Source organism: Clostridium sp. NSJ-145, from assembly GCF_021044725.1.
Lineage (GTDB): Bacteria > Bacillota > Clostridia > Clostridiales > Clostridiaceae > Clostridium > Clostridium disporicum_B.
The window spans coordinates 1-57,671 of record NZ_JAJNOS010000016.1; the positions used below are offsets into that span (position 1 = coordinate 1).

Here is a 57,671-nt window from a genome sequence, read left to right on the forward strand (position 1 = left end):
TTATATTAGTCTTGTTCATTGTTCTTCTCTCCTTTTCTAAGGGGGTATTATTTAGTTTTGCAAACCTATTGTATTTCCTTAGGTTGAGAAGAGCAATGTTCATATAACTTAACAGATCGAATATCATTTAAGGGGGGTGAAAAATTATGACTGATTTTATTCTAATTATTTTACCATTGATATTAGTTAGTATTGCAATGATTTTATTAGTAAATAATCTTAAGAAGAAAAATGAAAAAAAGAAAGTTTCCAAAAATGAAACACACAATCAAAAGGAAGATAAATCAGAAGAAGATTATATGACTTTAGGAATGACATTAGGAATGTGTTTTGGTGTAACAATAGGCTCAATATTTACAAATACATTTGGACCAAATTCTATCACTTATGGAATATGTTTTGGCATGTTAGGTGGTATGGTTATAGGAATGACAATAAAGAAAAAGTAATGCTTAATTAAACATAGTAATGCACTGGCAAATTTAAATTATTGAGATTTAGAAATAAAGTGGATAAGTTATTTCTTCACTTTTATATGACCTATTATAACATCGGTTTAAAACAGAGCCTAAAAATAAAATACTAACTATAAACATACTATATTATAGTTAGTATTTTAACTTTTACACTTGATAATATTTACTAGAAAATGCTTTTAAATCCACTCTAAAAATATTGGAAATCTTTTTCTCCAAGAAGCTTCAGAGTGATTTGCCCCTTCATCAATAATAAGCTTCAAATCCTCGCTATCTTGTCCTAATTCCAAAAGTAAATTTGCTATATCTTTTGTATCTTCTACATAAATTCTATTAAAATCTTTATTTTCTTCATCTGAAGTTTCTTTAGTTCCTACATCTAGATAAACCTTAGTTCCTTTTTTAAAATTATCTTTTATGAATTCCATTAGTTTATCTTTTTTAAACCAAGCTGCTGTTGAAAATGCTCCAATAGCCGAAAATATTTCTTTATACTTATACCCTGCATATAAAGAGATAAATGCTCCCATTGATGATCCAGCAATAAATGTATTATTTCTATCTTTTAATGTTCTGTACCTTTTATCTATAAGTGGTTTTAATGTTTTAACTAAAAACTCTACGTACAAATCTCCCTCTCCACCAGCAACTTGTAAAGTTTTTGAATGGATAAATTCTGATAAATTGTCATTTACCCAAGGTGAATATTCATCAATTCTTCCTCCATCTAAATTACAGTCAACTCCTACAACTATAATTCCATCTCTACCCTGTTTCTCAATATTACTTACGGCATCTTGAATCCTCCATGCTTCACCAAATGATGCAGTTTCCTCATAAAATAGATTATGTCCATCTTGCATATAAAGTACAGCATATCTTTTATCTTCTCTTTCATCATAATCACCTGGTAAATATACTCTTACCATTCTATCTCTTCCTAATTGACCTATATGAATACTAAAGTTTTCAATTCTATACATCCTCAACACCTCTTTTAATTTATTAGTTACACCTCGAAGGTCCAGTTATTTTCCATAGACAATCATAATACTATCAGCTAAAAAACTTCCTATAAATACAGCTTATAACAATATGCCAAATATTACTATAATAATATTTATTCTAAAGTCACTTTATATATTAAAAATCACCTGTTAGATAAATTAATACAAATGAATTTAAATAATTCGCTATGTTTAAGAATAATGTTGAAAATAATGTGTTTAAAAAGGACCGATAAACTATTGGTCCTTATAGTTCGTTATTATTTAACATTGTTCATAGAATCTAATTGGTAAATTGAAATTTATCACTCTCTTTATTGATATGTTTTATTAATATTTTTAATTAACATTTTATATTGCAAGTCCCCTAATCCATATTGTGGGAAATTGCTAAATAGCTCATTAATAAGTTGCTTTTCAGATTTATTAATATGTTCAATTATATACCTATTAATTTCACTATCTTTATTCAAATAGTTTAAATATAATAATGTAGCTTGATATAATACTGGCATTAGCTTTTCATTTGGCATCTGTTTATTGCAGATTATACTTTTGTATCTTTGATAACTTCCATTTATATCAATTTCATAAGCATTAGGTAACATCTCATCACTACTTTCAATAGCCATACAGAATAGTACATCTCCATCAAAGTTACTTTGTTCTAAATAAGCAAGTATTGTCAGCATATTCATTTGACAGAACATATCATCACCAAACCATAATACTATTGTATCAAATTCATTTTTAAATAATGGTTCTAATGGATTTAATACTATATCTCTATATTGTTCTATTGTTCCATTAAGTGATTGTACTCTTTTTTCAATAAATGCTTGTGAAAATATTTCTTCATCAGCTTCGCCCCAACACATAGCTTCATTAAATGAAACATAAGTAAAGTTTTCATTACACCATTTCTTCTTCTTAAACTCGTCCATCATACAACCGCCATTTAAAATATGAAGAACATTGGATTCATACTTAGAATATATTTCCTCTTGAATAGTATTAATTATTTCATTTTTCATTACATCACCCTGATTATCACTTTCGTTATTATAAGTACTTTTAGAATTAAATTGTGAAACTGGTAATTTATTTTTTCTATATTCATATGGAGATATTCCATAACAACTTAAAAATGCACGTGAAAATGCTTCTTGAGATGAATAGCAATATTTATATGCAATATCAATAATTCTTAATTTTGTTAAGCATAAATCATCTGCGGCACATTGTAATCTTCTTTTTAAAATATATTTTTTTATTGATATTCCTATGTATTTACGAAAACTTGTTGAGCAATAAAATGGTGAATAATTAACTCTTGTAGCTATATCTGTTAATGAAATATCATTACTCAAATTATCCTCAATATAATCAATAATCTCTTCAATATTATTTTTTTGCATTGTATTCTCCTCCTTACAACTCAATTATATTTGGTCTAATGTTTGATTTTATGATATTTCTTGTGTTAATTTAAAAATTTAAATTCCGCTATGTTTAAGAATAATGTTGAAAATAAGATATTTAAAAAGGACCTATAATTTATTGGTCCTTTTAGTTCATTATTGTTTAATATTATTCACTAAATCTACTCTATAAATTGGAATTTTTATGTGCCTTATGGTATAAAATTATCCTTATCTACTACTTCATAAATATCTTTCCCCATTTTTGCTTCAAAATGTTCTTTCAACGCTAGATTGCTATCCCACTTTGCTTGTGGATATGAACCATATCTACACTTTACATCTCTCATTCGTTCTTCAATATCTAATACACCTTCAGCTCCAGCCAATGCATCACACAATTGAATAAGTCTATCATACTCGTCCATAGTAGATGATTTCAACGCCTCCTGAATCAATTTCAGCTCATCTTCCATTGTATCAAAATGTCCAATATATTCATCAGTTGTTAGATTATTGAATGAATGAGTAAGGCATATTTTAGCGACTTCATTGTATCCTAGAAACATCATATATGAATAACCATCTGATACATGACCCAAATGTCTTACACCAAACTTTCTACCTATATCGTGTAATAGTCCAAGTATATATGCTTTATTTGAATCTAAATCGTCACATTCAAGTGCTATCTTTTCTGCACAGTGTGCAACCACACGACTGTGGTTCCCCCAGGGACCTGGATTGCACCTTTCCGCTTCTCTCAAAAGTTCTATAGCTTCTTCTCTGCTCGGTAACATATATATCAACTCCTCTACATTCCTATTTTTTATACTACTCTATATATTTGAATTTATCTCTTACTTACTAGATTTCTTTAAATAAGAAATAACTTCTTTCAATGAATGTAATACAGCTTTTGTCATATCCAAATAATACTCATTTGGCACTTTCATATCAGGAATGCATATTACAGGAATACTTGCTGAATATGCTGATTGTATTCCCGCTTCACTATCTTCTAAAACTAAGCATTTTTCTGGCCTCTCTGAAAGTTTGTCACAAGCTTTTAGAAAAATATCTGGACTTGGTTTTCCTTTTTCAACTTCATCACCAAATACAAACTCATCAAAGTATTCAAGAATGTTGTGCTGTTTTAATATAGTTAATGCTCTATCCTTTGTACTTGAAGAAGCAATTGCAGTTTTGAAACCTTTATCTTTTAAATATGCTAATAATTCTTTTGCTCCAGTTTTTAGATTAACCCCTTGATTAAGAAACTTACTTTCAATTTTTAATACATTATTTAATCCTATCTCAATAGTCAATGGTAACCTATATGTATCTATTAAGTTTTTAACATTCTTTACTTCTGTTTTCCCACTAAAATTTTGAGCATATTCTTCAATAGAAAAATCATGCCCAAATTGATTCAATATTTCTTTATATATTTTATATGAGATTATCTCGCTATCAATTAATAAACCATCTAAATCAAATATCACTGCTTTTATCATCTAATTATCCCCTCAAAACTTCCTATTTATCTACATGTTATCAGATGTAGATATATTTCACAATATAATACAATTACGAATTACTTTCTTATTTAATTATACACAAATAACAGTAACCATTAAACATTATTTACCATTAAATATAGTTTGATGCTACAATGCTATGCTTACAACTACTTGTGCTTTTACTATGGCTAGTGGAAGTAAGGCTCCAAATATAATTCCAGAGTCTGCTTCATTTACAGCTAACATGAGGGTAATGGTACATCAACCACTACAAGAATCCCTTGAAATAATAAAAAATGCAGCTAAAAAATATGATATAGAAATGAAAGTATTATATTCTCATGATTGTTCTAAAGTTACAGATGTTAAAAGCGATGGATATAAATATATTTGCAATTGCATAACAAATACATTTGAAGATGTTAAACCTGTTCCGTTTATACTTTTAGCTGGAACTGATGCTAGACATTATAATGAAATATGTGATTGCGTAGTTAGGTTTGCACCATTAAGGTTAAATAAACAACAATTAAATAGTCCACATGGATTAGATGAAAATGTAAGTATAGATGCTCTGTATGGAGCAAGTCAATTCTATAGATATTTCATAGAAAATTATAAAGGAGTTAACATATAAATCAGTTTATATATAAAAAATGGAGTACACTTAAGTTCTCCATTTTTTTCATGTACATAATTTTAATATTGGCTATATTTAATTTAAATACAACCATATTATTTGAATGATTCCAAAATTTTAATTACAGTTAAAACCTGCTCCTTAGAAACTACTTCACTTTTCTTATTTTCTTTAATGCAGTTAATAAAATGTTTAAGTTCATTTAGGTACCACCCTGTTGGAGGTACATTTATTCCCGTTGGAACCTTAATTGCATCTTCAGTATCAAATACCTTTTTCTCTGCGCCAAATTTATATGCTGTTACTTTACTTCCATCATTTATAATCATTCCATTTTCAAAGTAAACTCTATATCTTGCAGTAAAAGGTATATCTGCATTAAACCATGCAGCTTCCCCTACTACATTTAAGTTATCATACTCATAGTTAATTCTATATTGCTCCTTATAATCTTTATCCCTTCCTCCACAACTTGTATATGATATATTTTTAGGTTTTCCAAAAATACTTATAATGACATCTAAATCATGGATATGAAGGTCAAATGGTATTAATCCACTTTTATCTTTGTCAAATAACCATCCACCTTGTGCCCATTTAGGACATGCAGATAATCTTTCAAAATATCCATCTAGTGCCTTTCCATACTCTCCGCTTTCTACAACATTTCTTAGGATTTCAACTTCTTTTGTAAATTGAAGTACTTGAGCAACAAATAATAATACGCCTTTCTCTTCTGCATAATCAAACATTTCTTTGGCATCATCATAGTTTAAGGCTATAGGCTTTTCTACTATTGTACTTTTTCTTTCTTCAATGCTTTGAATAACATGTTCTTTATGAAGAAATGTTGGAGTACAAATATCAATAACATCTATCTCTTCGTTTTCAACCATAGATTTGATGTCATTGTACATAGGTAATCCCCACTGCTCCGCACGACTTTTATCTTGAGAGCTTGTACCTACTATAGCTACTACCTTACAGTCTTCTATATATTTATAGTTACTATAATGAACTGTTCCCATTCCACCAGCACCTACAATTCCAACTTTTATCACAATTCTCACTCCCTTTTATTAAATTACAAACTGCTCCATATACCTCTTAGATATTTTAAGACTATCTAATATCTTTTCCTTACTACTTTCAAATGCTCTATCTTCTACTTCTATACAACTGAAGCTATCATATCCTACATCAGTAAGAGCTGATACAAATTTGCTCCAATTCACATCACCAAGACCTGGCAACTTTGGACTCATATAATCTAGAGGATATGCCATAATACCATAATCATTTAATTTATCTTGGTATACCTTTATATCCTTAAAGTGAACATGATAAATTCTATCTTTAAACTCATATATTGGTTTAATATAATCAATCATCTGCCATACAAAATGACTTGGATCATAGTTTAATCCAAAATTCTTACTTGGTATAATTTTAAATAACTCTCTCCAAATAGCTGGAGTTGTGGCTAAATTTTGCCCTCCTGGCCATTGATCAGCTCCAAATAACATAGGACAGTTTTCTATAGCCACTTTTACATTATTTTCTTCTGCTAACTTAATAATTGAAGGCCATACTTCTTTAAATAACTCTAAATTTTCCTCTACGGTCTTATTTTGATTACGCCCTACAAAAGTAGTAACTAATCCTACTCCTAACTTTGCTGATGCAATAATTACTTTTTTTAGGTGTTCAATATTAAATGTCCTTCTTACAATATCTCTGTCTAAAGTATTTGGATAAAAGGCTAACGATGATATTTCCACATTCTTCTTTCTGCAGTAATCTAAAATATATCTAACTTTCTCTTCTGATAAATCATCAACATCTATATGGCTAACACCTGCATATCTTCTTTCAGCTTTTCCTTGAGGCCAACAAGCTACTTCAACACATGTAAATCCTAGATCTGAAGCTGTGTCTATCATTTCTTCAAAAGAGTAATTATCTAAAATCGCACTTACAAATCCCATTTTCATTTTATTTTCCCTCCCCTTGATTTACTACAACACTCTTTCCTGTTTCAGATGATTTTATGCTTCCAAAAACAGCTCTCATAGCCGTTAAAGCTTCTTTACCTGAAATTTCTGGAGGATTATTTTTAACTAGACAATCTACGAATAAATCTATAACCCCTGATTTTGTTTGATTATCATTAGTTTGTATTTCATCAACTTTAAATAATATTTCTTCCCCATCTTTTAAAGCAACTTTTATTGAATATCGTGGATCATCGTAAATTTTCATAATCCCCTTTGTTCCATATAGTACAGTTGAATTATCTTCTGGTCCGTAATATGTCCAACTTGCCATCATTATTCCAACTGCTCCGCCACTCATTTTATATATACAAAACGCATTATCATCTACTGAAATCAAATTATTTTTGCTGTCCTTTTTATCTAAGGTCGTTACCTTTGCAGTTGTCTCTATTACCGTCTGCCCAGTTAAAAATTGAATTAAGTCTGTTTTATGAATACCTAAATCAGCCATAGCTCCCATTGCAGCTTTATTTTTATCAAAGAACCATACATCTTTTCCTGCATCAATACTCCATGTTTCTGGTCCTCCATGCCCAAAGGTAGTTCTAAATGTAACTATATCCCCTATTAACCCCTGATTAATTAATTCCTTTGCTTTTACATGTGCCTTTGCTAATCTTTGATTATGACCAATCATTAAGTATTTTCCACTTTCTTTTGAAGCTTCTACCATATTCTCACATTCTTCTAAAGTAGTAGCCATTGGTTTTTCGCAAAGAACATGTTTTCCAGCCTTTAAAGCTGCAGTTGTTATTTCTGCATGAACATGATTAGCTGTACAGACACTTACAGCCTCAATATCTTTATTTTCTAGAAGTTCCTCATAAGAGCCATATGCTGTTCCACCATAAATATCTGCTAGTTCCTTTGCTCTTTCTAAATTTATATCATAGAATCCTGCAATTTTTACATAAGGATTCTGTACATATTCAGGAATATGTCTTACTTGTGCAATTTTCCCACATCCAATTATACCTACATTAATCATAATATCTCTCCCTTTTATAAACTATTCAGCTTCCTTTTTTTGCAGTAAAACTGCACCAATTACTATAGCTCCTTTACAAGCTTCTCTTAAAAATGGTGGTACACCAATAAGGTTTAATAAGTTATTCATAACAGCAATTATAAGCATTCCAAATACAGTTCCTATAATAGAACCCCTTCCTCCTGACATACGTGTTCCACCAACTATTACAGCTGCTATTGCATCCATTTCATATCCACTACCTGCATTTGCATAGTCCATAGAACCTATCCTTGAAACTTGAATTATCGCAGAAATAGCTACTAATAATCCCATTAATGAATAAACCCATCTCTTTACTTTAGCTACATTAATACCAGATAACTTTGCAGTACGCTCATTAGAACCAATTGCAAAAACATGTCTTCCAAAAGTAGTTTTTTGAGAAATTATATACATTATTATAGCTATAACAATCCAATAGATAATTGGCATTAATAATTGACCACCTATCTTAAAGCTTGCTATTGATAAAAACTCTTGTGGTACTTTAGGTGTATAGCTTTGCATAAAGTGTTGCGTTACACTTCTACAGATTTTCATAATACCTAGTGTGGCAATAAAAGGTGGCAATTTACCTTTTGTAATTAGAAATCCTGTACCTTGTCCTAGTAATGTCCCAAAAATACAAGCAATTATTATTGCAATTATAAAAGCTGGTACTCCTGTAATACCTAATCCTAGTAAAACACCATTTGGCCCTACGTCTATTAACATCATAAGCATAGCCCCTACTGCTACAAGAGTAGATCCAACAGCTAAATCTATACCTCCAGAAATAATTACAAAAGTCATACCTAAGGCTATTATCCCTACCCCTGCATTATTTCTTAAAATATTTATCCAGTTTTGAGTCCAAGACGATAACCAATCTCCAAAGCTTGGATAATTAAAACCTAAAGCTAATGTCTGTAAAACTATCATTACTAATAATGCAATTCCAGTACTAAAGTAAGGATTACTTTTCCAAGTTTCTTTAAACCATTTAATATAATTTGTATTTTTATTTTTGACTTTTACCTCCATGTTACACCTCAACTTTCAATATTTGTAGTTACTTTATCTTCTAACTTTCCTCCTGTAGCTAATGTCATTATTGCACGCTCATTCATATCTCTTCCTTGTAATTCACCTTGTATATTTCCGTGATACATAACAAGTGTCCGATCACAAACTCTAATTATTTCAGATGCTTCACTTGATAAAACTACCACAGCAACTCCCTTATCTGCTAAAGCTAAAATAATATCGTAAATCTCTTCTTTAGCACCTACATCTACACCTTGAGTTGGGTTGTCCATAATCAAAACTTTAGGATTGTGATTTAACCATTTAGCTAAAACTACCTTCTGTTGATTTCCTCCTGATAAACTTGTAATAAGATCAGATACTTTCTCCATTTTAATTTTTAGATTATTTTTCTGTAGGTCAAATTCTTGTAATTTTGCTTTATAATTTATAAGTCCAAACTTAGAATCTCTGCCTAAAGTAACTAAAGAACCATTTTCTAATATACTTAAGTCTTTAATTATTCCATTTTCCTTTCTATTTCTAGGTACATATCCAATACCTAGCTTTAATGCTTGTTTTATGTTCCTCATTTTAATCAGGCTATTTTTGAAGTATATATTCCCTGTATAATTAGGTATGTCTCCAAAAATGGCTTGAAAAAGCTCACTTCTTCCATCTCCTAATAATCCTGTAACACCTAATATTTCCCCTGATTTTAAATTGAAAAATATGTCATTAAATATATTTTCATAAGATAAATTCTCTACTCTTAAAATTTCATCTTTAGATTGTTTATTTCTTTGCAGAGCTTCTGTTCTAACATCATGACCTACTAAGTGATGTGCTAATTCATTTATATTAGTATCTTTAACCAAACCCTCTTTAACTAAATTGCCATCTCTTAAAACTGCATATCTATCGCAAATCTCCATAACTTCTCTTAATTTATGAGATATAAAAATCATACTTACTCCATGTTCTTTTAGAGTATTCATCATTTTAAATACTCTTTCTATCTCTGTTTCTGTTAATGATGTTGTAGGCTCATCCATTATAATTATTGACGCTTTCATCATTAACGCCCTTGCAATTTCAACAATTTGTTTATATGAAGCATCTAACTCACTTACCATAGTTTTTGGATCAAGGTTCACGCCTATATTATCAAAAACTTTTTGAGTTTGTTCTATCATTTTAAGTCTATCTAATAATCCACTTTTCTTTTTTAATTCCCGACCTATAAACATATTTTCATAAATGGCAAGATCATTGATTAAATTTAATTCTTGATGTATAAAAGCTATTCCTTTATCTAAAGACTCTGATGGATTCTTAAATTTAACCTTCTCTTCATCAAGATATATTTCTCCTGAATCTGCCTTTAACACTCCTCCTAAAATATTCATTAATGTAGATTTTCCAGCACCATTTTCACCAAGCAACGCGTATACTTCACCTTTCCTTAAAGAGATAGAAACACCTTTTAATACTTGGTTTGCATCAAATGCTTTATATATATTTTTCATTTCTAACATCATAACATCACATACCTTCCTATAAGTTTAATGAAAGGACCATGAATAAATCATAGTCCCTACTTCATTTTTGCTATTATATTAGTATGGTGAATTTGAATCTAAGTAATCTTTACAATTATCTCTATCAACAATTGTTGTAGGAATTATTTTAACTTCTTCAACCTTTTCACCTTTTAATAATGATACTGCCATGTCTACAGCATCCTTAACCATTGCAGGACTATATAAAGCAGATTCTATCCAAATGTCAGTATTTTCTGGCATCATATTAAAGTACTCTTGGCATCCGCCTCCACCAGTAACTACTTTAATATCAGTACGTCCTGCTTCTTGGATTGCTTGTAATACCCCTATAGAAGTTTCATCGTCCATTGAATATACAGCATCTATTTTAGGGTTTTTAGTTAAAATATCAGCCATATCTTTTAATCCATCTTCTCTAGTAAATGCTGTAGCATATGTTATAAGATTCATGTCTGGAGCAATTTCTTTCATTTTATCAACAAATCCTTTTTCTCTTAATTGAGAAACTGAACCTGATGAAGGAACGTTTAGTACAACTACTGTACCTTCTTTACCTATCTTGTCAACTATATAGTTAGCACCTTGTACACCCATATCTTCGTTATCACCAGATACTCTGTACACACCATCAGCTGCAATTTCTATATCAAAGTTAACTACTTTTATCCCTGCATCTATAGCACTTTGAATAGGAACTTCCATACCTTCCCATTGTGGAAATGCAACTATAGCCTCAGCTCCCCAAGTCTTTAAATCATCTAATTGAGTAGTCATTTCTTCAGCATTATTACTAGTATAAAGTTTATACTCTACTTCATCGGAAAGCTCTTTGCAACGTAATTCAGCATTGTATGCAACAGCAGCAACCCAACCATGAGTAACAGCTGGTGCTAAAATACCTACCTTATATTTTTTGTTTGAGTTTGAACTAGTATCACCAGTGCTAGATGTGTCTCCTCCTGATGAACTGTTTCCACAACCTACTAAAACAAAGGTTAATATTAGTACAAGAATAGCTGACAAATACTTTTTCATTTTATATCCTCCTCAGATTTTTTTATATTTTAAATATGATACCTATCTTTAAGTATCATATTTAAGTCAAACTAAAACCTAAACTAATTAAATAATTTGATGAATCTTGTACTGCTGTATTTACTTCCTCTAAATCTTTTGGGCCTGATGCTGTAAACTCGATTTCAATGCTTAGTGGGCAATTATTGCTATGGTTATCTAACTTGTTTAATACTAAGGGAAAATCAATATAGCCTTTCCCTAACGCTGGAAAATTCCATTCCTTTCTTTCTCCAGCTTTATCCTTTATGTGCATATAAGCTAAATTTTCTATACATGTTTCAATATCCTCATACATATCAACGTCACTATAGAATAAAACATTTGCTGTATCATAATTCACCTTAACTCTGCATGAATTAACCAATTTAACTATTTCATTAAGGACATAGCCTGTCCCATGTTCACCATGAGTTTCTAAAACTAGTGTTAAATTATGTTTTTCTAAATGAGGAATCAATTTTTCTATATTATTTACTAACATTTCGTTAGAACTTTTAGCTTTATCTTTAATATGAGCTTCTCCTATAGAAGATACAATATAGGTACAACTAAAAAATGCTGCTAATTCTATATTCAATATAAAATCATCTAATCTTTCTATATCCATTAGATTGCAATGACCACTTAACCCTATTGCTTCAATATCTAACTCTTCCATTTTATTTTTAATATCACATAAATCCTTGAATGTTTTATCTGGAAATACATGTTCTGTCCAACCCTTTGTAGCTGTTAGCTCAACATATTTGAATCCTGCTTTATGTATACCCTCTAAAGCTTCCTCAATACTATAGCCATGATAACAATTTGAATTAACTGCAATAATTCGATTCACCTTTACCCCTCCAACACAGTAATTTATATTTAAAGTAAATTATAATTTTTCACTTTATAAAACATTTACACTTAGATTTGCTATTTCTTAGTAATCGTTTTCAAATAGTGTATAACTTCATATAAATATTTAATATTCTTAGTAAGCTTGTAACACGTTACATTTATATTAAATATATATGAAGTACTTTTATACTTTAAAACTAATTAAGAATTTAAATTTGTAGATTCTCTTATAATTAGTTCACTTTCTAAGATTGTATTATAAATTTCAACATTTTTATTTTCTAATTTATTTATAATCATTTTCGCTGCCTCTTTACCAATATTATACATAGGTTGGGATATTGTAGTTAAAGCAGGAGTTATCATATTAGAAAATTCTATATTATCAAACCCTATAACAGATACATCAGAAGGAACATTCAAATTTAATTCTTTAATTCCCTTAATAGCTCCAATTGCCAATATATCCGATACTGCAAAAATTGCTGTAGGTCTATCCTCCATAACCATCAAATGCTTAACTGCACTTTGACCACTTATAAAATCTAGTTCTGAATTAATTATCCATTTTTCATTTATTTCGATATTATGCTCTTTTAAAGCCTTTAAATATCCTTCTTTTCTTAATCTGCTATATATAAATCTTTCATCTGAATTAATTATTGCGATTTTTCTATGACCTAATGTTATTAAATAGTTTACTGCTTTATAAGCTGCTAAAGTATTATCTATTGTTACATATGGTATTTGTGAATCCATATCATATTCACAACACTGTACTACTGGATACTTGTCTGCTAAATCTCTTAACTTCTCTTTATCTATATGTGGATCTAGTGTAATCATTCCATCAGCTAGCTTCTTTTTAATTAAACTTAAATATTGACTTACCCTATTTTCATTTAATTCCGTTTCGCAAATCATAATATAATACCCATTTTTAAAACAAGTTCTATTAATTCCATGTACTATTTGTGAATAAAAAGGATTAGATATGTTTGGTACTAAAACTAAGATTATTTTCGTTTTAGATTTCCTTAAATTCTGTCCCAACATATTGGGTTCATAATTATATTCTTCAATTACTTTTAACACTTTTAATTTTGTTTTTATAGATACATTATTACTTCCATTTAAAACTCTTGATACTGTTGCTACAGAAACATTTGCTTCTTCTGCTACTTTTCTCATATTAATCATAATTATCCCCCTTAATAAAAATTGTAACGTATTACATATATATTTCGATTATTAACTATTTATAATTAACTATTTAATTCTATTTTCAATTATGCTTTATCTTTTTGAATAGATAATTTATAATTATATTATGTAATTATTTCCATTTTATTATTAGGAGGAAATATCATATGCTTGATTTCGCTAAAGCTGCTTTTCCATGGATTCTTTATGGGCTTGGTGTTGCAATTTATATTAAATATATGAATTCTAAAGCTAAACCAAAAGATAAAAAATAAAGACGCCATGTTTATTACCACATGACGTCTTTCACATCTTTTATACCATTAATTATTTATTTTATCTTACATCTTTACTAGCTGTCTCTAACTGATGTTAATATTGAATAGATATTATCTAAAACCTCTTTACAGATATTGTCAAAGTTACTTTGTAATCTTTCAGATAACTCTAGAGAAAACTCTATAACTTCAATTTCAATTCCAATAAAAAATCCCTTTATATTAGGTTTTTCTAATCTTATAGCTTTAAGTAAACTTATATCATGACCTGTATATATTTTATCAAGAAATTCATCGCAATTATCTAAAGTTCTAACTGTTACAGTTCCAGGCTCTTTCATAAAATACGTTGAATCTATTATAATTACTAAATCATCATCCTTAATTTCTTCTATACAATATTGATAATTAGTTTCTCCAACTATTACTTCAATATTTTCATTAATATTCCTTAATGAATCTTGAATTTTTTCTACTACTTTTACACCAATACCATCATCACAAAGTAATATATTACCTATCCCAATAACTTTAATCATAATAATCTCAATCCTATTTCTATAAAGTATTATGCCAATATATTTATTGTTACTGCTTTATGTCTATCGCTAGTCACATGAGCTGCACAACTTAAACACGGGTCAAAGCTCCTAAGAATTCTTCCAACTTCAACAGGACTGGTTATATCTTGAATCTCTGTTCCTATTAATGCCTCTTCAGCAGTACCTCTTACCCCTTTATCATCCTTAGGTGATATATTCCATGTAGATGGTGGAATAACTGTGTAATTTTCTACCTTTTTATCATTTATTGAAATCCAATGAGCTAATGATCCTCTTTCAGCTTCACTTAATCCTACCCCTAAAGCTTTACTAGGAACTTGCCACTCTTTCTGAACAGCCTTTCCTAATTTTGCAATTTTTATTAATTCTTCAGTTATCTCACATACTCTTTTAGCCTCATAGGCTTTTGCTAAAATTCTATCCATAGTAGATATTCCACCTTTATATTCACCACTTAATGTCATTCTTGCTAATGCTCCAACTTCCATTGCAAATCCTTTATATCTAGGTGCATTTATCCAACTATACGCTCCTTGCTTTGTTGGATCTGGGCTTGCTGGATTACTTTTTCCTGGAATCAATGGTTGTCCATTATCAACTGCCCATGTATATTTAACGCTTTCTGTTATATTGTTTATGTCTAAATCTTCTTCCTTACCATTAATTCTTACCTTTGGCAATGAATATCGGATTGGAGGTGCATAATTATCATATAAGCCATAACTCATTAAATTTCCATGGCCGCCTCCTATTTTAAAATAATCACTATATGCTTTAGCTATAATTTCTACGTCAGGAATTAATTTATTTATAATAAAATCTTTTAATATTGTAATTATATATCTACAGCTTTCAATTTGTGGTATATCTATATTTGTAGTTATTCCTCCTACCCATATGCCATGAGGATGTGGAGCTTTTCCTGCTAAAACTGCTAAACCCTTATGAGCTTCTCTACTTAACCTTATAGCTTCAACATAATCTTCATTTATTTTATTAGTAATTGCTTTATCTAATCTATAATCCGCCACTTTAGGAGTTTCTGTCTTAAACAATGGATTTACAGTGATAATTTCTAAATAATCTGGGAAAACAAAGAAATATGTCCATCTTAAATAATTTTGTATAAACTCAAAACCGTTTGCTATATCTCTAATAATTCTACCATTTTCATCTGGATTAATTTTCATTGCATCCTCTAAAGCTCTAACTGATGTTAAAGCATGATGTGTTGAACATATACCACAAATTCTAGGAGTTAATCTTATCATATCTAAAGGCGAGCGACCTTCGAACATTTTTTCAAATCCCCTAAACTGGTTTCCACAAGCCTTAGCATCTACAACCTTATTATTTTCAACCTGCACTTCTATACTTAGAAGTCCACTAACTCTTGTAACAGGATCTACTATTATATTATGCACCTTCACCACCTCCATATTTAACAAATGGTTCCATACTATCTGGAAATCCTGGAGCTGCACAACCTATACAAGTTGTATTGTCTCCAATAGGCCAATTTTCACTATCATTCCATCTACTAACAGGACAATAAGCATAAGTTACTGGTCCCCTACAGCCTAATAAAAACATACACTCTTCTCCTCCAAAGGTTTTTGCAAATATACCTGCATCAAAAAATCTCCTTCTTGGACATCTATCATGTATAAGTTCTCCGTAATAAGCTAAAGGTCTGCCCTCTTTATCTAATTCTGGTACTCCATAATTAACTAAATGTCCCAATACTCCCATAGTCCATACTGGATTAGCTGGACACCCTGGAATTTTTATTACATCATTTCTTTCTAAGAATTCACTTACCCCTACAGCTTCAGATAAATTTGGTTTAGCTGCTGTTGGACCCCCATAGCATGCACAAGTTCCTACGCTTACTATATACTTTGCCTTTGAAGCTAAAAAGTTTACAGCTTCCTTTGCTGTAATTTTTCTTCCATTGTATGTACCTATTATTGTAAATAATCCATCTCCTGCTAAAGGTACAGCCCCATCAACTATAAGTACAAATTCTGACTTTAGTATACTAAATAACTCCTCTAATGCTTCTTGGTCTTCATCTCCTTGAATACTCTCAAAATATTTAATATTAAGAAATTCCTTTAGCATGTATAATACATCTGGATCTTCTGCATTTAATAAAGAAATTGCTTCTCCAAAACATCCCGATGTTTCAAGCCAGATAGCATTCATCTTTTTTCTCTCACCTGACTTTACTGCTTCAATTGCTCTTTTTGCCATATTAAAAGCTGACTCTCTCCCTCTAATTCCTGAACTCTTAACACCTAGTTTTTCTTTATCAACGTAAGTAACAGGAATTATATAATCACTTTGAGTAAAAATGAGCATAAATATCTCCTTGAAAATATTATCCTTTTAGTATATTCATTTAAATACATATATATTATCTGAAGTTTTTAACTTAGTTCCTAGAGCTGAAAGTATTATATGTAACTCTTTAGAAGAAATAATTATTCAATCTTCTATAATAATATATCTGTAAAATAACAAAAGACCATGTTCACTTTTGTGTTACATAGTCTTTTTATTGTTAATTTAAAAATTAATACTTTTTTAAATACTACCTTATTTTTTGTTTTAATTTATTGCTTTAAAGTCTTAGGCTTATTTCTTTATTACGGTAATATATTATCAAAAATTATATTATCTGTTTTTTTATAGCCCATGTGCATATGTTCTTCATTTGCTATAGTCCAAGATAAAATAGGATATTTTGCTTTTAATAATCCTACAGATAAATTATCTACAGAATTTAAATCATAAGCTATAACATGAGGTTTACTTTTAAAGTTTAATAATAAGTTTTTAAGAACAAATACTTCATACCATTCTAAAGTATTATTTGGGTCATCTGTAAAATCACTAGATAACTGACATCTTATAACTTCACTTGCATTATTTTTAAACCATTCAAGAGTAAATGGATTAAAAGACTGTACTAGATATCTACCTTCATAATTTTCTACAACCTCATAGGTTTTTGCAGCTAAATCTGTAGCTTCTTTCTCATCTTTTAACTCTATCAATATAGGAACTTGATTATCTACTAATTCTAATACCTCTTTTAAAGTTGGTATAGTTTCCTCAGTGTTTTCAAGCTTTAAAGATTTTATTTCATCATATTCAACATCTTTAACATCTCTACTATCACCAGTCATCCTTAATAAGTTGCTATCATGGAATACAATTACTTCTTTGTCCTTTGTTAGTTGAACATCTAATTCTATTGCATATCCACTTTCTATAGCTTTTTTAAATGCTTCCATTGAGTTTTCAGGTACATCACCATTATCTAAGCCTCTATGTGCTATTGGCACAGTAGTTATCCAAGAAAAATCACTATCATCAAGTTTTTCTCCCTGTATTGCATAAATATAAGCGGTAGTTACTACAACTACAAGTAATACTAAAACACTTATTAATCCTATTGTTATTTTCTTCTTCTTTCCCATATAATTTTTATTATTTCCCCCATTTATAAATATTTTATTGATAAAATCACTCCCTATATACCATTAAATACTTATAATTTTACAAAATCAGTCCATATCTCTGATATATTAGGAAGCACCTTTGAACATATTTTACCATATTTTTAGAAATTTGTGTCAAAATTCTACAATAATTACTTATAAGTTTAAGAAATAATTAATTTTAGCATATTCTAACTAAAAGTTCTCCTTCTGGCATATTGATTATTCTCTTACCACCAATTTCAGTTTTTAAATATACTCTATTTTTTTCATCATTTACTACCTCACCTATAATAGCTGCATCCTTCGCCATAGGATGTTTTTTCATAGTATTTAATATTTTTTCAGCATCTTCATTTTCCGCTATAACTAATAACTTTCCTTCATTTGCTATAAATAGAGGGTCTAAACCTAAAATATCGCACATTGAACTTACCTCTTCTTTTATAGGTAGCTTATCCTCATCTATCTCCATACTAACTAAGCTATGTTTCGCAATCTCATTTAATGTAGTTGCAACTCCCCCTCTAGTTGGGTCTCTAAGAACTTTAACCTTCTTGCTCGTATTTAAAATATTCTCTATTAATCCATTAAGTAGTCCACAGTCACTTTTTATTTGTACATCAAAATCTAGATTTTTTCTCATATTCATAATAGCTATTCCATGGTCTCCAATTGTTCCGCTAATTATTATCTTATCTCCAGCAGAAGCTTTGTCCCCTCCAATATATAGATTACTATCCTCTATAACTCCAATACCTGTAGTATTTATAAATATGCCATCTCCACTTCCCTTTTCAACTACCTTAGTATCTCCAGTAACTATTTTAACTTTAGCTTCCTTTGCTGTTTCAGCCATAGAAATAACGATTTTCTCTAAATCAGATAGTAATAATCCTTCTTCTATTATAAAACCTACTGTAATATATAGTGGTTTTGCTCCACTCATTGCTAAATCATTCACGGTACCACAAATAGATAATTTACCTATATCTCCACCTTTAAAAAACAATGGATTAATTACAAATGAATCTGTAGTTACAGCAAGTTTACCATTAATCTTAGGTAATACTGTAGAATCATTTTCCTGCGCTAAATACTCGTTAGTAAAATGCTTATAAAATAAATCTTTTATCAATTTATTTGTAGCTCGTCCACCACTACCATGTGATAAGGTTATTATGTCCAAATTTATCACCTCTCTTAGTTATATTTATAATATGCTGCACATGTACCTTCCTCTGATACCATACATGCACCTATAGGAGTTAATGGAGTACATACACTTCCGTACAATGTACAATCATATGGTTCTTTAACTCCTCTAAGTATTTCTCCACAAATGCACCCTTTATTGATTTGTGAGTTTACTATATTGATATTGAACTTATTTTTAATATCATACTCCTTATAATCTTCTTTAAATTTAAAGCCTGTTCCTTCAATTATTCCAAAGCCTCTCCACTGACTATCTGATGATTGAAATACAGTATTTAAAATATTTAAAGCTTTCTCATTGCCTTTATTTTTTACTATCCTTGTATATAAATTTTCTAACTTACTTTCACCATTTGCTTTCATTTCTACTAATCTATATATGGCTGAAATAATATCTAAAGGCTCAAAGCCAGCTATAACTAAAGGTAATTTTTCTTCAATTGATAAATTTTCAAAAGCTTCAGCTCCTATAACTGCTGCAACATGTCCTGGACAAATAAATCCATCTACCTTTAATTCTTTGTTAGATACTAAGCTTTTCATAACATTAGGCATAGTCTTTAAAGAGTTTAATACTGAAAGGTTATCTATACCTTTTTCCTTTGCATTATATACAGTAAGTGCAATTATTGGAGCAGTTGTTTCAAAACCAACTCCTAAAAACACTACTTCTTTATCCAGATTACTTTTTGCAATCTCTAATGAATCTAATGGTGAAAATACTACTCTTATATCTCTACCTAAGGCTTTTTCCTTTTGAAGGGGCTGTAAGTCCCAGGAACTCTAACAAGATCACCAAAGGTTGTAATTATAACATTTTCTTTTTTACATAATTCAATTGCCATATCTATATACTCTTGAGGAGTAACACATACTGGACAGCCTGGCCCACTTATCAACCTTATATTTTGAGGTAACAGTTCCTTTAAACCACTTTTTAATATACTCATTGTATGAGTGCCACATACCTCCATTATAGTAATATCATCATTATTAAACCTTTTAAGTTTTTCTAAAATCTCTTTTACTAGCTTAGGATTTTTAAATGCTATTAATTCCTTCATACTTTTCACCTTAATTCATAGCGTCTGCTAACTCTCTAAAAATTTCTAAAGTCTTTATTGCTTCTTCCCTACATATTTTTTCTATGGCACAGCCTGCATGAATTAATACATAGTCACCTATTTCAGGCTCTTCAATAAGAGATATATTTACCTCTAAAGCTACGCCACCATAACTTACTAAAGCTATATCTCCATTGATTTTTTTAATTTCCGCTGGTACTGCTATACACATTGTTAACCTCTCCTTTACAAGCTTCTCTTGCAACCATTAATTGGCCAAAACTTATCCCACTATCATTACAAGGGATTTTTTTATGAGTGAAAACTTCAAAACCTTCTGATATCAAACCATTATATATACCTTCAAAAAGTATAATATTTTGAAAAACACCACCACTTAAAGCCACAGCATTGATATTGCTTTCTTCTCTTATCTTTTTACACATCTCTACTGTACAATTTATTATTGAGTTATGAAATTTAATAGCTATAACTTCTTTACCAATATTACTTTTTATATCACTAATTATCCCTTTTATAATATTATCTGTATCAATAATATATTTTTCATTTATTTTATTTATCTCATATTTATAGCTTTCAACCTTTGTTTTATCTGATATATTTTCTAAGAAAATTGCTGCCTCACCTTCAAAAGTTACTCTTCTATTAAATCCTAGCAACGCTGCAATACTATCAAAAAGTCTTCCCATACTTGAAGTTAAAGGACAGTTAATATTATTTTTTATCATAGTTAATATAAACTTAGTTTTCTTATTATTTAACTCTTCAGGTAAATAGTCATATATTTCTTCACTATAAGTTTTATAAAGCTTAGATAATGCTATTTTCCAAGGTTCTTTTATTGCACTTTCTCCACCTGGTAATGAAAAATAATTTAAATGCCCTACTCTTTTATACTCCTGTAAGTTGCATATTAAGAACTCCCCACCCCAAATATTTCCGTCATCTCCATAGCCTGTCCCATCATATGCAACACCTATTACTTTTTCATTAATATTATTTTCAGCTATGCAACTTGCTATATGAGCATGATGGTGCTGAACTGCAACTCTTTCACCTTTAAAATTATTAACTAAATCATTACTCCAATAATCTGGATGTAAGTCATATGCAATTATTTCTGGCTCTATTTTATAAATCTGCTTAAAATTATTTAAATTTCTCTCAAAGCTATTATAAGTTTTTGCATTTTCCATATCTCCTATATATTGACTTATAAAAATATTATCTTCTTTAGAAATTGCTAATGTATTTTTCAGATGTGAGCCACAAGCTAAAATTTTACCTGAACCTTTCATATTTACTGTAATAGGGGAATATCCTCTAGCTACCCTAATTATTCTTTCATCTTTTAAAGATACTCTCGTTACTGAATCATCTATAGGTAAATAAATATCTCTATTATGTATCAAAAAATAATCTACAATATTATTTAACCTTTCCAATGCCTCTTCATTTTTATAAATCATAGGCTCTCCACTTATATTAGCACTTGTCATAACTAAAATTTCTATTCCTTCATCGAATAATAGATAATGTAATGGTGTATAAGGAAGCATTACTCCTAAAGTCTTATTATATGGAGCTAAATTATCTGGTAGATGTATCTCCATATTTCTTTTTAAGATAACTATAGGTCTTTTATTACTTAAAATTACCTCCTCTTCTCTTTTGCTTAAATAGCAATATTTCTTTGCCACCTCTAAATCTTTAACCATAACTGCCATAGGCTTATAAGGTCTCTTTTTTCTATCACGAAGCAACTTTATAGCTTCATAATTTCTACCATCACAAACTAAATGAAAGCCTCCTATACCTTTAATAGCTAAAATTTTTCCTTCCTTAATTAAAGATATAGCTTCTTTTATTGAATCTTTTGTATCTATCTTTTGATTTTTATTATCTACAAGACAAAGTTGTGGACCACATTCTGGACATGCGTTAGGCTGTGCATGAAACCTTCTATCTAATGGATTTGTATATTCCTTTTTACATTGAGGACACATTTTAAATGCTTCCATTGTAGTTGTTTTTCTATCATAAGGAAGCTTTTTTATAATTGAAAATCTAGGACCGCAATTTGTACAATTAGTAAAGGCATATCTATATCTTCTATTTTCAACATCAAAAATTTCTTTCTTACAATCATCACATATTGAAATATCTGGTGATATAAGTGTTGATATATTGTCATCTTCTTCACTAAATTTAATTTCAAAGGTTTCATATCCAATTAACTCTTTAGAATGAATAGTTATATTTGAAACCTTAGCTAATGATGGAGTATTATTTTTTAGCATTTCTATAAATGAAAGAACCTGCTCTTCTCTTCCTTCAATATCCACAATAACACCTAAAGAAGTATTATTAACCCATCCCTTTAATTTAAAATCAGCTGCTAACTTATATACAAACGGCCTAAATCCAACACCTTGTACTATCCCCTCAACTAATACAACTTTTCTTAATTTATTCATATAATCACACTCTTAAAATACATATTAATCTCTTATTATTATTGAAATTATTCTATTTATATTTATAAACTGTTTAAACAATACATGTTTAAAAATATATAAAAAAAGCATTGACCCTTACGTTACGTAATAGTGTACTCTTTAATTGTGGTTCGAACACAACGCTAAAATACGAAATGAGGATTTAATTATGAATATTAAAGCAATTCGATCTGATGATATTTTTCGCAAAATGATGACTGCATCAAAGGAAGAAAAAGAAAATATTTATCGATATGAGCTGATGAAACCTTTTGAATTCAAGTGGCAATGTATAGGCATCCCACTGAAATCAGAAACTGATGGTGGATATGCTTGCGGTTACGCTTTAATCCAACACTATTTAGAAAAGACAGGAAAATCTATATATGAGGCAACAATAACACCAACCGCAGATATCTTAAAGGAAACGGAGACTTTTTGGAAGTAAAAATAAATGAGATTGCCGAAAATCGTCATATTCAACCAAATAGCAAGGAAGCTCAAGCTCTTGTGGAAAAATGGAAATGTTACATTACCGCTAATTTTTATAATTGTACAAAAGAGATATTATCTTATCTTGAACTGATGTATATCGGTGATGAACGTTTTACCCAAAATATTGACCAAAACGGAGAAGGTACTGCTGCATTTATTGCTACGGCGATTGAGATTTATTGCAGAAAATTAGCATAACTCCAAACAGAAATAAATGGCTTTGTTTTAAAATAATGTGGAAATAAGTATAACATAAAAGGATGTCTAAGTGGACATCCTTTTGAATTGCAACAGTTTAAGATTGTTTATATATCTAACTTAATCTTAATATAATTATTTTTGTTTTTTACAAACTACTATATATCTGTGTTCAATACTTTCTATATAGCCTTTAATATTTATCTCTTCATTTAATTTACATAGTTTATCAAAACAATTTTCTACAGAGAAATTAGGAAATTCCCATTCAATAACCTTAGCAAAATAAACGATTGCTCCAATATCTTTAAAACGTAGATAAGGAAAATATTCGTTAGCATATAAAATTTCAAAGAAGTTATTCTCTAATTTTTTCAAGGTGTTCTCCAAAGTATTATCTGCATATAATGGCTTAAACCCCTCTATTAATGTCTTAGATAATACCTCATTATTCTTTCCACCAACTTGTTGAGTAATAAAAATACCCTCTGGCTTTAGTATTCTCTTTACTTCTTTAATATCAAAAGACTCATGCCTATTAATAATTATATCAAAAGTATTATCTTTAAAAGGTAATTCCCAATCATTAAATACTTGCTTTACTTCAATTCCAAGTGGTTCTAATTTTTGTTTGCATAATTCAACATTGGGTATCCACATTTCTGTAACAGATGTATTATTATAAGGATGATTAAGTGATAATAAAAATTCTCCCCCACCAGTCCCCATATCTAATAATTTATAATCTGGATTTAAATATTTCTTTACTATGTCCTCATAGTTCCAAGGTAACTCTTCAGCATCCCATCTATTTTCTAAGTAAGAGAAATCCCATCCCTTAAATGTAGCCTGCTCATCTTTTTTCCATAACTCTTTTAATTCACTATAATTCATAACTGTCCCTCTTTTCATATATTTTTTATCAATAGAAAATTGGTACAGTTTACTGATAGTATATATAAATTTATTCTTGGCACAACCTACTATCAGTTATTACAACTGCACCAAATAATTAATTCGCTCTTTTCTCATATTGAGATTTCATCCACTTTCAATTTCTCATTTTAATAATTTAATAAACGATTAACTCGCACAATATAACAATTGTTCATCAATCATTATATTTAATATATATTAAAAATAGTAAAATTAGAACAAATTTTACTTTTTATACATGTATAGGTTGTATAACCTTAAAATCCTTTATTAAAGATATAGAATGTGTTGAATTAGTATGAATAAAGAATTTTTTAGACTTATTTCTTTCTAAAGGACAGCACTTTCCCTTATTAAACCTATTTTCAGCGATTTCTTCATCTATAGAATTTCAACAATTTATTAAAACAAAGCCAAATAAATTACAATTTCTAGTGAATATCAGGAGAACAATATAATATTATTGCGAACTAAATAATCTTTGAAAACTAAATAATACCGTAATTTATAATTAATATATAAATTACGGTATACTTGCTATATAATTGTATTAAATTATTAGTGAAATATGAATTTGCAAAGGGGATTAGGAATGCTTATAAGAAGGTATGAAACATCAGATTGCAAAGAGTTAACGGAACTGTTTTACAATACAGTACATTCTATTAATGCAAATGATTATACAGAAGAACAGTTAAATGTATGGGCAACAGGGTCTATCGATTTAGAGAAATGGAATCAATCTTTAATGTCACATTTTTCAGTTGTTGCAGTTGAAGATGAAATTATAGTTGGTTTTGGTGATATAGATAAAACAGGATATCTAGATAGATTATACGTTCATAAGGACTATCAACATCAAGGAATTGCAACTGCAATTTGTGATAAATTAGAAAGTATTTTTGATGTTGAAAAAATAACTACATATGCTTCAATTACAGCAAAACCATTTTTTGAAAAGCGAGGATACAAGGTTATTAAAAAACAGACCGTAGAAAGAAATGGGGTTTTGTTACAAAATTACGTTATGGAGAAATCTACAATATTTAATTTATAGTGAAATTTAGAATATGAATATGATATTATTGCGAAGTAATTAGTAAAGACCTTCTTTTAAAATTGAATAATACGTTGTCTAATGAATATGTTATATTATGAGTTATTATAAGGTGGGATACGATGTTTGGAACAATAATAACAGCATTAACTTCATTTGTAGCCACAAATATTGATGATATTTTTGTACTTATGCTATTTTTCTCACAAATAAATAATAGTATGAAAACACGTCATATAATTATTGGACAGTACTTAGGAATAAGTGCTTTAATAGCAATAAGCATTATAGGAGCTTTAGGTATATCCATAATTCCAAATGAATATGTAGGTTTGCTTGGACTAGCCCCAATATATTTAGGAATAAATGAATATATTAAATATAAAAAAGAGAGAAAAGGTATAGAAAGTACAGAAGATCAAGAAAATAGAAATAATAACTTAGAGAAAACAACAGAAAATAATGATAATAGTATGACAAAAGTTATAAAAAGCTTGATTAACCCCAGTGTTTTTAAAGTAGCTAGTATGACTTTAGCTAATGGCGGGGATAATATAGGGATTTATATACCACTTTTTACAAGTATGAATTCAATGGATATTTTTATAACAGTGGTAATATTTATTCTTCTTATAGCATTGTGGTGCTATATTGGTAAAAGTTTATCTGAATATCCCTTTATTCAAAGAAACATTGAAAAATATAAACATATAATTATTCCAATAATATTTATAGGATTAGGGATATTCATAATAATAAAATCTGGTACAATACCACTAATATATAAGAAAATATTCTAATATATAAAAAAATATAAAATTAGTTTTATAAAAATACCGCATTATTCAAAGATGAATATTCAGTATTTTTTAGTGCATAATTCAAAAATATTGCAATTTAAAAGGATGTCCCTATTGGACATCCTATATGCTATACCTTTTTATACATTATTTTAAAACAAAGCTAATTTAATAATATCCTCTTCTGCTTCTTCTTGCTCTGAAGTCTGGTTTTCTTCTTTCCCTAAATCTAAAATTAAATCTTTCGCCTTTAAGCTCCATCATTTTTTCCTTACAGAATCTACATCTATCACTTGGATAATCCCATGATAGTTTTTTACCACAGTCCTTGCACACTCTTTCATGGTCAAGTAGATTAGTTAAAAGCAACTCATTTATCTTATTTGCTGTATTTTCTTTTTCACTTGAAATATATCTATTATTTATCATCATATTAAAGTTTTTTCCAAAGGAATAGTTTAATTCTAATGATTTATAGTAGCTCTCAAGTTCATCAAGCTCTTTCTTTGTATTTACAATGTTTTTAAGTCTTGGCTTCTTTAAGTTTACTGCTCCTTCACTATACATAATGCAGTACTCTTCCCATAATGCCATTACTGTCTTATTATTTTCTTCAAAAGGAATTGTTGCCATCTTTAACATATCACTTTTAGATGCTTTTATATTAAGAGCTTTTAATCTATTTAAAAGATAAATTATAGTTGTAACATCTGCTTTCTTATAATATCCTTTAACTTTTGCTAAGCTCCATGTCTTTAATGCATCTACAATATCTATATCTAGTTCTAAAAGTGAATCAGGAATTCCTATATAGCATTTATCTATTTTCTTTGTTTCTGCTGTTAAGGCATTCTTTATTAAGTTACTGTCTGTAGCTGCTGTAACATAGCCTTTATCGTAAATTCCTTTACGGCCTGCTCTTCCTGCTATCTGCTTTATCTCAGGAACACTAAGCTTTCTTAAAGATATACCATCAAATTTTCTAGTTTCTAAAAAGACAATACGTTTTATAGGAAGATTTACTCCCATTCCAATGGCATCTGTACAAACTATTACTTCTGTCTCCCCACTTAAAAATCTTTCAAACTGCTTCTTTCTTGTGGAGTATGGCAGTGAGCCGTAAATTATGCTTGTTTTTATATTGTTATTAAGAAGCTGTGCTGAAACTGCTAAAGCTTTCTTTTTACCAAAGACAACTAAAGCATCTCCTTTTTTAACATCTTTATTTAAGTCAAACTTCTTATCTTCAAATATAAGCTCTGTATCTCTTTTATGCTCTATAATTTCATAAGTATCTTTACAATCTTTTATAAGTTTTATTATTATATCCTTAGCTTCTGGAGCCATACATATATGAATTTCTGGAGCTAATACCCCAATTATTGCTCTAGTCCATGCCCATCCTCTTTGCTTGTCAGCTATCATCTGAGCTTCATCTATAACACATATATCATAATGCGTTTCAATCTGTAGCTTTTCTATTGTAGAAGAAATATGTGATGCATATGAAATAATATCCTCTTCTTCTCCAGTTAATAATGAACAGGCTATATTTTCACCTCTTAGCTTATCTTGAACTTCTAATGCTAATAATCTAAGTGGTGCTAAATATACACCTGATTCTGCATCCATAAGCTTTTGTATGCTTGCATATGTCTTACCTGTATTAGTCTCACCAACATGAAGATAGAAGTGTCTTTTCATTCTTCTTGCTTCTTCATATTCATCAATTGGACTGTCTAATATTATCTCTTCAATCTCATCTTTAACTTTGTTTTTAATATAGATATTTTCAGATGTCCATATTAACCCCTTAGTACATATCCAAGGGATACATTCTTCAAAGTCCTCCATATCATCAATAGATGGAGCTTTAGGATTTTCCTCTAAATACTTCTCATAAATAATATTTTCAACTACTGCAACTCTTCTTATAAGCTTGTTAATATCATCTTCTTTAGCTATAAGAGCTTTATTAAAGCCTTTTAGATTAACACTTTTATAGTATCCGAAAATCATCTCTCTAGCATTTTCTAAAAACAGCTTCATATGGTCATCTGTCTTATAAATATTTATGCTATTAAGATTATTTAGCTTGCTATCAATAGAGTTAACAACCTTAACTTTAAGCCTATTTATCCCCTTTGAATCTTTCGCAGCTTCTTTGCAGTTTTCTATCATAAGCTTAGCTAAGATTTCTTCATTGTAGCTATTTTCTTCCTTTACAATTTCTGTAGAGTATTCATTAGGGATTTCTAATAGCTTGCATCCTTCATTATAAACATCTAACAATAGTTTATCTTCTAATGAAATCACCTTGGCTGAAATATGACTTCCCCATCTAGACTTATAGGCATTGCCTATTTCAGTTTTAATCTGCTCTTCTAATCTTACCCTTTTATTATCATCTAGTTCCTGTAAGTCTATATCATAATAAACTTTTCCGTCCCTAGTTCTCTTGTACCACCTTACGCTATTAAAAAGATATTCTGTATTATATCTTTTCTTAAAGCTTTTATATAATTCACCTTTTTTCAGCTCCATAGTTTTTTCTACTTTTTCATATAAAACAGCAGCAATATCCTTTGGAACATACTTATATACTATTTCAGAAATGGTAGCGTTCTTCTTTGGTATATACTTTGATACACCTTTATTAACCTTTTGAACATTTTTAAATTTATCTTTAGACTCATCAGAAAACTCAATTTCTTCTAAAGCTTCAACGTAAGAACCTTCCCAAGATAATTCATATAAAAAGTCCTTTACATACATGTAATCATATATATTAAAAGGTCCATTATCTTTTAAAGTAACTTTAGACTCTGGATTGTACTTATCAAAACTAGAATCATCAATCTTAACTCTATGAGTTGTTCTTATGTAATTTACAATCTCTTTAATCATTTCAATAGTAAATTCAGAATCTATATACTTAGCTATTTCATTTTTTACTTCTTTTCTTAAACTACATTTACTTGAACCCATCTCATCACTTCCTTTGCAATTTTCTCTTTAGTATTATATTTAAAACTATTTCTCATTATATTCTGGACAAAGATATCTGCCATGATTTTCACTTTTCCCTTTTATATTTATGGCTTCTTTTGGACAGTGATGAATACATGAATAACAGTTAATACATTTATCTCCAAACTTAGGTTTACCATCTCTTATTTTAACATTATTAACTGGACAACATTTTTCACATTTTCCACATGTAATACATCTATCTGAAACTACAAAATTTTTGCTGCTAACCATAAATTTATTAAAGGCACCATTTACAGCTGAAGATAAAAGCCAAGAAAAAGGTGTTTTATCGTCTTTTTCAATATTTTCATCATTTTTAATTTTTTCTGCAAGCTTTTCAATAACAGGATTTGCTGCATTTAAAATTTCATTTACTTTATCTTTATCTGGCATAGCCTCAGAAATAACATAATTTCCAGGCATCTTAACTCCATAGAATCCTTTAAAAATTAGTCCTTTTTTATCACATATCTTTTTGCAATATTTATAACAGTTTCCTGATTGTGATTCCATTGTTCCAATAAAGTATATCTCATTATTTCCAATAAACTCTGCCTTACTTATTAAATCTTCAATTATAGCTGGAAATCTCCAAGCATAAATTGGAGCTACAATTATAAATGGCTTATCTGATCTAAATGTCTTTGCCATTGTATATTTTATTACATTATTAAGAGATACAACCTCATCATTTATCTTATTTGCTATAGCTTTAGCTACGTATTTACTATTTCCTGTACCGGTAAAAAATAAAATCAAATAATATTCCTCCTATAAAACTAATCTTATACTTAATAAAAGATTTTTTCGTTTATATATTTAACATAAAAACTCATTTAAAATCTTTACTTTTCATTATAGTAATTTTATATTCTAAAAACTACACTTTTTAAGAATATTTCTCTGAAAAACTTTAATTACAAAAATAATACACTTACTATGTTTACAACATCTTCAGTTTTGAAGTAAAAAAAAGTTTTTCACATTGAAAATCGCAAGCATTTTCACAAGCCAATCCAGAATAAAATAATAAAGCAAAGTCGGCAGTATTGAAATGCCTCTCTATAGTAACAGTTTTTTATTATTTTAACTGTCTACTATAAAGGAAACATATCATATCTGCCGACTTTTTAGTTTCTATAACTTTAAAATGTTTCACTTATAAAAAGAATATAAGTGTCAACTCTATATTTTTAAGCTAGTTTATATCTTAAAATTTATTACTCTAATATTAAATTAAGATTTATCTCTATTCCTTTGAGTCTATGTATATAGGTAATTTAAATGGTTCATGCCATTGAATAATATCTATATCATCTAAATTATTTAGCTTTTTTACTTGCTCATAGTACCAATCTTTATCCATTCTATAGTGTTTACTATAGCTTTCATCTGCTAAGCTATAAAAAGTATCTCTAACTTCAACTATTACTTCCTGTATTTCACTTAATTCCCATACAGAATTTTCTCTATTTTCAATAATAAAATTCTCTGAATTGATAATTGAATTTTTTTCTACAAATTCTTCTTTAGGAATAATATTTTTCTCATTTTCTCTTATATACCAAATTCCATTATCCTCATTAATGTATCTACTAGTATTATCATCATAAATATACCCTACTAAAGGTTCATCAATAATACTTTTTAAATCATCATCATTTATTTTATCAGTACACGCTATAAGAGTTATTAAAAATATTGTACTTAAAAGCATTTTTAATATCTTCATCAAATCCCCTCCTTAAAACTTATTTATCTGTTCTAATACAATAAGTCCTTCTTTATACTTACAGAGTAATCTAATCCCCAACTACTTCTCATAAAAATACAGTTCTTCGTTAATTGCACACTATTATATTAACATAATTTACTAATTTATTCCAAAACTTCTTTTTTGTTATAATTTTTAAGTTAAAATCGCAAGATACTTTACCACTTTAATAAAATTATTATCAGTTCAATTATGCTTACGATTTTATATAAAAATTTAATAAAAAACTACTCTAAATTAACTTAAATAATCAATTTAGAGTAGTGTGAATTTTAACGTGATTTTAGTTGCGATTTTAAGTTTTTCATCCTAAACCCGAACCTGTTGACTATGTTTAGTTCATTTTTTATACTAATAAATATCTTTTAAATTAATCTTTAAATCATTAAATACAGTGCTTTGATATACATCATCATTTTTATAAACATCAGATATAATATATTGATTATCTACAAGAGCATATTGTATTATCTTTCCTGTTTGTTCAACTATATTATATTCCTCTACTTTAAACTTTTGATATACAGCAAGTTTAGTTATATAATCATGAGAAGCTGTAGTTTTTGAAACAACCTCAAAAATAATTTTAGGTGATGATGTAAAACTTTCTCCTTTTTTAGTAGCGTTCTCACACATAACAAAAATATCCGGTTTATACTTATAAATCTCTTCATTATTTTTAAATATAACTTCTATCTGCTCATCAAACGGCTCACATTTTGAACCATTAAAGAAATTATCAAGTTTTGCTAATATTTTTCTTTTAATTCTATTATGCTCAATAGATGTATTTGAACTTAAAAAGATAGAACCATTATCAAATTCTGCTTTACCATTAAAGTTCTTTTGAATTTCTTCAAACTCACTTTCAGTATATATATAATCTCTTATAATATCCATTCTATCCCTCCTAACCACTTATATATATTTTTATTATATCCTAAAATATCTTTTTCTTAAACAGAAAGTTTATTTGTTAATTGATTTCTTATAGTAACTATCCAATTATATATTGTAGTAATAGTTGATACATATTATTTAGAGAATCAATATGAGTTCTTTCATATCCGTGGCTACCGCTTGTCCCTGGTCCTAATGCCGCATGTCTTACATTGTTACCAGCAGTTATAGCAAAATCTGAATCTGTTCCATATCTTGGTGTAAATACATCAATTTCGTAATCTACACCAATTTTTTCAGCTGCTTCCACTAGTTCTGTTAGCATTTCATAATGGTATGGGAATCTTGAATCCTTCGCAAACAGAGATACTTTCTTCTCACTTGATACCTGTGTTGGTGAAACTGGAGCAATATCTAATGCTATAATATCTTTAGTTCCCTCAGGAAGCCATGCTCCTCCATGACCAATTTCTTCGAACATTGTAAAAAATGCTTTCACATTTCTTTTACATACAATATTATTATCTTTTATGTATTTCATAACACCGAGTAAAACTGCTATACAAGCTTTATCATCTATGAAACGGCTTGTGATATATCCATTATTCATATGGAAACCTGCATCTAAGGCTATTATATCTCCAACTCTAATTCCTAAATCAAGTACATCTTGTCTACACTTTACATCTTCATCTAATACAAATTCTACGTTTGTATTATAATTTAAAGGCGCATTATTATCAGAATCTGGCCTTACATGTGCACAAGAATGAACCCTTCTCACACATCCTGTATAAATATGTCCATTACGAGTATGTAACCTACAGATTACCCCTGTTGCATCCTCTTCTCTTAATCCTCCTACATTAGTTACCACAAGTGCCCCATTATCCTTGATATAACGTACCATAAGACCTATGTCATCACCATGAGCCATTATCACTAAAGGTTCTCCTTCTCCACCAATATCTGCAATTAGTCCACCTTTATGTACTTCTTCACTTGGGATATTCAGTTCTTCCATTTCATTTATAAGATAATTCTGAATTAGACGAAAGTATCCTGTTGTGCTGTCAATCTCAAGTAATTCCTTTAATTTTTGTATTACATACTCTTCATTAAATTTAAACATTGTCCTTCCTCTCCTCCATAACTTTATTCCACTATTTCCTAATTATATTAGTATTTTTTCTTCATTAACTCTGATTAGACATATAAATAATATTCTTTATTACCTATGTTATTATCTAACCTTTAATTAACTCTTGCCCAAGAATATTTCTTCATATACTTTATTAATAAATTCTTCCTTATCATATCTATAATTTAAATTTATAAAATCAATTACCTTGTCTTCTGAAACTAGCATATAAAAATTTCTTTCCTGCAAAGTATATAATGTAACTACTTCATTATAATTTACTTTTTCAACTGAAGAATTTCCTAAAGTATTTATCCATTTAATTCTATCCTCTAAATACTTGTCCATTATCCATTTATAATTACTTTCAAAGAAATTATAATCAAGATCCCCATTACTGCCTTCATCGTAAAACCATAACTGTGATGCAAATGTTCCTTTATTTTCATTAATGTAATTCCTACCAGCGTTAACTGATTTATCATTAAAATCCTCTAAAGTTAAATTAAATTCCTTATTGAGATTATAATTATTATTATAATTTGTATCTTTATGAATATAATTTCTTCCTATTAAGATTGATATTAATAAGCCCAATCCAATAATATTAAAAATATCAATTCTCCTTTTCTTTGAAACACTGCCTGAGTTTTTTCCTACTAAATTAATTATTATTAATATTACTAATAAAAACATTGCAACTCCAATTATTTCATTAATACTATTATCTGGAGTTAAAATCCCTAAATAAATTAAAGCAGTAATTCCGCTTACTATTACCACAGTATTAATTACTATTCTAATTTTAGATAACCAATGTATCTTATAAGAAACCTCCTCATTTCTCCTAAGTGATTTCTTCCCTCTAATGTACCAGGTAACAAAGCTTGTAATATGCGTTAATTGATATACTATTATCATTGTAGTGATAATTAACATTATAATTTTATCATCATTGACAATTACATTGACAAATTCATCTGATAATGTAGTAACTGCTAGTAAAAATACAGTTATCAAAGTCATTGAAATATTTTTTAATGACAATTTGGCTATATCTTTAAATTTTTCTTTTTGATTTATTTTTTCATGAACTTCTTCAACACCATCTTCCCTAGAATAAATGTCTATTTCATTGTATCTATAAATCAAATTCCACCCTAATTTATTAGTCCCTCCATTTTTTATTGTGTCTTCAATATTTCTTATTTTATTAGTATCATTTATATCTACCCAATATCTTATTTGAGTTGGATCTATTTTTACAAAGCTTAAAAACTCTCCTTGTATATCCTCGAACTTCCATCCCTTTAAAGCCATCTTCTCTAAATATAACTCTAAACTTCTATACTCATATGGAACAATCTTAAATAATACCTTTTTTCTATTTCCTATTATCAAACCTCTCACCCCTTTTTTATACCAAATATATAATCTATTATTCAATATGTAAATTCTTTAAAATTTTACCTTTATAACCATATTATATCATAATTTCTTCCATATTCTACATTATAATTAAGTTTCACTTGTTCTTTTAGCTACTTATTCTATCCCTCTATTTTTTTAGCATTTCCTTTAATTATTCAAAACCAACCTTATCTTCTTCTAATTGTAAAATATAAATAATATGCTCCCATTATAGTATACAGTTAAAATAATAAAACTGTTCTATAATGGGAGCATATCACAATTGGTTAACTTTTATATTTTCCATTATCAACGCTTATTTAAAACATAGCCTTATATTTAAATAAGCTTATCAATCAAAACAAAGTGTTCTTTACTAACTTCTATCCACTTTGCATCTTCATTGTAATTTTCATTATATTTTATATCGTAATCTTTATTTTTAAATCCATCTTTCTTATTACTAGAATTATCTTCTTGTAAATTAGCTGCTATCAACATTTTAGTATAAGGATGTATTGGGTTAGAATATAATTCATCAGTAGGTGCAACCTCTACTATTTTCCCCTTATAAATCACCGCTATTCTATCACTAATATATCTAACCATAGATAAATCATGAGATATAAAAAGGAAGGTTAAATTATTATTTTTTTTAATTTTCTTAAATAAGTTTATTATTTGTGCTTGCATTGATACATCAAGTGATGCAATAGGTTCATCTGCTATAATAAATTCTGGCTTTGTTGAAATAGCTCTAGCTATACCAACTCTTTGTCTTTGTCCTCCTGAAAGGTCGTATGGATACTTATTTATACTACTTCTATCTAATCCTACAACATCGAGTAAGTCATATACTACTTTTTCTCTCTCCTTTTTACTTTTATACAGCTTTTGAAGTTTCATTGGCTCTTCAATAATATCTTTAACTGTCATTCTAGAATTTAAACAGGATGTAGAATCTTGAAAAATAAATTGTATCTTTTTACTTATTATTTCCCTCTTAATTCTTTTTGATTTTTTATCACTAATAGTGATACCATCATATTTAATCTCTCCACCAGTTATTTTATTAATACCTACTATACTTTTTCCTAATGTAGATTTACCTGAGCCTGATTCCCCTATTAATCCTAAAAACTCACCTTTATAAATATCAAGTGAAACGTCATCTATAGCCTTTATTATTTTATTATTATTTAAGGTAAAGTATTGCTTAAGACTTTTTATCTCTAAAAGTTTTTCTTTATTCATTAATATCTAACTTCTCCTCTTTAGCTCTAATTTCCTCTCTTGCTATAGCTGCTTTTGGATGTAGTAACCATGTTGCAGCATAATGACTTTCACTAACTTTAAACATTGGTGGTTCTTCTAAAAAATCTATTACTAATGGATTCTTATTTCTTAATGCAAAAGCATCTCCCTTTGGTGGGTTTAAGAGGCTTGGTGGCATTCCTTCTATAGTCGGTAGATATTCTTTGTCCATATTAAAAGCGGCTATAGATGACATTAATCCTATTGTGTATGGATGAACAGCATTTAAAAATATCTCTTCTTTTTTACCTATTTCAACTATTTTACCTGCATACATTACAGCAATTCTATCTGAAATTCTATTTACCACTTCCATATCATGGGTAATAAATATTATTGAAATATTAGTTTTCATCTGTATTGATTTTATTAAATCTAATATTTTATTCTGCATTATAGAATCTAACGCTGTCGTAGGCTCATCTGCTATTAAAACTTTAGGATTACATGCTAATGCTATAGCAATGGCTATACGTTGTCTCATTCCACCTGAAAATTCATATGGATATTGGTTATATCTACTTTCTGCTTCATCTATTCCCACAAAATCTATTAATTCTATAGCTCGTTTCTTAGCTTCTTTCCTAGTAACTTTATTATGAACTCTAACAGCTTCTGATATTTGTTTTCCTATAGACATAGTAGGATTCAATGATGTCATTGGGTCTTGAAAAATCATAGATATTTCCTTACCTCTTATCTTTGACATCATCTTATCAGTAAGATTACATATATTATTGCCATTTAATAATATATGACCACTTTTTACATATGCATTTTCAGGTAACAACTTTAGTATGCTTCTACATAAAACTGATTTGCCGCATCCTGACTCTCCTACAATTGTCAAGATTTCTCCTTTTTTCAAATCAAATGATACATCTCTTACCGCTTTAACTTCGCCATATTTAGTTTTAAAATTCACTTGCAAATTCTTAACTTCAAGCACTGTATCCATTATAAATAATCTCCTATTATTTATTAATATTGATAACTATATAATATATCTTCTTATTTTAAATCCCAATCCTCAACATTCCAGAATATCCCTACTCCATGGTGTCCTAAAACTGTTTCTTTAGTTATTCCTTCTAAATTATTTTTAGCTACATAAATAGAATCAATATATGCTAAAAATGTATAAGGAAGATCTTTTGTCATTTCCTCTTGGAACTCTTTGTAATATTCTAGTCTTTCTTCATAAACATCCGTTTGTCTAGCTTTAGTAAGTAGTTCATCTATCTTTTCATTGGAATATGAATTGTAATTAGCACCTCCATTAGTTGAAAACACCTTATATGTATGGTCATCTGGGTCAAATGGACTTCCCCATCCAATTAAAAATGCGGCTTGGTTTTCCCAATCAATATCAGATTTTACAGTTACCCTTACATCTACTCCTATTTGTTTTAACTCTTGGGCTGCAAAGTTTGCCATATCAATTCTTTCTTGGTCACCTTCCATGCAAACTAGTTCAAAGCTTAATTTTGTTCCATTCTTGCTATATATTCCATCACTTCCAAGCTTCCATCCAGCCTCTTCTAATAATTGCTTAGCTTTTTCTGGATTATACTCAAACTTTTCTATTTCAGAATCATTATATATTCCCATTTGAAGCGGAGAGTAAGCAGCATCACCATATCCTAATAAAATATTGTCTACTATGGCTTCTCTATCAATTGCATAGCTTAAAGCATTTGGTAGTTCTCTATTTTCTTTAAATAATGGATAATTAAAATTATACATTATACCTCTATAATCTGAAGTTTTCATTATATCTACTACGAAATTATCATCATTTTTAAATGTTTCAATATCTTTTGGAGTTACTTGAGCTAAATCTAATTCTCCAGACTTTAATTGCATTACTCTTGCCTTTGTATCATTAACTATCTTAAATATGATTTTATCTATATTAGGAGATTTTCTAAAATAATCTTCATTTTTTACTAATGTAATCCCCTGGCCTTCATCCCAATTAGCAAATTTATATGGTCCTGTCCCAATAGGATGTCTATTAAAATCACTTGTCATTATATCTTGGCCTTCTAATATATGCTTAGGAATTATACCTACAGATAAATAATCTAACATTGCAACATTCTTATTTTTTAAGGTTATTTTAACTGTGTAGTCATCTACTATTTCAATATTTGTTATATCTTCATAATTTGTTGCTATTTCTGAACCATTATCTGGATTATTAATTGTATCATAAGTAAACTTAACATCTTCAGCTGTAAATGGCTCTCCATCGTGCCATTTAACGTCATCTCTTAAATGAAATGTGTAAGTTAAAGTTGCTTCATCATAATCCCAACTTTTAGCTAATGCTGGAATAATGTTATTATCTTTATCATGAGCTGTTAATCCATTAAATAAAAGTGAATTAATTTCCCCATGTTCAAAAAGTGCTGGATTTATACTGGTATAATCTCCACTTCCATATACTAATACTTTTTCTTTAGCTGTATCATTATTCATATTTTCACTTGCATTATCCTCTATTTTACTTCCGCAACCTATCAGTAAAGATATGGATAATAATAAAGCTGTCACTTTAACTTTTTTTAACATCTAAACCTATCTCCTTTACAGATTATTATACTTTTTAATATTTTTCTTTCTTAAATAATTACCTATATTAGCTATACAAATAAGGGTTACAATTAGAAACAATCCTGGAAATAAAATTACCCACCAAACATTAGATAGTAATGCATTTTGAGCTAGTGATAACATGCTTCCCCAAGATATAATATCTAATGGTAAACCAATCCCTAAAAAGCTAAGCGTGGATTCTGTTGCAATTGCTGATGCAATATTGCTTACTACCATAAACATTATTGATGCCATAAAATTAGGTGCTAAATGTCGTCTCAATATATAGAAGAATCGTCCTCCCATTATTTTAGCTGATAATATATATTCACTATTTCTTATTTGTCTAACTTCACTTCTTACAACTTTTGCAATACTTATCCAACTAACAATTCCTATAACAATGGACATAGATATTGGTGTACTATCCCCTACTATTGATTGCATAAAAATTATTAACAAAATAGAAGGAATACTTAATAATATTTCTATAGCTTTCATCATTAAATTATCTATCCAAGGAGCAGCCATACCACTAATACTTCCATATACCACTCCAATAACTGTTGAAATTATAGTTGAAAAAATTCCTATAAATAACGATACTCTTCCTCCATACCAAATATTTGAAAATATATCTCTTCCCATAGAATCTGTGCCAAAATAAAATGTTTTATTTGGAGGTACATTACTATTAGCTAAATCCATAAACTTCGGATCATGATTCATTATTAATGAAGAGCTTAAACAAGCAATTATTATTATCAATAATATTATTATTGATAAATAGTGACTCTTGTCTTTTATAGTAAATGAATTTTTATTTACTTTCTCTTCTTTAATATACTTGCTTTTATCTTTAACTATTTTGAAATTATTGCTATGAAGGTTCAAAAGTTTCGCCTCCCTGATAATTCATTCTCGGGTCTATCTTTATATTTATAATTTGAGCTATCATATTTGATATCAATACAATAATACCTGTTATAAGAGATAAAACCATAAGCATATTATAATCATGATATTTAGCACTCTCAAATATAAGAGTTCCTATCCCTGGATAAGAAAAAACCTGCTCAATTACATATGTTCCTGCTAAAATATGTGGTACTGAAATTGCCATAATAGTTATAAATGAGGGCATAATATTTCGTAAACAATGTCTATAAACGACTTGTCTTTTTGTTAGACCTTTTACCTTTGCTAATAATACATAGTCCTCTCTCATCTCTTCTAAAATCTTATTTCTTACCATATATCCGTAATACCACAAATGCCCTATTACTAAAACTACTAATGGTAATATTAAATGTATCATTCTATCAGCTATATCACTTTCATTCCCAATGGAATATGCTCCACTAGTTGGTAAAATGCCTAAATTTACGCCAAATATTAAAATTAATATTAATGCTATCCAAAATGATGGTATACTCGATGTTATATTTCCAATTGTCATTATTATCTTATCAATAAGTTTATCTTCGTGTATGGCACAAAATACTCCTATAATTAAAGCTCCTACAAATGTTAATATGTAAGCTAATCCACCTAAAATAATGGTGTTTTTATATACATCCTTTATAACTGACGTAACATCACGCTTATACTTATATGAAATTCCAAAATCGCCTTTTGCAACGTTTTTAAGCCATTTTCCATATTGAATATATATAGGTTCATTAAGCCCTAATCTATCTCTAGCCTTTTCTTTTTCTTCCATACTCATTCTTTCAACGGCATTTCCATGATAAGCTTTAAGTGGGTCACCTGGAGATAATCTTGAAATGTAAAATACAACTAAAGATAATATAAAAATAGCAATAATACACTGAAATATTTTTCTTAATACAACTTTTATCATTTTTTACTCCTTAAATATTATATTGTCTCTAAGGTCCTCATTTACATTATAGTCATTCAATACCAAATTATTATTTATCCTATCTATTTAATAGAAACTCTTCATGTACTAAGCTTAGTAAAATAATTCAATTTATTAAAAAAACAAACCCCACGTACATTTACGCAGAGTTTATTTAATAAATACTAATCTTTAAATTTATTTTTTAGAATAAATTTTTATCTTAATATTTTTTATTTAGCTTATTATTTATTTCAATAATATTAAGACATAAATAATCTAAACACTAACGTTTCATGATTTATCTGTGACAGCTCAATTCCAGGAGTGTTAGCTCCAAATGAATCAAAATCAAGTTCTTCTATTAGTTTATAGTAGTGATTAAATTTTTCTGAGTATTCTTTAACTAAAAGTTGACCATCTTTTTGACCTAATGGTATTGCTCTAACAGCATTTTGTATTATAGTTGAAACAGTACTGTACATATGTAACTTAATAGCTTCTTCTTTTGACATTTCTAGCTCATGCATTAATAATCCAAATACTATTGCTGGATGTCCATATACTTCTTTAGAAGCTATTTTTTTAGCATATATTTTTAAGTTTTCTATTTCATATAGATCTAAATATATCTTTATCATTCTACTAGCAACTAATTTGGCAGCATTTCTAGTTTCTTTTGCAACAGTTTGTGCTATTAATAAGTTATCAATTTCCCAGACCTTATCCACATCACCATTTTCTAATGCTTCATATAACATTCTTATTGCTAATCCATCAGATGTTATAAATTGATGCTTTAAAAATAAATCTACCCACTTACTAAAACTTTTAGCATCATCTATAACATTATTTCTTAAATATGTTTCCATTCCGTAAGAATGGTTAAATGATCCTATAGGAAAGTTAGAATCACATAATTGTAATATCTGTAACATTTTTAAACTCTTATCCATACTAATGCTTATGCTCCATAAAATTAACATGTGTAAAAGCGTTTTTTACTCTTCTATCTTCTCTTGAATAATTGATGTTATCTTTCCTTAATTCATCCTCAACTAAATAATCATATTGAACTATCATAACATCATCTTCAAAATGTGCAGGTAGATGTTTATTTCCTAATTTATGTGCAATATATGCCATTTCAGTTATATCCTTAGGTTTAATAACTAAAACATCTTCGCTTTTAACTTTTACTATAACTAAATTATGACCATCATTAAATAATATATCTCCATCTCTTAATTTCATACCTCTATCTAATGATATTCCATGTTCATGGTTATGATCTGATTTAACTCTTATTATTCTTTTAACTAAATCATCACTATCTATATATATTTTTTCTAAATGATACCCATCTGTACTTTCTAATTCATCTAAATTTCCTAATATCTTTTCAAAAAGCATAGAAAGAACCTCCTTATTTAACTTAATATTTTATTAATACTTACGTATATTTATTGGTTTTAAACCAAATAATTCTTCTCTAAGATAATAGTGCACTGCATCTATTGCCTTTTGAATTTCTTGAGTTAAATTTCCTAAAATTCTTATTATAATGCCATGCTCTTCTAATATGGAAACACCATATTTTATATCTAAATTTAAAGCATCGATAATCTCTCTTGCTTTTTCAACATAATTTTCATTCATATTTTCATTTATAACTACCATTGTGCCAAAATTAATATAACCTTCTAATATCCCAAGTTCAGTTACATCATATTCTCTTGGACTTAATTGTAAATTATCTAACAATAAAAGTTTATTATCTACATAAATCTTATTTCTCATCTTTACAGAATCATATTGGAATTTAGATCCATCCGGTGACCAACCTGATGTTATTCCATCTGTATAAATAAGAGTAGCTTTTTTATCCATGTATATTGTAGTATCTTGATTATACATAGCATTTTTGTACAAAATAACGCTGTCAGAAATATATTCTAAAACTGAGTTCTCTTCCATTTTTATAATAGTTTCTTGACAAGCTGGTTCTCTATTTTTTTCACATTTATACACCTTAGTTGGTGCTTGTGTTGTTATTATCGCTTTAGCATCTTTTTTTACTTCTATTGAATTTTTATATACTTCACCTTCAACATATCCTCCACCTAAGTGAAGTAAAAAATAGCAAGGTGTCTTTTCTCTACCTAAAAATATTGCTGGTGAAACCTTAGATGCTCCTACAAAATGAGATGTAGTTGCAACCGTACCATTAGGTTTATTCTCTAATACTAACTTTGAATTACCAGCTATTTTATTATTCATATCGTTAATCATATTAACAAATTCCTTCTAATAAACATTTTTCTTTTATCCACTTAATAATAGTTTCTATTCCCTCATCTGTTTTTAAGTTAGTGAATATAAAGTCCTTTTCTCCTCTAAATGTTAATGTATCTTCTCTCATAACATCTAAATTTGCTCCAACATATGGTGCTAAATCTATTTTATTTATAACAAATAAATCACTCTTAATCATACCTTGTCCTGCTTTTCTAGGTATCTTTTCACCTTGAGCAACGTCTATTATGTACATTGAAAAATCAACTAAATCTGGACTAAATGTAGCTGCTAAATTATCTCCGCCGCTTTCAACAAATATTATGTCTAAATTAGTAAATTTATTTTTTAATTCTTCTATAGCTGCAAAATTCATTGAAGCATCTTCTCTTATTGCTGTATGAGGACATCCTCCTGTTTCTACTCCAATAATTCTACCTTCTTCTAATACTGAATTTTCAACCATGAATTTTGCATCTTCTTTTGTATATATGTCATTAGTTATTACAGCTAATTCATAATCTTTTGCCATCTGTCTTGTTACTCTTTCAATTAAAAGAGTTTTTCCTGCACCTACAGGACCTCCAACCCCTATTACTACTGGTCTCATAATAAAATCTCCTTTACTATAATTAGTTAAAAATAATCTAATTAGTTAAAAATAATCTAAAATCTCCTAAGGATAAATATAACCTATCCTTAGGAAATTTTTTTAGTGTATATGATCAGAATCAATATCCCTAAAAGCTACTTCTAAACTAACTTCATCTAGCTTATATTCGATATGAGCTGATTTTAATATTTCTTCTATTCTTTCATCATATTGTAATAGCATTTTACCATCTTGAAATTGAGCTGGAAGATGTCTATTCCCTAATGAATGAGCTATCTTACCCATTTCTGACATAGTATCAGCAGTTACAACAAAAACCTTATATAAAGCCATTTTTCTCTCCATAAATATATCTTAGAATAAGAAGTATCTTTGAGCCATTGGTAATGTCTCTGCTGGCTCACAAGTTATAAGTTCTCCATCAACTGTAACGTCATAAGTTTGTGGATCTACTTCTAACTCAGGCATAGCATCATTAAGTTTCATATCTTTCTTAGTTAAATTTCTAATACCACTTACAGGTAATACTTGTTTTTCTAAACCTAATTTTCCTTTTATGTCATCTTCAAAAGCATATTTTGATACGAATGCAGCAGTAGTTTGTCCTACAGCTTTTCCATGTGCACCAAACATCTTTCTTAACATCTCTGGTTGACATGTTGGAATTGAAGCATTTGATTCTCCCATAACTGAAAGGTTAATCATTCCACCTTTAATTACTACCTTAGGCTTAACTCCAAAGAAAGCAGGTTCCCATAAAACTAAATCCGCCATCTTACCAATTTCTACAGATCCAACATAATCAGATATTCCGTGTGCTATAGCTGGGTTTATTGTATATTTTGCAACGTATCTTCTAAGTCTGTTATTATCGTCATATTCTGAATCACTTGCTAGAGGACCTCTTTGATTCTTCATCTTAGAAGCAGTTTGCCATGTTCTAGAAACAACTTCTCCAATTCTTCCCATAGCCATTGTGTCTGAACTCATGATACTGAATACACCCATATCGTGAAGTATATCTTCTGCAGCAATTGTTTGCTTTCTAATTCTTGAATCAGCAAAAGCTATATCTTCTGGAACTTTGTTATCTAAGTGGTGACAAACCATAAGCATGTCTAAATGTTCAGCTACAGTATTAACTGTATAAGGTTTTGTTGGGTTAGTTGACGCTGGTAATACATTTGGATGTGATGCCATCTTTAATATGTCAGGAGCATGTCCCCCACCAGCACCTTCTGTATGGAATGTATGAATAACTCTTCCACCTATTGCTTTTATAGTGTCTTCAACGAATCCACCTTCATTTAAAGTATCTGTATGTATAGCAACTTGTACATCATACTCATCAGCTGTTCTTAAAGCGTAGTCAATTGCTGATCTAGTTGCACCCCAGTCTTCATGAATCTTTAATCCACAAGCACCAGCTCTTATTTGTTCTGCATTAACTTCAACGTTAGCTCCGCTACCTTTTCCAAGAATACCTACGTTTATTGGAAGTGAATCAAAAGATTCTAATATTCTATGAATATGCCATTCACCTGGAGTACAAGTAGTTGCGTTTGTTCCATCGTTAGGGCCTGTCCCACCACCGATTACAGTAGTAATTCCTCCATGTAAAGCTGAGTCTACTAAATCTGGGCTAATAAAGTGAACGTGAGTATCAATTCCTCCTGCAGTTAAGATACATCCTTCCCCTGCTAAAGCTTCAGTACTAACTCCTACTATGAAATCTACATTATCCATTCCATCAGGATTTCCACCTTTACCTATTGCAACGATCTTTCCATCTTTAATACCGATATCAGCTTTATATACTCCTGTATAATCTAAAACAGTAGCTCCTGTGATTATTAAGTCAACAACCTTTGGATTTTTTCTTGTTTCTATTGAGTTTTGACCCATACCATCTCTTAAAGATTTTCCACCACCGAATTTACATTCATCACCATAAACTGTGTAGTCTTTTTCGATCTTTAAGAATAAATCTGTATCTGCAAGTCTAATACTATCTCCTGTAGTTGGTCCAAATAAATCAGAATAATGTTTTCTGTCTATTTCAAAAGCCATTATTTTCTACCTCCTTTAGCTAGGAATCCATCAACTTTATTACATAAACCGTAAACTTTTCTCTTTCCAGCTATATCTATTAAATTAACGATTTTTTCATCACCTGGTTCAAATCTTACAGCAGTACCTGCTGGTATATCTAATCTCTTTCCATATGCAGTTTCTCTATCAAACTCTAATGCATTATTTACTTCATAGAAATGAAAATGAGAACCTATTTGAACTGGTCTGTCACCTCTATTTATAACTTTTAATTCGATTGCTTCAAATCCTTCATTATATTTAATTGGCTCTTCAGCTAATATGTATTCTCCTGGTATCATAATTTAAACCTCCACTTATTGAATAGGATCATGTACTGTTACAAGCTTTGTACCATCTGGGAATGTACATTCAACTTGTATAGTATGAATCATTTCTGGTATTCCTTCCATAACTTGCTCTCTTGTCAGGACTTGTCTACCTTCATTCATAAGAAGTTCTACAGACTTTCCTTCTCTAGCACCTTCCATTATTTCGTCTGTAATAAGTGCTACAGATTCTGGATAATTTAACTTAATTCCTTTTGCTAGTCTTCTTCTAGCAACATCTGCCGCTACAACTATCATTAATTTTTCTTGTTCCTTCATTGATAATCTCATAGCTGTATCCTCCCTCATTATAATTTAAATATCACAATTTTTTGCGACCTTTTTTTTATACACCTTTTTTATTTATCATTCAAATTTACACTTTTAACACTTTTTTATTTTTAAAGATTATATATTAAATATTTATCATATGAAAAAGTTTACCTCTTATAATTTTTTAATTTATCTTTATTTTTCGACATTTTTGGGTAATTTTTTCATGTATTTTTATGTATTTTTCATCTTTTTTAATGAAATTATTATATCGTTTTCAAGTAATAATACTAAAATAAAAAAAGATCACTACAAAATGATCCGAAAAAATCATTTTGTAACAATCTCTTTTAAAATTTATTTAGGAAACATATTAATTAATAATAAGAATCCTGGAATCCAAGCTGTGAAAATACCATCAATAACTGATAAGTATCCAACAAATTTCCCTAAATCTTTCTTCATTACTAATTCTATAAATCCAGTTAACCATAATAATCCCCATAAAAGCCATATAATAACCCAATATATATTTCCTACAGTGAAGTCTATAAATTTTAATGTTGTTGGATCAATAAATGCTAATGGAATAGTATTTATTGCTACAAATAAACAGTACCAGCCATATAATCTACCATCTAGGTTAAATAGGCATCTTGCTGCAATAAACAGATATGTAAATCCAAATAATAGACCTGTTCCTGCCGCAAAATAATTCCCTTGTATTACTGCTACTATATTTAATATAAATGATAATACTCCAGTGAATACATTAAATACTGCCATAGATTTTTCATCGATCTTACAAAGTCTTGCTATACCATTAAGTATAAGAACTACTCCAACGTATAATAAAACTACACCTAACATAATTTACATCTTCTTTCTTTTTTTAATTTTTACTCGTATTTTGTTTCATAATTTTCTTTAAAGAATTCTTGGTCTAATCCTTTTAATTGTACTTCATCACTTACTTTTATAGATTTTATCTTATCTACAACTTTAAATATTATGTAAGTCATCACAACTGAATAAACAATAATTATTAAGCAACCTATTAATTGTATAGAGAATTGCTTTAATCCAGCTGATATTCCATTTACTCTTGGGTTTGCAAGCACTCCTACTAATAGTGTACCTATAAATCCACCCATTCCGTGAACTCCCCAAACATCAAGTGCATCGTCCCATTTCTTTCTTTCAAATTCTACACAGAAGAAACATACTACAGCTGCTATTGCACCTATAATAACTGCTCCTATTGGGTCAATATATCCTGATGCTGGTGTAACTGTTGCTAATCCTGCAACTGCACCTACTATCATCTCAAAGAAAGATGCTCTTTTACTATGCATAGCATAAAGTATTAACCAAACTATCATTCCTGTTGCTGCTGCAACTCCTGTATTTGTGAAAACTATTGCTGCTGTTTCTGCTGCTGCTAAAGTTCCACCTGCATTAAATCCGAACCATCCAAATAATAATAGAGCTCCACCTATGGCAACTAATCCTAAATTGAATGGACCTTTTTCATTTTTGTACTTTCTTTTACCTAGTACAAGTAATGCACCTAAACATCCAAATCCTGATGTAATGTGAATTACTGCTCCTCCAGCGAAGTCTACGAATCCCATCTTAGCTAAGAATCCGCCACCCCATACCCAGTGAGCTACTGGGAAGTATATAAGTATCATCCAAGGAATTAATACTTTTATCCATCCACTTATAGTTAATCTGTTAGCAAATGCTCCTGTCATTAATGGTGCTGTTATTATTGCAAACATTAATTGATACATAAAGAACATAATAAATGGTATATTATTACTATAAGTAGAGTTTACAGCAAAGGTAACATCCTTAAATGCAAAATATTGAAGCGGATTACCGATAACTCCTCCAATATCTTTACCAAATACTAAACTAAATCCACCAAATATCCATAACAATGATACAACTCCTATTGCTATGAAAATTTGGAACATGATTGTTAATGCATTTTTTCTTTCAACTAATCCACCGTAGAAAAATGCTAAACCTGGTACCATAATTAAAACTAGTAGAGTAGATAAAATTATAAATGCTACATCCCCGTTATTAATCATAAGACTCCTCCTTTAATATATAATTTTTACATTCTAAAAATGCACAGGGACGAGTATAGCAAATAAAATCGAATCTTGTCAATATTTCTTAATTAAGTTAGAATAAATTTAATTTTCATTATTTTCTGATAATATTTTTTAATCATCTATTATTATTGGAAAAATATATATGTTATTCAATTATGCACCTGTTTTATAATTCTAATATTTCCTGTTAATACCTTAACTGATATATTACTTTTCTTACCTATTGTATAATTATAAGTAATTTATCCCATAACTTAACACAACTAATTTGTTTACAATAATTTTAAAAATAAAACTGCCTCATTTGAAATTTTGAGGCAGTTTTATTACTTTATTTAACTATATTTTTAATAAATAAATTTATAGTCAAAAATTAACTTATATTAAATTTTAAATTGGTTATCTTCAACTTTAACGGTACATATTCCACCTTTACTTAAGCTTCCAAAAAGAATTTCATCAACTAATAATGGTTTTACATCTGAGTTTATAATTCTCTTTATTTCTCTCGCTCCAAACTCTCTTGAAGTACCTCTCTCTGCAATTTTAAGTATTGCTTCTTCTGTAAAATCTATATTGATATTTTTATCTAACAGTTGTTTCTTAAACTTTTCAAGCTCTCTTAATACTATATTCTTTGCAATAGCCATATCTATATGATTAAATACAACTATTTTATCAAGTCTATTTCTAAATTCAGGAGTAAAGACTTTTTTAACCTCTTCCATTATTGCAGTGCCCTTTATTTCTCTTTCTCCAAAACCAACTAATGATTTACCTATATCCTTAGCACCTGCATTTGAAGTCATTATTATAATAACATTTCTAAAATCTGCTTTTCTTCCTTGATTATCACTTAATGTAGCATAATCCATAACCTGAAGTAAAACATTCAATATATCTATATGTGCTTTTTCTATTTCATCTAGTAATAGAACACAATGAGGATTCTTCTTAATCTCGTCTGTTAAAAGACCGCCTTCCTCATATCCTACATATCCAGGAGGCGCTCCTATAAGCTTTGATGCTGCGTGCTTTTCTTGATATTCACTCATATCAAATCTTATAAGCTTAATACCTAAGCTATTACTTAATGTTCTAGCTATCTCTGTCTTACCTACTCCTGTTGGTCCTACAAAAAGAAGTGAAGCAACTGGCTTATCAGCTTCTGTTAAGCCTGCTCTAGACATTTTTATAGTTCTTACTACCTCTTCTATAGCTGTATCCTGTCCAAAGATATTTTTCTTTAAGTCATCTTCTAAATTCTTAAGTGAATTTATCTCATCTTTCTCAACAGTCTTTTTAGGAATATGACAAATCTTTGAAATTACATCTTCTATAATTTTTTCATCAATAGTTCTTTCGCTATCCTTACTATTTAAATTAACAAAAGCTCCAGCTTCATCTATTAAGTCTATAGCTTTATCTGGTAAGAATTTATCGTTGATGTATTTATGGCTTAATGTTACAGCAGCCTTTAATGCATCATCTGTATATTTAACCTTATGATAATTTTCATAAGTTTCTTTAACACCATTTAAAATTTCTATACATTCACTCTCTGAAGGCTCTTTAACTTCTACTACTTGGAATCTTCTACTTAAACCTTTATCCTTTTGGAAGTATTTTTTATATTCTTCATAAGTTGTTGCACCAATAAACATAATGCTACCATCTATAAGATAAGGTTTTAAAAGGTTTGATGCATCTAAAGATCCTCCCCCTAAAGCTCCTGCACCAACTAAATTATGAATCTCATCTATATAAACTATTGGATTTTTTAAAGTTTTTATTTCGTTCAGAACCTTTTTAATCTTCTCTTCAAAATCTCCTCTATACTTAGTTCCTGCAACAAGTGAACCTAAATCTAAAGATAAGACCACAGAATCCTTTAATTTCTCTGGTACTTTTCCTTCATTAATAAGTCTAGCTAATCCTAAAGTAATAGCTGTCTTTCCAACTCCAGGCTCTCCAATATGAAGTGGATTATTTTTACTCTTCCTACAAAGAATTTGAATAGTTCTTTCTATTATATCTTCTCTTCCTACTAATATCTCATCATCATTCTTTGCTAATTCTGTTAAATTAATAGTAAGCTTATCTATTATAGATTTCTTTTTCTCATCTTTATTACTTACTTCTTCATAGTCATTATCTTCGTGATTTAACTCTTCGATGCTATCTATACTCTCTTCATCACTTCTATGTGCTAAACTATATAAAACATCGGTTTTTTCGATACCATTTTCTATTAAGTAATAATGACAATAGCTTTCTTCTAAAGCATAAAAAGCAGCTACTAAATGTTCTAAGTTAATTACATCTCTTTGAGAATATATAACCTGTTCACTGGCTTTTATAAGTACTTCCTGAAAACTATAACTTTCATGAGGTATATCATCATTACCTTTATCAACATACTCATTTATATATTCTTCTAAATTGCTTCTTAATCCCTCTAAATTACCTTCGCAATTTTTTACAGCATCAATAAAACTTTCGTTAAAAGTAAGTGCATATAATAAATGCTCTGCAGTAATAAATAAATCACCATTTTTCTTACCATAATTAAAAGCTTCAATTATAATATCATTTAACTCTCTACTTACCTCCATTATTATTCCTCCTCTACAGTTACCTTAAATGGAAATCCTTCTTCCTTAGCCTTCGCCATACTTAAAGAAGCCTTTGTCACAGCTATATCATAAGGATATATTCCAACAACACCTCTTCCCTTCGTATGAACATCCATCATTATCTTTTCAGCTTCTAACATCTCTTTTCTAAAAACATCTGTTAATATATAAACTACAAATTCCATTGTAGTAAAATCATCATTATGCATTATTACTTTATAATGTTTAGGCTTTTTAACTTTAATTTTGCTTTTCTCTCTTGTTACTATCTTTGGTTCCATAAGCTACCTCCATATCCCATAGTATTTATTTTATATTGTTAATTATATTAATGAAAAGTAATAATATCAATGACTTAATCCTTTTATCTCTTTATACTTCCATTTTTTATTCTTAATATAACGCAGCAATAACACTACTAAGCTTAACTTAAAAGGCCTAGCTTATCTTCATGAAAAGCTAGACCTTTTTATAATTCATATATAAATTATGATTTATTTTCTATATAATTTACTATATCTTCACATATTTTATGAGTTTTAAGTGCATCTTCAATATATTTATTAATATTATTGTTATCTTTTATGAATCCTATAAATTCTTCTATTATATTTTCAAATCCTCTTTTATAAAGTGTTGGTGTCCAATCTCCAAACTCTTCAGTTGAAATTTTATTATTTTCTAATTTAGTTGTCTTTACTAAAGAAGTTACTACAGATTTTTTACCTGATGCCATATATTCTATTGTTTCCTCTACTGCTCCATTATCTCTATTCATAATAGCTATAGCAGTTGTATTGTCATTAGATAATGTCAACACTACATTTATTAATCCCCTAGAGTCTTTTTTATACTTAACTGACATATCAGTATAATCTGCACCCATTAAGAACCTTACTGTATCTACTACATGTATAAAATCATCAAATACAAATACCCTTGTTTCACCTGGTAAATTCACTCTGTTCTTTTCCATTATAATAATATCTGGATTTCCAAGTTCCTTTAATTCTTTCACCTTTGGAACATATCTTCTATTAAAGCCAACCATTATTTTTGTGTTATTTTTCTTTGATAATTCATAAAGCTCCTCAGCTTCTTTATAATCATAGCTTATTGGTTTATCAACATAGACTGGTATTTTATTTTCTAAAAGTGTTTTACATATTTTAAAATGAGAATCTGTTGATGAATGTACCATTACTCCATCAATTCCTGATTTAATTAAATCCTCTATATTTGTATAAGCTTCGTTTATTCTATATTTTGATTTTATTTCATCAATAGTTTTAGTATTTCTAGTACATAAAACTAATTCAATATCACCTCTAGCTGTTAAAACTGGTAAGTATGCTTTCTTACATATATCACCTATTCCAATTATCCCTATTCTCATTCCATCCTCTTCCTCTCTACCTTATATCAATATTTATAAAAACTATGTTCTTAATATTGTTCAGCTTAATACTATCACATTTTGCCTATATCTTCAAAATATCTATATACGCTACAACTTTAAAGATAATAAGGTTTATTTTATATTTTTATCTCAGTCCATTTACCGCTTTTAAATCTACGACTTGTTAGATAAAACCTAACAATTTGGTCTGTTAATATTCCAAACCAAGCTCCCATCAGTCCCATTGAAAGTGGATAAGTCAGTAACCATCCAACAGAAGGTCTTATAAATGTAATACTTATAAGCGATACAATTGCAGTATACTTAGTATCTCCTGCACCTCTTAAGCATCCTCCATATATGGCATGAGCAATCTGGAATATTACTATAACTATTACTAGGCTCATTATATTAGCACTGTATTTTAAAACATCAGGATCATTTGTAAATAATCTGAATATATCCTTCCCTAATATGGCATATATAATTGAAATCATTATAGAAGCTATAAGTCCCATTCTTCTACAAATACTTCCGTATATCTTAGCTAGGTCTGGTCTCTTCTTACCTAAATTTTGTCCAATAAGAGCAACACCTGCCACAGCTAAACCATCACCTAAAGAGAATGAGATATTTATTATATTCATTCCTATTTGATGTGCTGCAAAGGCGCTTGTCCCTAAATTAGCAATTATTAAACTATATAATAAAAATCCTGTTCTCATAAATATTTGTTCCACAAAAGAAGAGGAACCTACTGAAAATAAACTCTTAAGTGAATTTTTATCTATATTAAAGTTCTTTTTAAAAGATTTTATATTTAAAAATCCATCTGAATGACTAATTGAATAGATAGACATAAAAAATGCCACCATAGTCCCTAACACTGTTGCAATTGCTGCTCCTGCTACCCCTAAAGCTGGAAATCCAAACTTTCCTCCAATTAATAAATAATTAAATACTACATTTACAAGATTAGATGCTAAGTTTGTTCTCATTGCTATTTTCGTATTACCACAACCTCTTTGTGCTGCATTAATAACTAAACTAACTACATTAAAAATAAGACCACCCATTATAATTCTAAAGTATATTACAGAAAATCCATGAGTATCACTTTGACTTCCTGCAAATCTTAAAAATGGCTCTGCAAAAATTATCGCCAATGCACTTATTATAATTGATAGTCCAACTGTAATTATTAAAGCTTGAAATAATGTGTTATTAGCTCTTTTTCTATCACCTTCACCTTTTCTCCTTGCTACTACTGAACTTACAGCAATATTTAATGATATAAATAGAGTTAAACATAAAAATTTTGGCTGGGTTGTAAGTCCTACTGCAGCTATAGCATATGAACCTAAAGTTGAAACCATAATAGTATCTATAAAAGATACCATAGCAACTAAAAACGATTCCACTGTAGATGGCCAAGCTACCTTTATAGCTTTTATAACAAGAGTCTTTGTTTTAGGAATTTCATCAATAACCTGTAAGTTATTTATTACATTTTTGATTGAAAACACCTTATCTATTAATAGCTCTCTATCTTCTATACTATTAATGACCTCTTCCCCATTGTTGTTCATTTATTATACATCCCCTTTAATTAATGGTTTTTTTACAAATTATTAACATTATATCACTAACTTCCAAATAGGTCCAATTTTTAAGGCATAAAAAAACACCTACATTTACTGTAAGTGTTTTTAGCACCTTGAAGGTCTAGTTATTTTACAATTAATCCACGTATCATACTTGTATCATACTTTGCATCTAAAAGCCCTGTAGTTGCATCAGAGTTTTCCATTACTATTATAGTAATATCATTCAAAATATCATATTCAGTATTTGAATTAAATCCATCTATTACTCCACTATGTCTTATGATACCATCATTAACAAAAAGTCCAAAACCATATCCATCAACAGCTGTAACCATTTGATTATAAGACTGATCTGATACAATGTTTCCTTTATGGAATGCTCTCATCCAACGGAACATATCAAAAATATTTGAATAAATGTTACCTGCTGCATAAGTAAACTCTGGATTTGCCTTAATTACTCCTGACTCAGCACTTCCATGCCCTTTTGCATCTGACTCTTCTGCTTTCATACTGCTTGTCACCATTCCAGCTGGCTCAAATAAATTTTTATTTATATACTCTTCATAAGATAAACCACTTGCTTGTTCAATAATAAGTCCAAGAAGATAGTAATTAGTATTACAGTAATCATAAGCTCCTCCTGGTTGGAAATATAAATCAGATAAATTTAAGTCTTTTAAAATTAATTCCTTTGACCATCTTGCATCTTCAACATACTTATCAAAATACGTATTATTTCTATAATCATTTAAAATACTTAAACTTTCTTCTGACCTCATAAAAACTTCTGCTTCATTTAAATAATCAGGAATTCCAGATCTCATCTGTAGTAATTCTCTTACTGTAATTATAGACCCATATTCATAATCTGGGAAATACTTATCTATAGTTTCATCTAAATCAACTTTATTTTGCTCCACTAATTGCATTATTGCAGCTGCTGTAAACTGCTTAGTATTAGATGCAATAGCAAAACGAGTTGTTAATGTATTTTCTCTATTTGTATCAGCATATCCATATGCCTTAGCAAATTTTATTTCATCACCTACTGCTACAAGTGCTACCCCTTGAAACTCCCTTATTGCAGCTTCCTGGTCTAAAAATTCTTCTACATTTTCATATCCAGCTTCAACAATTTTATCTACATCTTTATATTCTGTTTCTACTGGTTCACTTTCAAATCTATATTGTTCAACTTTATATTGTTCAATATTTCGTTCTTCAACTGATTCTTCAGCAACATTATTATCACTTTTTTCTTCTTGCTCTGCTACACCATCTCTAATAATATTAATCTGTGCATCAGTTACAGTTTTTTCACTACTGCAAGCAGTTAAAGTTAAAATTGAACTTATAGTAAGTCCTATTACTAATAAAACATATCTTTTTTTCATAATTCCCCCGCATAGGTCTGTAGTATTTTTGTCTTTTATAAAAAATAAATTGTGTCCTTAACAATTTTATAACAAATTATTCGTTAATTCCATAGTAAATATATTTTTCTTAAATATATTTCACAATTAATTCATCTAAAAATCTATATGTGATATTCTCTCTTATTTATATTATCAATGTCTTCATTCTATACTCATTTAAATATATTTGGTAAAATATAACTATAAAGTCATTTAAAATTTAATTTTCTATGGAGGAAACTTATATATGACTAAGCTACTTTACAAAACAGTATCTAATATTCTATCTAAATATGATTTTAATTACTCTATAATCTTTAAAGATTTAAGCTCATCAGAAACTATTTCATGGCATTATCATTCTAAAGGTTCTGAAATACTAAGTTTTCCATCTGCTAGTACAATAAAGATTTTTATAGCAATAGAAGCTTATAATCAAATAAATAAAGGAATTATTTTTGAAGATGATGTAATTCTCATAGAGGATAATATGAAGGTAGGTGGATCTGGCATTATATCTAAATATTCAAAAAAACTAGAGATATCTATAGGAAAACTTATTTATCTAATGATGACAGAAAGTGATAATACCGCTACAAATATTCTTATAAATATCTTAGGTATGGATAATATAAATGTAATGATAAAGAAACTTTCCATAAATAATTCTTTTTTAAATAGAAAGATGATGGACTTTAATGCAATAAAAAATGGTTTTGACAACTACACTTGTGCCTATGATTTAGCAACTGTTTTAGAACAATTATATAAAAATACATGTATTAATGAACACTATGATAACTTAATATTAAGTATTATGACTAATTGCAGAAATAATAGTAAGATTCCTAGTAGGTTACCACCGAAAATAAAGATTGCACATAAAACCGGTGAGTTAGATTATATAGAAAATGATGCAGCAATAGTATTTACACCCTATGGAGATTATATACTCACTATTCTTACTGAAGGTTTAGATAATGAAAAAGAAATTAAGATAATTAGTGAAATCTCTAAAATTATATATGATTCATATATTTATAATAAAAATATTTTCACTTCTAGCTCTTTTAATTAAAATAGGAACCATGTGCTACTATTTTACTTCTAGTAAATTGGTAAACATGGTTCCTTACAAATATCAATATTTTATTAACCTATATTTTACTATAGCATTTAAAATATATAACCTATTTAAGGCTATATTCTATTAATTAAACATTTCCCTTTTAAATAAACTCTTTTTATATTAGAAGCATCACTAAATTCAACTACAGGAATTCCACTGCTAACAATGAAATCTGCGTCTTTTCCTATTTCTAAAGAGCCAATTTTCTCTTCTATTCCTAATACCTTAGCTGCATTTAAAGTAATCAATGATAAAGCTTCATTTTCATCATATCCACTACCTATTAATTTATCAATCACTGGCTTTGAAATTATCATTAACTCAGGTGAACCCTTTGCTTCTTTATCATTAAAATTTAGCCACGATACACCTTCATATGGTGGTAAATATGCATCTGTGGCAATAGCAACTAATATATTATTTTGAATCAATTTTAAAATATCTTCAGGTGAATTTGGTTTTAAGTGAGTACCTCCTAATGGTGTAGCAACTATTGAAATTTTATTTTTACTAACCTCATTTATCTCATCGTCGGTAATTCCATGGCCATGATGAATAACATCAAAATTTGCTTTTATAGCCATTTCTATAGCATCTTTTCCTGCTACATGGCATCCAATTCTTTTACCTTTACTATGAAATACTTGTACTATATTTTCTAACTCTTCTTGTGTATAAATAACTTCTCCAGCTCTTGGGATAATATCTTCTGTTAAATTTGCTGGAGTTGCGTTTATAAATATATTTTCTCCAGGATAATCACTTTTCTCTATTAAACTATTAATTATTTTATCTTCTATAAGCTTGTCTTTATCTACTGAATTATTTCCTGTAACAGCTGTAAAGTTTACTAACTCTTCAAAGCCAATAGTTATGCTATTACAGGAGAAAATAATATTTACAGGTAAATCCTTTGCTAATTTTTTAAAGTCTTCTACTGATAATAAAGTCATTGGTGAGCCACAAATTTGCTCTCCAAAAGTGGTTACCCCTGCCATTAGAGCTTTTAAAACTAAAGCTTTTTGAGCTATATTATAAGTCTCGCTTGTTACTGGATAAACTGTTGATGGAGCATATTCTAAAAGATGTGTATGACAATCTATTAATGAAGGTGTAATAACTAGATTCCCTAAATCTTCTATATCTAGGTCCTTATATTTACTAATTATAACTTTTTCTTTACCTATATCAATTATTTTATCTTCCTTAATTACCATTGCTCCATTAATTA

General features: G+C 29.0%; 54 protein-coding genes and 1 pseudogene (1 of these 55 running past the window's edge). 7 read left to right on the forward strand and 48 right to left on the reverse strand.

What is annotated here, in order from left to right:
* Nucleotides 1-146 precede the first annotated feature (146 nt).
* Complete coding sequence (locus LQE93_RS13600; RefSeq protein WP_231074013.1) at nucleotides 147-449, forward strand: DUF2700 domain-containing protein; 303 nt, start codon at nucleotides 147-149, stop codon at nucleotides 447-449.
* 206 nt (nucleotides 450-655) lie between these two features.
* Here LQE93_RS13600 and LQE93_RS13605 read toward each other — a convergent pair whose 3' ends face one another.
* The 4 genes from LQE93_RS13605 to LQE93_RS13620 all read right to left on the reverse strand — a co-directional run bounded on the left by LQE93_RS13605 (nucleotide 656) and on the right by LQE93_RS13620 (nucleotide 4,421).
* Nucleotides 656-1,459, reverse strand: a complete 804-nt coding sequence (locus LQE93_RS13605; protein ID WP_231074015.1) for an alpha/beta hydrolase — start codon at nucleotides 1,457-1,459, stop codon at nucleotides 656-658.
* 338 nt (nucleotides 1,460-1,797) lie between these two features.
* The gene (locus tag LQE93_RS13610) at nucleotides 1,798-2,901 is read right to left on the reverse strand and encodes a helix-turn-helix transcriptional regulator (protein ID WP_231074017.1); all 1,104 of its coding nucleotides are present in this window, start codon (nucleotides 2,899-2,901) and stop codon (nucleotides 1,798-1,800) included.
* 215 nt (nucleotides 2,902-3,116) lie between these two features.
* Nucleotides 3,117-3,704: an HD domain-containing protein gene (locus LQE93_RS13615; RefSeq protein WP_231074018.1), complete on the reverse strand. Its 588-nt coding sequence runs from the start codon at nucleotides 3,702-3,704 to the stop codon at nucleotides 3,117-3,119.
* 60 nt (nucleotides 3,705-3,764) lie between these two features.
* Complete coding sequence (locus tag LQE93_RS13620; RefSeq protein WP_231074020.1) at nucleotides 3,765-4,421, reverse strand: HAD family hydrolase; 657 nt, start codon at nucleotides 4,419-4,421, stop codon at nucleotides 3,765-3,767.
* A gap of 163 nt (nucleotides 4,422-4,584) precedes the next feature.
* On the opposite strand from LQE93_RS13620, the gene LQE93_RS13625 reads away from it, so the two are divergent.
* Nucleotides 4,585-5,064, forward strand: coding sequence for a peptidase dimerization domain-containing protein (locus tag LQE93_RS13625; RefSeq protein ID WP_231074022.1), 480 nt, complete (start codon nucleotides 4,585-4,587; stop codon nucleotides 5,062-5,064).
* A 98-nt stretch (nucleotides 5,065-5,162) separates the two neighbouring features.
* On the opposite strand, the gene LQE93_RS13630 is transcribed toward LQE93_RS13625, so the two are convergent.
* The 16 genes and pseudogenes from LQE93_RS13630 to hypF form a co-directional block, all read right to left on the reverse strand.
* Entirely contained in the window at nucleotides 5,163-6,128 is a 966-nt protein-coding gene (locus LQE93_RS13630) for a Gfo/Idh/MocA family protein (protein WP_231074024.1), read from the reverse strand.
* Nucleotides 6,129-6,146: 18 nt separating this feature from the next.
* Nucleotides 6,147-7,061, reverse strand: a complete 915-nt coding sequence (locus LQE93_RS13635) for a sugar phosphate isomerase/epimerase family protein (RefSeq protein ID WP_231074026.1) — start codon at nucleotides 7,059-7,061, stop codon at nucleotides 6,147-6,149.
* A gap of 1 nt (nucleotide 7,062) precedes the next feature.
* The gene (locus LQE93_RS13640) at nucleotides 7,063-8,112 is read right to left on the reverse strand and encodes a Gfo/Idh/MocA family protein (RefSeq protein ID WP_231074027.1); all 1,050 of its coding nucleotides are present in this window, start codon (nucleotides 8,110-8,112) and stop codon (nucleotides 7,063-7,065) included.
* A 21-nt stretch (nucleotides 8,113-8,133) separates the two neighbouring features.
* Nucleotides 8,134-9,177: an ABC transporter permease gene (locus LQE93_RS13645; RefSeq protein ID WP_231074029.1), complete on the reverse strand. Its 1,044-nt coding sequence runs from the start codon at nucleotides 9,175-9,177 to the stop codon at nucleotides 8,134-8,136.
* A gap of 8 nt (nucleotides 9,178-9,185) precedes the next feature.
* Nucleotides 9,186-10,700, reverse strand: a complete 1,515-nt coding sequence (locus tag LQE93_RS13650) for a sugar ABC transporter ATP-binding protein (RefSeq protein WP_231074031.1) — start codon at nucleotides 10,698-10,700, stop codon at nucleotides 9,186-9,188.
* Nucleotides 10,701-10,778: 78 nt separating this feature from the next.
* A complete protein-coding gene (locus tag LQE93_RS13655) occupies nucleotides 10,779-11,759 on the reverse strand; it encodes an ABC transporter substrate-binding protein (RefSeq protein WP_231074032.1) in 981 nt (326 codons plus the stop codon).
* Nucleotides 11,760-11,820: 61 nt separating this feature from the next.
* Entirely contained in the window at nucleotides 11,821-12,636 is an 816-nt protein-coding gene (locus LQE93_RS13660; protein WP_231074035.1) for a sugar phosphate isomerase/epimerase family protein, read from the reverse strand.
* A gap of 206 nt (nucleotides 12,637-12,842) precedes the next feature.
* Entirely contained in the window at nucleotides 12,843-13,841 is a 999-nt protein-coding gene (locus tag LQE93_RS13665; protein ID WP_231074036.1) for a LacI family DNA-binding transcriptional regulator, read from the reverse strand.
* A 355-nt stretch (nucleotides 13,842-14,196) separates the two neighbouring features.
* A complete protein-coding gene (locus LQE93_RS13670; RefSeq protein ID WP_055262726.1) occupies nucleotides 14,197-14,661 on the reverse strand; it encodes a hydrogenase maturation protease in 465 nt (154 codons plus the stop codon).
* Nucleotides 14,662-14,690: 29 nt separating this feature from the next.
* The gene (locus LQE93_RS13675; protein WP_148315720.1) at nucleotides 14,691-16,109 is read right to left on the reverse strand and encodes a nickel-dependent hydrogenase large subunit; all 1,419 of its coding nucleotides are present in this window, start codon (nucleotides 16,107-16,109) and stop codon (nucleotides 14,691-14,693) included.
* Nucleotides 16,102-16,941 carry a hydrogenase small subunit gene (locus LQE93_RS13680; protein WP_442870539.1) on the reverse strand — a complete coding sequence of 280 codons (840 nt, stop codon included), beginning with the start codon at nucleotides 16,939-16,941 and terminating at the stop codon, nucleotides 16,102-16,104. The genes LQE93_RS13675 and LQE93_RS13680 overlap by 8 nt, the downstream gene beginning before the upstream one ends.
* A gap of 395 nt (nucleotides 16,942-17,336) precedes the next feature.
* Nucleotides 17,337-18,173: a glycerophosphodiester phosphodiesterase family protein gene (locus tag LQE93_RS13685; protein ID WP_186839294.1), complete on the reverse strand. Its 837-nt coding sequence runs from the start codon at nucleotides 18,171-18,173 to the stop codon at nucleotides 17,337-17,339.
* 202 nt (nucleotides 18,174-18,375) lie between these two features.
* The gene (gene hypE, locus LQE93_RS13690) at nucleotides 18,376-19,389 is read right to left on the reverse strand and encodes a hydrogenase expression/formation protein HypE (RefSeq protein WP_231074099.1); all 1,014 of its coding nucleotides are present in this window, start codon (nucleotides 19,387-19,389) and stop codon (nucleotides 18,376-18,378) included.
* 8 nt (nucleotides 19,390-19,397) lie between these two features.
* Nucleotides 19,398-20,476: pseudogene (gene hypD / locus LQE93_RS13695) on the reverse strand (hydrogenase formation protein HypD).
* Nucleotides 20,477-20,486: 10 nt separating this feature from the next.
* Nucleotides 20,487-20,708 carry a HypC/HybG/HupF family hydrogenase formation chaperone gene (locus LQE93_RS13700; RefSeq protein WP_231074039.1) on the reverse strand — a complete coding sequence of 74 codons (222 nt, stop codon included), beginning with the start codon at nucleotides 20,706-20,708 and terminating at the stop codon, nucleotides 20,487-20,489.
* Nucleotides 20,680-22,977 carry a carbamoyltransferase HypF gene (hypF, locus tag LQE93_RS13705; RefSeq protein WP_231074041.1) on the reverse strand — a complete coding sequence of 766 codons (2,298 nt, stop codon included), beginning with the start codon at nucleotides 22,975-22,977 and terminating at the stop codon, nucleotides 20,680-20,682. Before hypF ends, LQE93_RS13700 begins: the two co-directional genes overlap by 29 nt.
* Before the next feature lie 190 nt (nucleotides 22,978-23,167).
* Between hypF and LQE93_RS13710 the strand changes: the two genes are divergently transcribed.
* Nucleotides 23,168-23,446, forward strand: coding sequence for a DUF2268 domain-containing putative Zn-dependent protease (locus LQE93_RS13710; RefSeq protein ID WP_231074043.1), 279 nt, complete (start codon nucleotides 23,168-23,170; stop codon nucleotides 23,444-23,446).
* A complete protein-coding gene (locus LQE93_RS13715; RefSeq protein WP_231074045.1) occupies nucleotides 23,437-23,691 on the forward strand; it encodes a TipAS antibiotic-recognition domain-containing protein in 255 nt (84 codons plus the stop codon). Before LQE93_RS13710 ends, LQE93_RS13715 begins: the two co-directional genes overlap by 10 nt.
* 135 nt (nucleotides 23,692-23,826) lie before the next feature.
* Here LQE93_RS13715 and LQE93_RS13720 read toward each other — a convergent pair whose 3' ends face one another.
* Nucleotides 23,827-24,585, reverse strand: coding sequence for a class I SAM-dependent methyltransferase (locus tag LQE93_RS13720; protein WP_231074046.1), 759 nt, complete (start codon nucleotides 24,583-24,585; stop codon nucleotides 23,827-23,829).
* Between the two features lie 634 nt (nucleotides 24,586-25,219).
* Here LQE93_RS13720 and LQE93_RS13725 point away from each other — a divergent pair.
* Both LQE93_RS13725 and LQE93_RS13730 read left to right on the forward strand, forming a co-directional pair.
* A complete protein-coding gene (locus LQE93_RS13725) occupies nucleotides 25,220-25,684 on the forward strand; it encodes a GNAT family N-acetyltransferase (protein ID WP_231074048.1) in 465 nt (154 codons plus the stop codon).
* Between the two features lie 122 nt (nucleotides 25,685-25,806).
* The gene (locus LQE93_RS13730) at nucleotides 25,807-26,484 is read left to right on the forward strand and encodes a cadmium resistance transporter (protein WP_231074049.1); all 678 of its coding nucleotides are present in this window, start codon (nucleotides 25,807-25,809) and stop codon (nucleotides 26,482-26,484) included.
* 168 nt (nucleotides 26,485-26,652) lie between these two features.
* Here LQE93_RS13730 and LQE93_RS13735 read toward each other — a convergent pair whose 3' ends face one another.
* The 26 genes from LQE93_RS13735 to LQE93_RS13860 form a co-directional block, all read right to left on the reverse strand.
* Entirely contained in the window at nucleotides 26,653-29,472 is a 2,820-nt protein-coding gene (locus LQE93_RS13735; protein WP_231074050.1) for a helicase-related protein, read from the reverse strand.
* A gap of 45 nt (nucleotides 29,473-29,517) precedes the next feature.
* Nucleotides 29,518-30,276: an EFR1 family ferrodoxin gene (locus LQE93_RS13740; protein ID WP_231074052.1), complete on the reverse strand. Its 759-nt coding sequence runs from the start codon at nucleotides 30,274-30,276 to the stop codon at nucleotides 29,518-29,520.
* Between the two features lie 490 nt (nucleotides 30,277-30,766).
* Nucleotides 30,767-31,249: a hypothetical protein gene (locus LQE93_RS13745; protein ID WP_231074053.1), complete on the reverse strand. Its 483-nt coding sequence runs from the start codon at nucleotides 31,247-31,249 to the stop codon at nucleotides 30,767-30,769.
* A 393-nt stretch (nucleotides 31,250-31,642) separates the two neighbouring features.
* Nucleotides 31,643-32,191, reverse strand: a complete 549-nt coding sequence (locus LQE93_RS13750) for a Uma2 family endonuclease (protein WP_231074055.1) — start codon at nucleotides 32,189-32,191, stop codon at nucleotides 31,643-31,645.
* 97 nt (nucleotides 32,192-32,288) lie between these two features.
* A complete protein-coding gene (locus tag LQE93_RS13755; protein WP_231074056.1) occupies nucleotides 32,289-33,323 on the reverse strand; it encodes a M20/M25/M40 family metallo-hydrolase in 1,035 nt (344 codons plus the stop codon).
* 126 nt (nucleotides 33,324-33,449) lie between these two features.
* Nucleotides 33,450-34,733 carry a DUF2812 domain-containing protein gene (locus LQE93_RS13760; RefSeq protein ID WP_231074057.1) on the reverse strand — a complete coding sequence of 428 codons (1,284 nt, stop codon included), beginning with the start codon at nucleotides 34,731-34,733 and terminating at the stop codon, nucleotides 33,450-33,452.
* 348 nt (nucleotides 34,734-35,081) lie between these two features.
* Nucleotides 35,082-35,996, reverse strand: coding sequence for an ATP-binding cassette domain-containing protein (locus LQE93_RS13765; RefSeq protein ID WP_055262696.1), 915 nt, complete (start codon nucleotides 35,994-35,996; stop codon nucleotides 35,082-35,084).
* Nucleotides 35,989-37,014, reverse strand: coding sequence for an ABC transporter ATP-binding protein (locus tag LQE93_RS13770; RefSeq protein WP_231074058.1), 1,026 nt, complete (start codon nucleotides 37,012-37,014; stop codon nucleotides 35,989-35,991). Before LQE93_RS13770 ends, LQE93_RS13765 begins: the two co-directional genes overlap by 8 nt.
* 53 nt (nucleotides 37,015-37,067) lie before the next feature.
* On the reverse strand, nucleotides 37,068-38,633 hold the full coding sequence (locus LQE93_RS13775) for an ABC transporter substrate-binding protein (protein WP_231074059.1): 1,566 nt from the start codon (nucleotides 38,631-38,633) through the stop codon (nucleotides 37,068-37,070).
* A 15-nt stretch (nucleotides 38,634-38,648) separates the two neighbouring features.
* Nucleotides 38,649-39,551: an ABC transporter permease gene (locus LQE93_RS13780; RefSeq protein ID WP_347707673.1), complete on the reverse strand. Its 903-nt coding sequence runs from the start codon at nucleotides 39,549-39,551 to the stop codon at nucleotides 38,649-38,651.
* The gene (locus LQE93_RS13785) at nucleotides 39,538-40,521 is read right to left on the reverse strand and encodes an ABC transporter permease (protein ID WP_231074060.1); all 984 of its coding nucleotides are present in this window, start codon (nucleotides 40,519-40,521) and stop codon (nucleotides 39,538-39,540) included. Before LQE93_RS13785 ends, LQE93_RS13780 begins: the two co-directional genes overlap by 14 nt.
* 263 nt (nucleotides 40,522-40,784) lie before the next feature.
* Entirely contained in the window at nucleotides 40,785-41,477 is a 693-nt protein-coding gene (locus LQE93_RS13790; protein ID WP_231074061.1) for an urease accessory protein UreF, read from the reverse strand.
* Between the two features lies 1 nt (nucleotide 41,478).
* Nucleotides 41,479-41,934 (reverse strand): urease accessory protein UreE, encoded by a 456-nt coding sequence (locus LQE93_RS13795; RefSeq protein ID WP_032118343.1) that lies wholly within the window; start codon nucleotides 41,932-41,934, stop codon nucleotides 41,479-41,481.
* 33 nt (nucleotides 41,935-41,967) lie between these two features.
* Entirely contained in the window at nucleotides 41,968-42,813 is an 846-nt protein-coding gene (locus tag LQE93_RS13800) for an urease accessory protein UreD (RefSeq protein WP_231074062.1), read from the reverse strand.
* Between the two features lies 1 nt (nucleotide 42,814).
* Complete coding sequence (gene ureG, locus LQE93_RS13805) at nucleotides 42,815-43,426, reverse strand: urease accessory protein UreG (protein WP_172675723.1); 612 nt, start codon at nucleotides 43,424-43,426, stop codon at nucleotides 42,815-42,817.
* Between the two features lie 102 nt (nucleotides 43,427-43,528).
* On the reverse strand, nucleotides 43,529-43,762 hold the full coding sequence (locus LQE93_RS13810; RefSeq protein WP_231074063.1) for a hypothetical protein: 234 nt from the start codon (nucleotides 43,760-43,762) through the stop codon (nucleotides 43,529-43,531).
* A 21-nt stretch (nucleotides 43,763-43,783) separates the two neighbouring features.
* Nucleotides 43,784-45,499 (reverse strand): urease subunit alpha, encoded by a 1,716-nt coding sequence (gene ureC / locus LQE93_RS13815; RefSeq protein ID WP_231074064.1) that lies wholly within the window; start codon nucleotides 45,497-45,499, stop codon nucleotides 43,784-43,786.
* A complete protein-coding gene (locus tag LQE93_RS13820) occupies nucleotides 45,499-45,822 on the reverse strand; it encodes an urease subunit beta (protein ID WP_032118340.1) in 324 nt (107 codons plus the stop codon). The genes ureC and LQE93_RS13820 overlap by 1 nt, the downstream gene beginning before the upstream one ends.
* Nucleotides 45,823-45,837: 15 nt before the next feature.
* A complete protein-coding gene (locus tag LQE93_RS13825; protein ID WP_055262684.1) occupies nucleotides 45,838-46,140 on the reverse strand; it encodes an urease subunit gamma in 303 nt (100 codons plus the stop codon).
* A 339-nt stretch (nucleotides 46,141-46,479) separates the two neighbouring features.
* Nucleotides 46,480-46,992, reverse strand: coding sequence for an AmiS/UreI family transporter (locus LQE93_RS13830; protein WP_055262682.1), 513 nt, complete (start codon nucleotides 46,990-46,992; stop codon nucleotides 46,480-46,482).
* Between the two features lie 29 nt (nucleotides 46,993-47,021).
* The gene (locus tag LQE93_RS13835) at nucleotides 47,022-48,224 is read right to left on the reverse strand and encodes an ammonium transporter (protein ID WP_055262680.1); all 1,203 of its coding nucleotides are present in this window, start codon (nucleotides 48,222-48,224) and stop codon (nucleotides 47,022-47,024) included.
* 410 nt (nucleotides 48,225-48,634) lie between these two features.
* Nucleotides 48,635-50,866, reverse strand: coding sequence for an AAA family ATPase (locus tag LQE93_RS13840; protein ID WP_231074065.1), 2,232 nt, complete (start codon nucleotides 50,864-50,866; stop codon nucleotides 48,635-48,637).
* Between the two features lie 2 nt (nucleotides 50,867-50,868).
* Nucleotides 50,869-51,168 carry an ATP-dependent Clp protease adaptor ClpS gene (locus LQE93_RS13845; RefSeq protein WP_231074067.1) on the reverse strand — a complete coding sequence of 100 codons (300 nt, stop codon included), beginning with the start codon at nucleotides 51,166-51,168 and terminating at the stop codon, nucleotides 50,869-50,871.
* Between the two features lie 206 nt (nucleotides 51,169-51,374).
* Nucleotides 51,375-52,283 carry a Gfo/Idh/MocA family protein gene (locus tag LQE93_RS13850; protein WP_231074068.1) on the reverse strand — a complete coding sequence of 303 codons (909 nt, stop codon included), beginning with the start codon at nucleotides 52,281-52,283 and terminating at the stop codon, nucleotides 51,375-51,377.
* Nucleotides 52,284-52,423: 140 nt separating this feature from the next.
* Complete coding sequence (locus tag LQE93_RS13855; protein ID WP_231074069.1) at nucleotides 52,424-53,875, reverse strand: MATE family efflux transporter; 1,452 nt, start codon at nucleotides 53,873-53,875, stop codon at nucleotides 52,424-52,426.
* A gap of 140 nt (nucleotides 53,876-54,015) precedes the next feature.
* Nucleotides 54,016-55,290 (reverse strand): serine hydrolase domain-containing protein, encoded by a 1,275-nt coding sequence (locus tag LQE93_RS13860; protein WP_231074071.1) that lies wholly within the window; start codon nucleotides 55,288-55,290, stop codon nucleotides 54,016-54,018.
* A gap of 268 nt (nucleotides 55,291-55,558) precedes the next feature.
* On the opposite strand from LQE93_RS13860, the gene LQE93_RS13865 reads away from it, so the two are divergent.
* Complete coding sequence (locus LQE93_RS13865; RefSeq protein WP_231074072.1) at nucleotides 55,559-56,389, forward strand: serine hydrolase; 831 nt, start codon at nucleotides 55,559-55,561, stop codon at nucleotides 56,387-56,389.
* Between the two features lie 122 nt (nucleotides 56,390-56,511).
* On the opposite strand, the gene LQE93_RS13870 is transcribed toward LQE93_RS13865, so the two are convergent.
* Nucleotides 56,512-57,671 carry the 3' portion of an amidohydrolase family protein gene (locus tag LQE93_RS13870; RefSeq protein WP_231074073.1) on the reverse strand. 61 nt of this gene lie beyond the right edge of the window, so only the last 1,160 of its 1,221 coding nucleotides appear in the window; the start codon falls outside the window, past its right edge — the gene reads right to left on this strand; its stop codon occupies nucleotides 56,512-56,514.

Excerpts from the sequence above, each read along its gene's own strand:
- LQE93_RS13600 (WP_231074013.1), top strand. The coding sequence starts at position 147 with ATGACTGATTTTATTCTAATTATTTTACCATTGATATTAGTTAGTATT.
- LQE93_RS13605 (WP_231074015.1), bottom strand. The coding sequence starts at position 1,459 with ATGTATAGAATTGAAAACTTTAGTATTCATATAGGTCAATTAGGAAGA.
- LQE93_RS13610 (WP_231074017.1), bottom strand. The coding sequence starts at position 2,901 with ATGCAAAAAAATAATATTGAAGAGATTATTGATTATATTGAGGATAAT.
- LQE93_RS13615 (WP_231074018.1), bottom strand. The coding sequence starts at position 3,704 with ATGTTACCGAGCAGAGAAGAAGCTATAGAACTTTTGAGAGAAGCGGAA.
- LQE93_RS13620 (WP_231074020.1), bottom strand. The coding sequence starts at position 4,421 with ATGATAAAAGCAGTGATATTTGATTTAGATGGTTTATTAATTGATAGC.
- LQE93_RS13625 (WP_231074022.1), top strand. The coding sequence starts at position 4,585 with ATGCTTACAACTACTTGTGCTTTTACTATGGCTAGTGGAAGTAAGGCT.
- LQE93_RS13635 (WP_231074026.1), bottom strand. The coding sequence starts at position 7,061 with ATGAAAATGGGATTTGTAAGTGCGATTTTAGATAATTACTCTTTTGAA.
- LQE93_RS13640 (WP_231074027.1), bottom strand. The coding sequence starts at position 8,112 with ATGATTAATGTAGGTATAATTGGATGTGGGAAAATTGCACAAGTAAGA.
- LQE93_RS13645 (WP_231074029.1), bottom strand. The coding sequence starts at position 9,177 with ATGGAGGTAAAAGTCAAAAATAAAAATACAAATTATATTAAATGGTTT.
- LQE93_RS13650 (WP_231074031.1), bottom strand. The coding sequence starts at position 10,700 with ATGATGTTAGAAATGAAAAATATATATAAAGCATTTGATGCAAACCAA.
- LQE93_RS13655 (WP_231074032.1), bottom strand. The coding sequence starts at position 11,759 with ATGAAAAAGTATTTGTCAGCTATTCTTGTACTAATATTAACCTTTGTT.
- LQE93_RS13665 (WP_231074036.1), bottom strand. The coding sequence starts at position 13,841 with ATGATTAATATGAGAAAAGTAGCAGAAGAAGCAAATGTTTCTGTAGCA.
- LQE93_RS13670 (WP_055262726.1), bottom strand. The coding sequence starts at position 14,661 with ATGATTAAAGTTATTGGGATAGGTAATATATTACTTTGTGATGATGGT.
- LQE93_RS13680 (WP_442870539.1), bottom strand. The coding sequence starts at position 16,941 with ATGGCAAAAAGAGCAATTGAAGCAGTAAAGTCAGGTGAGAGAAAAAAG.
- LQE93_RS13685 (WP_186839294.1), bottom strand. The coding sequence starts at position 18,173 with ATGGGAAAGAAGAAGAAAATAACAATAGGATTAATAAGTGTTTTAGTA.
- LQE93_RS13700 (WP_231074039.1), bottom strand. The coding sequence starts at position 20,708 with ATGTGTATAGCAGTACCAGCGGAAATTAAAAAAATCAATGGAGATATA.
- hypF (WP_231074041.1), bottom strand. The coding sequence starts at position 22,977 with ATGAATAAATTAAGAAAAGTTGTATTAGTTGAGGGGATAGTACAAGGT.
- LQE93_RS13710 (WP_231074043.1), top strand. The coding sequence starts at position 23,168 with ATGAATATTAAAGCAATTCGATCTGATGATATTTTTCGCAAAATGATG.
- LQE93_RS13720 (WP_231074046.1), bottom strand. The coding sequence starts at position 24,585 with ATGAATTATAGTGAATTAAAAGAGTTATGGAAAAAAGATGAGCAGGCT.
- LQE93_RS13725 (WP_231074048.1), top strand. The coding sequence starts at position 25,220 with ATGCTTATAAGAAGGTATGAAACATCAGATTGCAAAGAGTTAACGGAA.
- LQE93_RS13730 (WP_231074049.1), top strand. The coding sequence starts at position 25,807 with ATGTTTGGAACAATAATAACAGCATTAACTTCATTTGTAGCCACAAAT.
- LQE93_RS13735 (WP_231074050.1), bottom strand. The coding sequence starts at position 29,472 with ATGGGTTCAAGTAAATGTAGTTTAAGAAAAGAAGTAAAAAATGAAATA.
- LQE93_RS13745 (WP_231074053.1), bottom strand. The coding sequence starts at position 31,249 with ATGAAGATATTAAAAATGCTTTTAAGTACAATATTTTTAATAACTCTT.
- LQE93_RS13750 (WP_231074055.1), bottom strand. The coding sequence starts at position 32,191 with ATGGATATTATAAGAGATTATATATATACTGAAAGTGAGTTTGAAGAA.
- LQE93_RS13755 (WP_231074056.1), bottom strand. The coding sequence starts at position 33,323 with ATGTTTAAATTTAATGAAGAGTATGTAATACAAAAATTAAAGGAATTA.
- LQE93_RS13765 (WP_055262696.1), bottom strand. The coding sequence starts at position 35,996 with ATGAATAAAGAAAAACTTTTAGAGATAAAAAGTCTTAAGCAATACTTT.
- LQE93_RS13770 (WP_231074058.1), bottom strand. The coding sequence starts at position 37,014 with ATGGATACAGTGCTTGAAGTTAAGAATTTGCAAGTGAATTTTAAAACT.
- LQE93_RS13775 (WP_231074059.1), bottom strand. The coding sequence starts at position 38,633 with ATGTTAAAAAAAGTTAAAGTGACAGCTTTATTATTATCCATATCTTTA.
- LQE93_RS13785 (WP_231074060.1), bottom strand. The coding sequence starts at position 40,521 with ATGATAAAAGTTGTATTAAGAAAAATATTTCAGTGTATTATTGCTATT.
- LQE93_RS13790 (WP_231074061.1), bottom strand. The coding sequence starts at position 41,477 with ATGGATAAGAGTTTAAAAATGTTACAGATATTACAATTATGTGATTCT.
- LQE93_RS13795 (WP_032118343.1), bottom strand. The coding sequence starts at position 41,934 with ATGCTTTTTGAAAAGATATTAGGAAATTTAGATGAATTAGAAAGTACA.
- LQE93_RS13800 (WP_231074062.1), bottom strand. The coding sequence starts at position 42,813 with ATGATTAACGATATGAATAATAAAATAGCTGGTAATTCAAAGTTAGTA.
- ureG (WP_172675723.1), bottom strand. The coding sequence starts at position 43,426 with ATGAGACCAGTAGTAATAGGGGTTGGAGGTCCTGTAGGTGCAGGAAAA.
- LQE93_RS13810 (WP_231074063.1), bottom strand. The coding sequence starts at position 43,762 with ATGGCTTTATATAAGGTTTTTGTTGTAACTGCTGATACTATGTCAGAA.
- ureC (WP_231074064.1), bottom strand. The coding sequence starts at position 45,499 with ATGGCTTTTGAAATAGACAGAAAACATTATTCTGATTTATTTGGACCA.
- LQE93_RS13820 (WP_032118340.1), bottom strand. The coding sequence starts at position 45,822 with ATGATACCAGGAGAATACATATTAGCTGAAGAGCCAATTAAATATAAT.
- LQE93_RS13825 (WP_055262684.1), bottom strand. The coding sequence starts at position 46,140 with ATGAGATTATCAATGAAGGAACAAGAAAAATTAATGATAGTTGTAGCG.
- LQE93_RS13830 (WP_055262682.1), bottom strand. The coding sequence starts at position 46,992 with ATGTTAGGTGTAGTTTTATTATACGTTGGAGTAGTTCTTATACTTAAT.
- LQE93_RS13835 (WP_055262680.1), bottom strand. The coding sequence starts at position 48,224 with ATGATTAATAACGGGGATGTAGCATTTATAATTTTATCTACTCTACTA.
- LQE93_RS13840 (WP_231074065.1), bottom strand. The coding sequence starts at position 50,866 with ATGGAGGTAAGTAGAGAGTTAAATGATATTATAATTGAAGCTTTTAAT.
- LQE93_RS13845 (WP_231074067.1), bottom strand. The coding sequence starts at position 51,168 with ATGGAACCAAAGATAGTAACAAGAGAGAAAAGCAAAATTAAAGTTAAA.
- LQE93_RS13850 (WP_231074068.1), bottom strand. The coding sequence starts at position 52,283 with ATGAGAATAGGGATAATTGGAATAGGTGATATATGTAAGAAAGCATAC.
- LQE93_RS13855 (WP_231074069.1), bottom strand. The coding sequence starts at position 53,875 with ATGAACAACAATGGGGAAGAGGTCATTAATAGTATAGAAGATAGAGAG.
- LQE93_RS13860 (WP_231074071.1), bottom strand. The coding sequence starts at position 55,290 with ATGAAAAAAAGATATGTTTTATTAGTAATAGGACTTACTATAAGTTCA.
- LQE93_RS13865 (WP_231074072.1), top strand. The coding sequence starts at position 55,559 with ATGACTAAGCTACTTTACAAAACAGTATCTAATATTCTATCTAAATAT.